A 43,118-nucleotide genomic window follows, 5' to 3' on the forward strand; every position below is an offset into this window, starting at 1 on the left:
GGTAAACGGACTGACGGACCGGCAACACACCGCTTCCCATTGAGATCATTATTGCGAAACCCGTCGTCCGACGATCGGTGGATAAAGGCCGTTAAACGTGGGTAATTCGGCCGATGGAAGCGCGCCGCCATCCCGGCCCGCCGCGTGACGAAAACGCGCCGTGCCGCGCGCCCGCCGGCGAGTCGCAAGCCGCGTCAAGGCGGTGCCCGCGAGCGAAGCATGGACTCGCCGATACCTTCGCGGTGCGAAAAGTCAGGTGCGGAAATGAAAACCGGCGCCCTCAGGCGCCGGCTAACCGGTCGAGTGTCGGTCCACCCGTCATGCGCGCAGCAAGTGCCGCGCAGTTTGCGACAAGGTGCTCAGCGCGCTTTTCGTCGCGCGCTAACCCTGCGCGCCGATCAGATTGACCACCTTGATGTTGCGCGTGTCCGGCACTTCGGCATACGACAGCACCTTCAACTGCGGCAGGCTGCGGCGCAGGAAGCGCGCGAGCATCGGCCGCAATGCATGCTGCACGAGCAGCACCGGCGCGAGTCCCATGTTCTGCTGACGGCTCATCGCCTTCTGCGTTTCGGTCATCAGCGTATGCGCGAGGCCGGGCTCGAGGCCGGGGTTGGAACCGGTCGACAGCGCCTGCGAGAGCACGCGCTCCAGATTCGAGTCGAGGCCCATCACCTGCATGTCGCCGGTGCCCGGGAACCACTGCTGCGTAATCGCGCGGCCGAGTGCAAGACGCACGGCGGCGGTGAGATCGTGCGCGTCGGTGAGCTTCGGCGTGTGCTCGGACAGCGCTTCGAGGATGGTGCGCAGGTCGCGGATCGGCACGCCTTCTTCCAGCAGGTTTTGCAGCACCTTCTGCAACGTGGTGAGCGGCAGCGTCTTCGGCACCAGATCGTCGACGAGCGACGGCGTGTCTTTCTGCATGCGCTCCAGCAGCGCCTGCACCTCGCGGCGGCCGAGCAGCTCGGACGCGTGCGTGACCACGAGGTGATTCAGGTGCGTGGCGACCACGGTGCTCGAATCGACCACCGTGTAGCCATACACCTGCGCCTGTTCGCGCAGATTCGTGTCGATCCAGATGGCCGGCAGACCGAACGCCGGGTCTTGCGTCGGCGTGCCCGGCAGCGCGGCGGAAACCTGACCCGGGTTGATCGCGAGCCATTGGCCCGGATACGCCTCGCCGACGCCCACTTCCACGCCCTTCAGCGCGATCCGATAACCGTTCGGCCGCAATTCCAGGTTGTCGCGAATGTGGATGACCGGCGGCAGAAAGCCGATTTCCTGCGCGAACTTCTTGCGGATGCTCTTGATCCGCTTGAGCAGTTCGCCGTCCGAGTTCTTGTCGACGAGCGGAATCAGCCGGTAGCCCACTTCGAGGCCGAGCGTGTCGATCATCGTGACGTCGTCCCAGCTGGCTTCGGTGTTCTCGACCGGCGTGACGGCGGCCGGCGCGACATCCACGAGCGCCGTCGTGTTCTTGCGTTCCTCGGCGCGCTTTTTCATGGTGCGGCCGAGCTGGATCAGACCGCCGCCCAGAATCAGAAACGCGAAGTGCGGCATGCCCGGAATCAGGCCCATCAGCACCAGAATGCAGCCGGTGATCATCAGCACGCGCGGGTTCGTGAAGAGCTGCCCGGTGAGCTGCGTGCCGATGTCTTCATTCGTTGCGACGCGCGACACGATCACGCCGGCGGCCGTCGAAATGACGAGCGACGGAATCTGCGCGACGAGGCCGTCGCCGATGGTGAGCAGCGTGTAGTTCTTGCCCGCCGACGCGAAGTCCATGCCGTGCTGAACCATCCCGACGATCAGCCCGCCGAAGATGTTGATCACCATGATCAGCAAACCGGCAATCGCGTCGCCGCGCACGAACTTGCTCGCGCCGTCCATCGAGCCGTAGAACTCGGCTTCCTGCGAGACTTCCGCGCGGCGCTTGCGCGCCTGCTCTTCGTTGATGAGGCCGGCGTTCAGGTCGGCGTCGATCGCCATCTGCTTGCCGGGCATCGCGTCGAGTGTGAAGCGCGCGGACACTTCCGCAATCCGCCCCGCGCCCTTCGTGATCACCATGAAGTTGATCACCATCAAAATGATGAAGACGACGATACCGACCGCGAAGTTGCCGCCCACGAGAAAGTGGCCGAACGACTCGATCACCTGGCCCGCGGCGTCAGGACCCGTGTGGCCTTCGAGCAGCACGACGCGCGTCGACGCGACGTTCAGCGACAGGCGCAGCAGGGTCGAGAACAGCAGCACGCTCGGGAAAGCGGCGAAGTCGAGCGGCTTCATCGTGTACATGCTGACGAGCAGCACCATCACGGAAAGCGCGATGTTGAAGGTGAACAGCAGATCCAGCAGGAACGGCGGCAACGGCAGGATCATCATGCCGAGGATCATGCAGATCAGCACCGGGCCGGCTAAGGCGCGCAAATTGGTGCTGCTCAGGGCATCGGGCCGTCGAGCGAGGAAACCGGCGCGAGCGTTCATGCCGAGACTCCGTCATCGTTAGCGGGGTTGAGCGTGTCGGCGGCTTCCTGATCGGCTTCTTCATCCGATACACCGCCCTTGTCGAGTTCCGCGGGCACCTCGAGCTCGGTCGGTGCGACCGGCTTGACGCCGCCTTCGGTTTTGAAGCGCCGCAACTGGTACACCCACGCGAGCACTTCGGCGACCGCGCCATACAGCTGGCCGGGAATCTCGCGGTTCAGTTCGACGTTGTGATAAAGCGCACGCGCGAGCGGCGGCGCTTCCAGCAGCGGCACGTTGTTTTCGGCGGCGAGCTCGCGAATCCGCGCGGCCACGAGGTTCACGCCCTTCGCGACCACCTTCGGCGCGCGCATCTCGCCGTCCGTGTATTGCAGCGCGACCGCGAAGTGCGTCGGGTTCGTGACCACGACGTCGGCCTTCGGCACCTGCGTCATCATGCGGCGGCGGGCAATGGCGCGCTGCTGCTGGCGAATCCGGCCCTTCACGTGCGGATCGCCTTCGCTTTCGCGATGCTCGCGCTTCACTTCTTCCTTGCTCATGCGCAGTTTCTTGTGGAACTGCCAGAGTTGATACGGCACGTCCAGTGCGGCGACGACGAACATGCCCGCCACCGTCATCCCGCAGCACACGGCGATGAGATGCACGGTGTTGGCGAGCGCGAGGTGCAGTGGCTGCGTGGCGAGCGCGAGAATCTCCTCGCGCCGGTTCCAGATCGCGGTACCGCCGATCACACCCACCACCAGCGTCTTGGCAAGCGACATGCCGAGCTGGATCGGGCCGTTGATCGAAAAGATCTTGCCGAGGCCGGCAATCGGATTAAGGCGGTCGAACTTGGGCTCGAGCCCTTTCGCCGACAGTTGCCAGCCGCCCAGCGCCATCGGCGCGAGCAAGGCGGCCGCGCCGGTAAACGCGAGGATCGGCAAAAGCGCGTAGAGGCCTTCGCGGCTCGCCGCGCCGGCGCCCGCCATCATGCGGTGGGTCTCGAAAGCGCTCGCGTGGTCGAATGTGAACGCCGCGCGCAGCATGGCCTGCAAATGCTCACCGATGCTGCCCGACATGCCCCACACGCCGAAAAAGCCGGCCGCGAGCAGCGCGAACGTCGAGAGCTCCCGCGAACGCACGATCTGCCCCTCCTCGCGCGCTTTCTGCAAGCGCCGAGGGGTGGCTGATTCGGTTTTTTCGAGGTCGCTTTCCTCTGCCACAAGGCTCTCCAATCGGGCGAGGCACTGCGCCTCTTTCCAGTGAGAGCGATTATTCCCGGTCGGCGCAAGCACCGATCGGCGGATAAAGGAGGAGAAACCGGGGCTTTTCGGCGGATGGGCGAGCCGCGCGCGAGGCCGCGCGCCGCCGCAAAAGACAACGCCCGCGCTGCTTCGCGCGGGCGTCGTGGCTGGCGATCAGGCGGTGCGTCGCGCCGGATCAGCTTGCGTAGGCAACGAAAGGCGCCTGGGTGCCGCCGTTCGATTTCAGGTCGAAGCCGTGATAGACGTGGCGTCCGTAGAAGAACGGCAAGCCCAGGTCGAACGCGGCGAGGCCGCCCAACTGGCCCGCGAGGTCGTTGAACGCGTAGTTGGTGCCGCTGTTAAAGAGCGTCGACGCACTCAGGATGCCGATGCTCGCCGTCGCCTGGGCGGCGTTCGCACCGACCAGCGTGATGGAGCGGGTCTGCGCGGAGGATGGGCAATAGAAGCCCGGGAAGCTGCTGCCGCACAGCGTGAGCGAGCTGTCGTTGAAGAAATAGCCGTTCGAGCCCGAATCCAGGAACGCCGTCGTGGTGCTGCCGTTGAAGACGCTGCCGGTCAGATCGCCGTAGGCGTCGGTGGTCAGAACCTGCGCGGAGCCGAGCCCATTGTTGGACTGCGTGCCGATGCCGAACACCAGTGTGCCCGTGGCCGAAGCCTGCCCGTTATTGCTGATGGGCGGCATTTGCACGATCACGCCGTTGTTGTCGACCGGGAACTTCGCGACCGGATTGGCGACCTGGCTCGCGAGCGGAACCGTCGCGCGGGTGCACGAGGTGCCGCCCGGGCACGAGAAGTAGTTGCTGTAGGTCGCCGCGGTCGACGCGTTCGCGCAGGTCGAGCCGCAATCGTAGAGCGCCGTCCCGATGCCGATGATGCCGTTCGCGCCCAGATCGCTCGGCGTATTCTCCGCCGCGCCGCTGCCGCAACCGGTGGGCGCCGTGGTGCCCGCCGCCGTGTCGCCAATGATCTGCACCGGAACTGCCGCTGTGGTCGTTTCACCACCGATCGTTACAGTCGCCGTGCGCACGCTGCCCCACGTATAGCCGTCGGCGAAAGTGGCGCATTCGCCGAGCGGACTACCACCAGAGATGGAGCTGACGGGCAACGCGCCCTGCATGGTCGAATTCAACGCCGCGTTGGCGATGCGCAGTCCGAACGAACCCGTGTCGACCTGAATGTTGTTGATGGTCTGGCATGTAGTCGTGTTAGGCACACACACCGTCACGCTGATCGTGGGAATGTTGATCACACCCGTGACGCCGCGGTTCACCGAGATCGCCACCGTGTTGGCCGCGTTCGCCGCAATCGGCTGCTGCGTCGGGCTGGCCGGCAAGCCGCTCGTCGACGTGCCGCCGCTGGAGCCGCCCGTCGAACCGCCAGTCGAGCCGCTGCTGGAACCGGAGCTGCCGCTGTCACCGCCGCCACCCCCGCCGCACGCGGCAAGCGCGGAGACGAGCACGACCGTTACCGCAACCCGCGTCCAGTCCTTGAGTTTCTTTGCCATGAGCATGGTTTGCATCGTTCGTCCTCGCCGTTACTGGATGTCGGTGCCGCTGACGCCGGCAGGCAGCGCGGGCGGCAGCCATGCGCGGCCGGAGAAGGCGCCCATATGGCCGCCGGACTGCACGACGAGGCTGCTCTGATCGACCGCGACCGGTCCACGTGCGCCGCCGCGCGCCGCACGCGCGGCCTTCACGCCTGCGACGTACTGCGGAAAGTAACTGCCGAGCATCTCATTCAGATCAGGCATTTGCGGGCCGTTCCACGCGATGCCGAAGACGGTGCCGTCGGCGGCCACGTATTCGCGCACCACCGTGCCGTTGCCGAGCGTGGTTTCACGAACGGTGTACGACGCCGTAGCGGAAGCGGAAGAAGCTGCACCCGAGGCCGAGCGCACGACGGCGCTCGAAGGATGCATGGTGCGGGACGAGACCGACGCGTCCGCGGGAGGCGTCATCGGGGCGCCGCCGAGCGCCGCATGAGCGGACTGCACGGCGGAAAACGAACCGGGCAGGACAAAAGGCAACACAAGCGCCGTAACCCGACCGGCGCGGCGTACATGACTCCACATAACGAATTTCCTCCCTGGCTGCTGGCCGGCGCGCACTCTCCCGCGGACCGGCTGCATGTAGGCCAATCATAGGACACGGATGGGGCCGCATCTGGAGGAAAACCTCGTTCTGCAAGCCCCGGTGATAGCGTTCACCTGGGTTCCGCGCCGCTCTTCGACCTCGTAGTATGCCTGCGGTTTGTGTCCATAGACAGCGTGCCGCCCGGGAGCGCGACTTGCTATGTACACGGGTTGGGCCGCGCGCCGCGAGGGCGCGGGCCGCTAAAGAGCCGCTAAAGGGCCGCTCAGAAACCGAGGCTGGCGAGCAGATCGTCGACCTGCGATTGATCCTGCATGACGTCCGTTTTGCCTTCCGGATTGATCTGCGGGCCGTTCAGCAGATGCTCGGGGCTGCCGGTCGGCGACACTTCCGCGACGAGCGCGGCGGCGTGCGCCGCGAACTGCTCGCGCCGCTCGAGCGCGATGTTCTCGACCAGCACCCCGAGCAATTGCTGCTCGATCAGATACACGACGTCGGTGATCTTCTTGATCACCTGGCCGGTCAGATCCTGGAAATCCTGCGCCAGCATGATCTCCATGAGCTGCGAGTTGGTCGCGGTGGTCGCCTCGGGCACGCCGCGCAGGAACTCGCGCGTGTCGTTCATCAGCGCGCGCACTTCCGCGCGTTCGATCGGCGCCGCGTACCACTGCTCCCAACGCGCGTCGAGTTCGCCGGCGTCTTTTTGCAACTGTTCCTGAATCGGCTTCGCGATGTCGATCGAGGAAAGCACGCGCTCGGCGGCCTGCTCGGTCATGTTCGCGATGTACTTGAGACGGTCGCGTGCGTCGGGTACGGCTTCGGCCGCGCGCTCGACGTGCTTGTCGAGCCCGAGCTCGCGCATCGAATCACGCAGCGTGCGTGTCAGTTGTCCAATGCGGGCGAGAATGCGGTCTGACGCGAAGTCGCCGCTCTCGTTGACCGCTTCGGCGCTAGGCGCATTGGTGGGCAGGTTCACATCAGCTCCCGGTCTTGGCCATCTTCTCGAGAATCTTGTTGAGCTTCTCGTCCAGCGTCGCAGCCGTGAACGGCTTCACGACATAACCGCTCGCGCCCGCCTGAGCCGCCGCGATAATGTTTTCCTTCTTCGACTCGGCCGTCACCATCAGCACCGGCAAGTGCTTGAGATTGGCGTCGGCGCGGATTTCCTTGAGCATCGCGAGACCGTCGAGGTTCGGCATGTTCCAGTCGGAGATCACGAAGTCGTAGGTGCCGCCGCGCAGACGCGCGAGGCCGGCCTGGCCATCTTCGGCTTCGTCGACGTTGCCGTAGCCCAGCTCTTTGAGGAGGTTGCGAACGATCCGGCGCATCGTCGGAAAATCGTCCACTACCAGAAACTTCATTGCCTTATCCATTTGATTCCCTTTACTTGATTCACGGTGCGGCGTATGACCGCTTCAATCCAGACGGCGCATCATACCCGCTGAACGCGATCGCCCATCGACGCAAGACGCGCCATCACGCGCCGGCTCATGTCCGGCAGCGACGCGATTTCGTCGGCCGCGCCCAGCGCAATCGCCTCGCGCGGCATGCCGAACACGATACAGCTCGCCTCGTCCTGCGCCAGCGTATAAGCCCCAGCCTTTTTCATTTCCAGCAGACCCGCGGCGCCGTCGCGCCCCATTCCGGTCAGGATCACTCCGACCGCGTTCTTGCCCGCGTGCTGCGCGGCCGAGCGGAACAGCACATCCACCGAAGGACGATGCCGGTTCACCGGCGGGTCGTCCGACAGATGCGCGATGTAGTTCGCGCCGCTGCGGGCAAGCAGCAGGTGAGCGTGGCCGGGCGCGATATACGCATGTCCCGGCAGCACGCGTTCGCCGTGCTCAGCTTCTTTAACGGTAATCCGGCACAAACCATTGAGGCGTTGCGCAAAAGATTTTGTGAAACCCGGCGGCATATGCTGCGCGATCAGCACCGCGGGCGCGTCCGGCGGCAGCGGGACGAGCACTTCGCGGATAGCTTCGGTACCGCCCGTCGACGCCCCGACGATGATCAGCTTCTCCGTACTGACGAGCGGATTGTTAAAGAGCGGCGCCGCGCTCACCGGCGCATGCGCGCCGGCAGCGGGCGCGTGATGCGCAGGCGCCGCCTGGCGCACGCGCGCGCGCGCCGCGGCGCGAATCTTGTCGGCGAGCTTTTCCGCGTAGTCGAGCATGCCGTCGCGAATGCCGACCTTCGGCTTCGTGACGAAGTCGACCGCGCCAAGTTCCAGCGCGCGCAGCGTGATTTCATTGCCGCGCTCGGTCAGCGACGACACCATCACGACCGGCATGGGCCGCAGGCGCATCAGCTTCTCGAGAAAGTCGAGACCGTCCATGCGCGGCATTTCCACGTCGAGCGTCAACACGTCCGGGTTGTGCTGCTTGATGAGCTCGCGCGCGACGAGCGGGTCGGGCGCGGTCGCGACGACGGTCATGTCCGGCTGGCCGTTGATGATCTCGGTCATCAGGCTGCGGATCAGCGCCGAATCGTCGACACACAGTACTTTGATCTTGTGCACAGCGCTCACGCCTCCTCTGCGGTTCTGGCGTTGTTTGAATTGATGGGGCGCGGGGTCGAGCCGAACAGTTCGACTTTCGGCCTTGCTGCGCCGGCAGCCGCGCCGAACAGTTCGATCTTGGGGCGCGCGGCCGCAGGTGCGGCGAACAGTTCGACCCGCTTTCTGGCTGCGGCGAGCCGCTCGGCGCGCGCTTCGGCGGTCTGGCGCACAAGCGCCTGTTCGCGCTCGGCGACGCCCGGATCCTGCTGCAAACGCAGCTTTTTCACCATCACCTGGCCGGTGCGCGGCATGAACGCGACCTTGCGCGGGTGCGAGCCCTGCAAATCTTCCGCGACGATGCGGATCTTTTCGAGCGCCAGATAGCGGCGCACGAATTCCGAATTGCGATCGCCGATGTTGATGGTCGTCATGCCCGCGAGCACCGCGCCGCCGCCGAACACTTTCGCTTCGAAACGCTCGCGCCGGCCGCCGGCCTTGATGAGTTCGTTGATCAGCACTTCCATCGCGTAGGCGCCGTAGCGCATCGAATCGGATGCCGGCTGGCCGACTTCGGCGCCGTCGTCGGGCAACATGAAGTGATTCATGCCGCCGATGCCCGCGGTGCGGTCCTGGATACAGGCCGCGACGCACGAGCCGAGCACGGTCACGAGCACCATGTCCTCGTGCGTGGTGTAGAACTCGTTCGGCAGCAGCTTCACACCGGGGCGTTGGAAGTGGTTGTCGTAGTAAAGATTGGTGGCGATCGGCAAGGCGCTGCTCATACCGTCACCCCGCTCGTCGATGCGCTCGCCGCCGTCGCCGTACGGGCCGGCGCACGGGCACCGGCCACGTCGCGCGTCAGTTCGTAGACGGTCTGGCCGCGCAGCCTGAATGCCTGCGTGACATACGTGAAGTTTTCCGAGTGACCGGCGAACAGCAGGCCGCCCGACTTCATCAGCGGCTCGAAGCGCGTGAGCACTTGCGCTTGCGTCGGCTTGTCGAAGTAGATCATCACGTTGCGGCAGAAGATCGCGTCGAACTGCGTGCGCAGCTGGTAATCGCGGTCAGTGAGGTTCAACTGCTCGAAACGCACCATGGCGCGCACTTGCGGGCGCACCTTCACCATGCCGGCGTGCGGGCCGGTGCCCTTCAGGAAGAAGCGCTTGAGCCGCTCGGGCGAGAGATGCTTCACCTGGTCGAACTGATACATGCCGGCCTCGGCCTTGGCGAGCACCTGGGTGTCGATGTCGGTGGCGAGCACCGTCGCCTGGCGTGCGCCGCTTTCGCCGAGCGCTTCGATCAGCGTCATCGCGATCGAGTACGGCTCTTCGCCGGTCGAGGCCGCCGAGCACCACACGGACACCGGTTGCGCGCGGCGCGTCACGAAGTCCGCGAGAATCGGAAAGTGATGCGCCTCGCGAAAGAACGCGGTCAGATTGGTGGTCAGCGCATTGGTGAAGGCTTCCCACTCGGCCGGATCGTTTTCCGCTTCGAGCAGATCGAGATACTGCCTGAACGAGTCGAGGCCGCGGGCGCGCAGGCGACGCGCGAGGCGGCTGTACGCCATGTCGCGCTTGTGATCGGACAGGGAAATGCCGGCGCTGCGGTGAATCAGTTCGCGAATGCGAGTGAAATCCGCGGAGGTGAATTCGAAATCACGCCCCTGTTCACTAGATCGGATCGGGTCCGCACGGTCGGTGCGTTGCTGTGCGCGCGTTGCCATCATGAAAGTTCCTGCCTGCGATACGAGCCATCACGCCTGCCCGACGGAAACGCCCGCGAGCAAGGAATGTTTTCCGCGGGGTCGCGCCCGCCCGCACGTTCCATCACCATGCAGCCGGCCCGCGACACGCGTTGAAAGCGTGCTTCGATGATTCGCGCCGCATGGCGCGAGATGTCGAATGACTGCATGTTTCATCGTCATGTTTAAAAGGTTTCCCAGTCCGCGTCCGAACCGGCCGAGCTCACGCTCGCCGCTGCCGGACGTGCAACCGGCTCGGCGGCCGCGCGCGGCGCCTTCGGCTTGAGCGCCGGTTCGACGCGCCCGGTGCCTGCTTCGGGGTTGCCCACGGCCGGCGCAGCGCTCGTTGCGGCGGCTGCATGCGCCGCTGCGCTGGCCGTTGCATTCGCCGTCGACGCATGAGCCGCCGGCGCGCTCGCTGCCGCCTTCGGGGCACGCGGTGCGGCCTTCGCCGCAGGCTTGCTGCTGCCGACGCTCGTGCGCGCCTTCACTTGGGGTACGACCGGCGCGCTCGCCGCACTCAAACCGCGCGCCGCATGGCTTGCCACCTTCCAGCCGCTCAGCACCTCTTGCAACTGGCGCGTTTGGTCTTCGAGCGACGCCGCAGCCGCTGCGGCTTCTTCGACGAGCGCGGCGTTCTGTTGCGTCACTTCGTCCATCTGCACGACGGCGCGATTGACCTGCTCGATGCCGCCGGATTGCTCCTCGGAAGCCGCGCTGATCTCGCCCATGATGTCGGTCACGCGGCGCACGGCCTGCACGATCTCGTCCATCGTGGTGCCCGCGCGTCCGACGAGCGCCGAGCCGCTTTGCACCTTGTCGGCGGAGTCGCCGATCAGTTCCTTGATTTCCTTGGCGGCGCTCGCGCTGCGTTGCGCGAGGCTGCGCACTTCGCCCGCCACGACCGCGAAGCCGCGGCCCTGTTCGCCGGCGCGCGCCGCTTCCACCGCCGCGTTGAGCGCCAGAATGTTGGTCTGGAACGCAATGCCCTCGATCACGCCGATAATGTCGACGACCTTGCTCGAGCTGCTCGCAATATCCTGCATCGTCGTGACGACCTGGCTCACCACGTCGCCGCCGCGCGTCGCGATATCGGATGCATTCACGGCAAGCTGGCTCGCCTGGCGCGCGTTCTCGGCGTTCTGCCGCACGGTGCCCGTGAGCTGCTCCATGCTCTGCGCGGTCTGCTGCAGCGAAGCGGCCTGCTGTTCGGTGCGCTGCGACAGGTCCGTGTTGCCCATCGCGATTTCGCGCGCGCCGGTGTCGATCGACTCGGTGCTGCTGCGAACCGCCGTGACCATCGACGCCATGCTTTCCTGCATCCGCTTGATGCCGGCGAAGAGGCGGCCGATTTCGTTGCGGCTTCGCACTTCGATCGTTTCCGAGAGATCGCCTGCGGCGATCCGCTCGAAGCATTCGGTTGCGTCTGTGAGCGGCTGAACGATCAGGCCGCGCAGCGCGAAGCGCAGGCCGACCACGAGCAGCAGCGAGAGCGCGGTGAACGCGATGATCAGCGTGGTCATCAGCGAGATGTTGGACTGCGCGTCTGCCTGCTGGTCGACAGCCTGTTGCTGCAGGCTCTTCACCACCGCCGCCGCCACGTTGTCATACGCCACGAACATCGGGCTGATCTTCTTGTCGGCAATGTCGTGATAGGCCGCGAGATCGTTGGCGCGCAGCGCCGCGAATTCGGGCTCGACGCCGTCGCGCACGAGCGTCGTGCGCAGCGCGACGAGCTCGTCCATCTTCGCCTGGTCGACGCCGACCTTCGGCGCGTCCAGATAGGTCTGCCAGTTCTTGTTGCTGAAGCCGTACAGCTCGACTGCGCGATCCAGCACCTTCTTCGCCGTTTCCGTGTCGCCTGCCGCGGTGAGCGCGGTGACACGGTCGAGCGAGATGCGCGAGCGCAGCAGATGAGCCGAAGCGTCGTCGAGCGCGTGAATCGCCACCAGATCGCCGCGCGCAATACGGTCGAGCGAACGGCTTGCGCTGCCGAGCGCCGTCAGCCCAAGCACGCCGACCACCATGGTCAGCGCGACGAGAATGATCCCCACTAGCGTGAGCGATGTGCGAATCGACCACCTGCTTAGCATCTCAGTGCTCCCTGTTTCAAACTTTTGAACGCCGCGGCCGTTACACGCCGAGCGTTTCGATGAGCGCCATTTCGCGGCTCGTCATCAGCTTTTCGATGTCCATCAGAATCAGCATGCGGCCGTCGACCGTGCCGAGGCCCGTCAGGTACTCGGTCGTCAGCGTCGCGCCGAATTCCGGCGCCGGCATGATCTGGTCGACGGCGAGCGTCAACACGTCGGACACGCCGTCCACCACCATGCCCACCACGCGATGCGCGACGTTCAGGATGATCACCACGGTCTGGTGGTCGTACTCGACGCGGCCAAGATGGAACTTGATGCGCATGTCGACGATCGGCACGATGATGCCGCGCAGATTGATCACGCCCTTGATGAACTCGGGCGCATTGGCGATGCGCGTCACGTTGTCGTAGCCGCGGATTTCCTGCACCTTGAGAATGTCGATGCCGTACTCTTCGGCGCCGAGCGTGAAGACGAGGAATTCCTGACCGCCGGCGTCGGCCTGCTGCGCGTCGCGGCGACCATTCGTCGCGTTCGCGACGCTCGAATTGATGGATTGAACTTCTGCCACGTTAGCCCCCAAACGGTTGGGATAAATCAGGTTGAATAAGTGTTGCTGCGAATGCCGCGCACATCATGCGAGGCTCATTGCGCCGTGCGCGTTGCGCGACTCGCGGTTCAGCGCCGCCACGTCCACGATCAGCGCGACGCTGCCGTCGCCGAGAATGGTCGCGGCGGAAATGCCGTGCACCTTGCGGTAATTGGTTTCCAGGTTCTTCACGACGACCTGCTGCTGCCCCACCAGCTCGTCGATCAGCATCGCAAAGCGGCGCCCCTCGGTCTGCATGATGGTGACGATGCCTTGAGTCGGCTCCTGCTTCGCGTCCGCCACGTTGAACACTTCGTGCAGCGCGACGAGCGGCAGATATTCGCCGCGCACGCGCACCACGCGCTCGCCGTTGGCGACCGTGTAGATGTCCTCGGCTTGCGGCTGCAGCGACTCCATCACGAAGTTCAGCGGCAGAATGAAGATCTCGTTGCCGACCTTGACGGACATGCCGTCCAGAATCGCCAGCGTGAGCGGCAGAATGATGCGCGTCGTGCTGCCCTTGCCTGCCTGCGAGGTGATTTCGACGTGACCGCCCATCGACTGGATGTTGCGCTTCACGACGTCCATGCCCACGCCGCGGCCCGACACGTCCGTGACCTGCTCCGCCGTCGAAAAGCCCGGCAGGAAGATGAGGTTCCAGACTTCGTCGTCGGTCATGCTTTCGCTGACCTGCATGCCCTGCTTGGCCGCCTTCGCGAGAATCTTGTCGCGGCGCAGGCCGGCGCCGTCGTCGCTCACTTCGATGACGATGTTGCCGCCATGATGTGCCGCCGAGAGAACCAGCTGGCCGGTCGCGTCCTTGCCCGCCGCGCGCCGCGCTTCCACGGTTTCGATGCCGTGGTCGAGACTGTTGCGCACGAGGTGAGTCAGCGGGTCGATGATCCGCTCGATCAGGCTCTTGTCGAGTTCGGTCGCCTGACCGAAGGTGACGAGTTCCACTTCCTTGCCGAGCTTCGCCGCCAGATCGCGCACGAGGCGCGGGAAGCGGCTGAACACGTAATCCATCGGCATCATGCGGATCGACATGACGGCTTCCTGCAGATCGCGCGCGTTGCGCTCGAGCTGCGCCATGCCGTTAAAGAGCCGGTCGTGCAGCGCCGGGTCGAACGTGCTGGTGGTTTCCGCCAGCATGGCCTGCGTGATCACCAGTTCGCCGACGAGGTTGATCAGCTGATCGACCTTTTCGACGCCGACGCGAATCGAGCTGCCTTCCGCGCCGCCCGCAGCCGCTGCCGGACGCGCGGCCTTGCGTTCGGCCTCCGCTGCCGCAGATCCCGCCGATGCGGCCGGCGCTGCCGCCGGTGCGCTTGCCGCAGCCGCTGCCGCAGCAGGCGCCGCGGCCTTCGCGGGCTCGGCAGTGCCCGGCGCCGGCGCCGCCGCTTGTGCGGGCGCGGCCGGCGCCTCGGTATGAGTGGCGGCCGAAGCCGCCGGTGCTGCTTGCGCCGGGGACGAAGGCTCAGCGTCGGGCGTTCCAGGTTCGCCTTGCTGAGCACCGTCCGCCGGTGCGGTTCCGCGGCCGATCGAGATCTGACTTTCGTCGATCACGAAGCAGCACACGGCGATGATGTCGTCGGACGGAACGTCGGTCTGAAGCCACAGCGTCAGATCGCCGCCGCTCTTGACCTGCCCGACGATGTTGCCCAGGTTGCCCAGCTCTTCGGCAAGCAGTTCCTGGTCCTTCGCATCAACGCCCCGTAGCGTAATTTTCAGATGCGGACCGGCGGCGTCGTCCGCGTCGCCGACTCCTTCGGCACCGCCGGTCTCTGCCGGTTCGCCGTTATTCCATTCGCCCGCCGCCTGCACCGCCTGATCGACGACGTGCGCGGGGGGGTTACCTTCTTCCACCACTGCGAGTTCCTCGACGGGCGCGGCAACCGCTGCCTGCGGCGCCTCGGCCGCGGCCGGTGCCGGTGCCGGTGCGGCAACGCCGCGGCTTTCGGCATGCAGCTGCTCGAGCTTCGCGCAGATCGCCTTAGCGACGGCGGTGTCGGGTTCGGCGCTCGCGCGGTAATCGGCGAGCTGGCCGGACAACACGTCCTTGGTTTCCAGGAACGTGTCGATCATGTCCTTGCGCAGCACGAGTTCGTTGTTGCGCGCACGATCGAGCAGCGATTCGAGGATGTGGGTCGTCTCCGTCAGCGCGGTAAAGCCGAAGGTCGCCGCGCCGCCCTTGATTGAATGCGCCGCGCGGAAAATCGCCGCGAGATCTTCCGGGTCCGGATGGGCGACGTCCAGATTGAGCAGCAGCTGCTCCATCTGCGCGAGCAGTTCGTCCGCTTCGTCGAAGAACGTCTGGTAGAACTGAGTGATGTCGAGTGTCATGCCTGTGTCACCGCGAGAGTTCCTGTCTGGGCCTCGGCTACCTTGCCGCAGCGTCGAGAGCTTCCTAACCTGTGTGGGTTGATACTTATGCGTGATCTGGCTCGGCCAACGCCGCCACCAGTTCGGTCAGCAAATCGGGGTCGAGCGGCTTTTCGATCCAGCCGGTCGCGCCTGCTTCGCGCGCCGCAGCCTTGAAAGCGTCGCCCGATTCCGTCGTGAGGACGAGGATGGGCGTCGCCGCGTAAGCCGGATTGCCGCGCAGCTCGGCGATCAGATCGAGGCCCGTCTTGCCCGGCATGTGCTGATCGGTGAGCACCAGGTCGAACCGCACGGCGAGCGCGTTTTCGAGCCCCTCCGCGCCGTCCGCCGCGAGCGTCACCTCATAGCCGGCCGCCGTCAGCGTCGCGGAAAGGATCTGCCGCATCGATGCCGAATCGTCGATTGCCAGGATATGCCTGATCATGAAAACCTCGCTGCACTGATGCTTTGAATCGCCCCCCTGTGCGCGCCGCTCTGGCGCGCGAACGGCCGGGCGACCGTCTTCCTGTTACTGAGCCGCCGGCGCTGCCGCCGGCACCTTCGGCGCGACCGTCACGGGCGGCGCCAGTCTTTGCAGCAGCGGCTTGGAGCCGGCTGCGTCGTCCGACAAGGTCGTCGTGGTCGAGTCGTCATGATTGAGCGCCTCCTCCGACTTCCTGTTCAGCACGATGATGCTGATGCGGCGGTTTTCCGGATCCATCGGGTCCGCCTTGTTGAGGTTCTGCGTGGACGCGAGACCGAGCACGCGCATCACCTTCGCTTCGTCCATGCCGCCGGCGATCAGCTCGCGGCGCGACGCATTGGCGCGGTCCGCGGACAGTTCCCAGTTGCTGTAGCCCTTCTCGCCGCCCGCGTACTGCACGGCGTCGGTGTGTCCCTGCACGATGATGCGGTTCGGCACATCGTTCAGCGTGTGGCCGATCTCGCGCAGAATGTCGCGCATGTACGGCTCCACCTGATCTCTCGCCGTTGCGAACATGGGCCGCTTCTGCGAGTCGACGATCTCGATGCGCAAGCCCGTCAGCGTCGAGTCGATGCGGATCTGCTGCTTGAACTGCCGCAGCACCGGATTCGCCTCGATCGCGGCCATCAGCTTCACCTGCAGATCGTGCAGGCGGACCTGCTCGCGGCGTTCCAGCTCGCCTTGCAACTGCTTCATCGCGTCTTCGCTGCCGTGCGCGACCGTGCGATCCGAGCGATTGATCGAACCGTCGCTGGTCCGCGTCACGCCCTGGGAGTCGGTCGAAATATCGCGGCCGCCGCCCTTGAGAATGCTCGAATCTTCCGCGCTGCGGTCGCCGCCCCACAGCGTGATCTTCAACGGCTGGTTGAAGTAATCCGCGATGCCCTTCAACTGCGCCGACGACGCCGAGCTCAGCAACCACATCAGCAGGAAGAACGCCATCATCGCGGTCATGAAGTCCGCATACGCGAGCTTCCAGGCGCCGCCGTGGTGGCCGGACTTCTTCGGTGCGGAGCGCTTGACGACAATGGCGCGGTCTTTGTCCTTGCTCATCGGTTCGGTCCCGGCGTCCTTACTTGGCCTTCACGCGGCGCACGTGCTCTTCGAGCTCGGCGAACGACGGACGCTCGGTCGAGAACAGCACCTTGCGGCCGAACTCGACGGCGATCGCGGGCGCATAGCCGTTCAGGCTCGCGAGAATCGTCACCTTGATGCACTGGAACATCTTGGTCGACTCGGTCACGCGCTGTTCGGCGACGCTCGCGAGCGGCCCGATCAGCCCGTACGAAAGCAGAATGCCGAGGAAGGTGCCGACCAGCGCCTGCGCGATCATTTCGCCGAGCACCGCGGGCGGCTTGTCGGCCGACGCCATGGTGTGCACCACGCCCATCACCGCGGCCACGATACCGAACGCCGGCATCGCGTCGCCGACCTTGGTCAGCGCATGCGCGGGCGCTTCGCCTTCCTGGTGATGCGTTTCGATCTCCTCGTCCATCAGGCTTTCGATCTCGAACGCATTCATGTTGCCGCCCACCATGAGCCGCAGGTAGTCCGTCAGAAACTCGATGATGTGGTGATCGGCGAGAATCTTCGGGTACTGCGTGAAGATCGGACTCTTCGACGGATCGTCGATGTCCGCCTCCAGCGTCAGCGTGCCTTCCTTGCGCGCCTTGGCGAGCAGGACGTAGAGGAGCGCCATCAGCTCCATGTACACGTCCTTGTTGTACTTCGCGCCCTTGAACAGGGTCGGAATGACGCGCAGCGTTGCCTTGATCGTCTTCATCCCATTGCCGAGGATGAACGCGCCGACGCCTGCGCCGACGATCATCAGCACTTCAACGGGCTGCAACAGCGCGCCGAGATGGCCGCCTTCCAGCGCGTAACCGCCGAAAACGGACAAAAGCGTCACGAGTGTTCCCACGAAAATCAGCACTGCCGAGCCCTCACAAAGATGCGACGGTGACCGTCGTTAAACTGGTTTACGGCAACGCAACAGAAAACTTTGACGGAAAAGCGGCTTGTCGCGCCGGTGTAAACCAGAGGCGCGTGTTGTCGCAGGCGCCGCCTGAAAACGGCGACTGCGCGCCGCGCGGCGCGGCGATGGACCGGGCCGAAGCGCCCGCCGGGCGGGGAGAGAGCTGTTTTCTGCTCGGCCGGAAGGTGGCCGCCGGGTGGGCGGGAGGTGGCTGGAAAGTGGCCGGCGCGCTAGGCGTCGAGCGCGGCGAGGCTCTCGCGGGCGCGGGCGTCGGCGACTTTCTTTGTCTTACCGGCGCGCGAAGGCGGCTGGCACAATCCGCAGACGAACCCCTGCTTCGGGTCGTGAGCGTGTGCGACAAAATGCCCGCCGCAGCGGCAGCAGGGCGTGATCTGCAGCATCCCCGAATCGAAGAAACGCACGAGCGTCCACGCACGCGTGAGGCTGAGCACGGGTTCGTCGGCGTGCAGTTGCATGTGCTCGAGGTAGAGCCGGTAGCTCTTCACGATCGACTGGATGGTCGCGCAGCCGCCGTGGTCGGCCATGAAACGGTAGATGTTGTAGAACAGCGAGGAATGGAAGTTCGGCTGCCACGTCATGAACCAGTCGGTCGAAAACGGCAGCATGCCCTTGGGTGGCGAAACCCCCTTCAGTTCCTTGTACAGCTTGATGAGCCGGTCGCGCGACAGGCTAGTTTCCGCTTCGAGCAGTTGCAGACGCGCGCCCAGTTCGATTAGTTCGATGGCGAGGGTAATTTCCTTGACTTCGAGCACCACACTTTTATAGGCCATCCTGCTTACGTCTCCGTCCCGATTGCCTGGCTCGAACCGCGAAGGACCATCAGCCGAGCTGCTCGACCGGCTGGCTTGCCATCAGAATCGCGGAATGCGCCTGGGCCACGGCGCTCGACTTGCCCTTGTCTGCGAGCGCGGACAGCACGGCGTGATCGTCGAAACGGAAACGGCACAACACCTGATTGGACGCTGCAAGCTTGACGGTCTGCGCCAACGACAGATTGGCGAGCACATCGGCTAGCTGATCCGAAATACCCATGCGGAACATGCCCATCGGCTTGTCTTCGCGAAGCAGACGCTGCGCGAGCAGGAGATAAGACAGGTTGACTTCTCTGATCTCATTGAGCATATCGCTTGTCGCGCTCATGATTCCCCCGGCGTGTATCTGGCTGGTCAGGCCGTTACGGAAACGTTTGCTCGAACGCGCGCACTTTAACCGCACGAATCGGCTCGTTTCTGGTCTTGCAAGCATTGTCTCGAAAGGGGGAGCGAAACAAAATCGGACAGACACCCAGCTTATTTGACGGATTAATCCGTCATTCGTGTAGGAGTTTTTCCTACATTGTTGACTTCGCGGGAGGGAATTGAACTGCGCAGCGTCCGCGCTGGGACGGGTTATGCGGTGACCCGAGCCGGCGGCGTCGGTGAACCAAACGGTGAGTTTTCCGAACGCATGCGTCGCACCGTGCAACGGTGAGCCGAATTATAAGGGGTTTTCACCACTGCGTAATATTTTGTGTGAAGCGGAATTGATGTGAAGCGGGCGCGCCGCTTGCTGCTCACAAGCGCGGCGTTTTCCGTATCGCCCGCCTAGCGGACGAAGCCCCGCGTCGTGCGGCCTCCGCGTCTTGCGAAGGCCCGTGTAACGGTCCCTGTTTCGCGCTGTAACAACATTAAGCGTTTGAAAAATAACTCGAATTGCCGCGGCCGATCCCGATAATGATGCTAAGGGATAACCCGATGCAGGTTCGGAGCACCCCCGGGCGGCGGCTCACCGCGCCCAACCGTCCGTCAGGCATTCGCTCCCCGCTCGACCCGAGCGCTGCCGTGCGAAGCCGTATCCAACAGGAGAAACGCATGCGAATCGCACAAATTGCGCCACTGTATGAAGCCGTCCCGCCGAAACTGTACGGTGGCACCGAACGTGTCGTGTCCTATCTGACCGAAGCCTTGGTCGACGAAGGCCATGACGTCACGCTGTTTGCGAGCGGCGACTCGGTGACGTCCGCGAAGCTCGACGCGTGCTGGCCTCGTGCGCTGCGGCTCGACCCCACGATTCGCGACGCGCTGGCCCCCCATGTCCTGATGATGGAAAAGGTGCGCCGCGTCGCGCACGAGTTCGACGTGCTGCACTTCCATCTCGACTACATGCCGTTCCCGCTGTTCTCGACCATGGACACGCCGTTCGTGACCACGCTGCACGGCCGCCTCGATCTGCCGGAGCTCCAGCCGGTGTTCGACGCGTTCCCGGGCGCGCCGGTCATCTCGATTTCGGATTCGCAGCGCGTGCCGTTGCCGCAGGCGAATTTTCTGAACACGATCTATCACGGTCTGCCGGAACAGTTGCTCACGCCTCAGGCGGACAAGAAGCCGGAATACCTCGCGTTCCTCGGCCGTATTTGTCCTGAAAAGCGCGTGGACACCGCCATCAAGATCGCGGCGCAAAGCGGTTTGCCGCTGAAGATCGCCGCCAAGGTGGACAAGGCCGACCAGGATTACTTCAAGCGCGAGATCGAGCCGCTGCTGTCGCAAGCGCACGTGGAGTTCGTCGGCGAAATCAACGAGGCGCAGAAGCCGGCGTTTCTGTCGGGCGCCAAGGCGCTGCTGTTCCCGATCGACTGGTCCGAGCCGTTTGGGCTCGTCATGATCGAGTCGATGGCGTGCGGCACGCCGGTGATCGCATTCAACCGCGGGTCGGTGCCGGAAGTGATCGACCATGGCGTGACCGGCTATATCGTCGAGGACGTGCAGGGCGCGGTGGCCGCGCTGCAACGCCTGGATGAACTGTCGCGCGCGGAAATCCGGGCGCAGTTCGAGCGCCGCTTCAGCTCGAAGACGATGGCGCGAAACTACGTGGACGCCTATTCGGCGCTGATCGAAGCCACGCGCCGCCCGATTCTTCGCCAGGTCGCGGTGGGTTAAGGGCAGTGGAGCGCGGTCAAGGGGCGGCGAACGCCGCGCCGCCTCTTCCGCCTCTTATGCGCGCGACGCTTTAAACAAGCCGGCGGCGTGGTGCGATACACACGGGTTCACTCCGCATACGCTTTCCGATTCGCGCACCGCGCGCAGACATTTTTTCCCTGTGAATCGTTTGCGCGAACAGCAAGCCGGACTTATCGCGCTTCTTTTACAGAAAAGCCGCCTTGCCCATGCAGCTTTTTTAATGGCGACGCGGATGCGCCTGCATGTCCGATTAGTACAGTCCGCTAAACCCGGACTCCCGCTCGTCCTTCAATCCGCTTTCGCGCCCACTTGCGAACTACTCAGCTCGCGCCAATCAAAAAGCGTTCACGGTTCTTGCCGACGATCCACTTGGGAGGTTTGCCGCGGCCGCTCCAGGTATTACCTGTTTTCGGGTCCTGGTATTTAGCCGGCAGCGGCGCCTTCTTGGGCGGGCGCCCGCGTTTGGCGGCGACTGCAAAGCCGAGGTCCTGGGCAGTCAGGCCGTATTCGGCGATTTTTTGGCGGATGTCGGCTATCACATTGTCGATTTCCGTGCGGCGGGCTTCTTCTGCTTGTGCCTGCAATTTGGCGATCTGCGCCTTGAGGTCTGCATATTGAGACATTCCGGTTCTCCCCTTTAGAACTCATTCGCCTCGCAGACTAACTGCAATTATAAAAATTCGCAATGGATAACAATACCGATTTAGGAAGCTATCTTCTGATAATTATTAAAGCTGGGTGAATTGTAAAACGGCTTTATCGCGGAATAATCGGTAAAAAACGGGCTGCATTGACAATTCTTGACACTCGATTGGCGACTCTTTCCCTAGAATTGGGCGTTCACAGGCACACGCGCAGGTTAGCTGTGCGCCCTGCCCCTGTGCTTCCAGGCATCAACTATTTTAGGATTACCAATCATGCAGTTGTCAAAGCGCCTCGCCGCCGAGCTGTTCGGCACTTTCTGGCTCGTGCTCGGGGGCTGCGGCAGCGCGGTTCTCGCGGCGAACTTCGCGGGCCCGGTGCACGGTCTCGGCATAGGCTTCGTCGGCGTGTCGTTTGCCTTCGGACTCACCGTACTGACCATGGCCTATGCGATCGGCCACATTTCCGGCTGTCATCTGAACCCGGCGGTGAGCGTCGGCCTGACCGTGGCCGGGCGCTTTCCGGCTCGCGACCTCTTGCCATACGTCATCGCGCAGGTGGTGGGCGCCGTGCTGGGCGCAGCGGTGCTGGCGCTCATCGCGTCGGGCAAGCCCGGCTTTGAGCTGGTTGCGAGCGGCTTTGCCAGCAACGGTTACGGCGAGCGCTCGCCGGGCCATTACTCGCTCGCCGCGGCGTTCGTCTGCGAGGCGGTCATGACGGGCTTCTTCCTGTTCGTCATTCTCGGCGCGACCGACAAGCGCGCGCCGGCCGGTTTCGCCCCCATCGCCATTGGGCTGTGTCTGACCTTGATTCACCTAGTTTCCATTCCGGTCACGAACACGTCGGTGAATCCGGCGCGCTCCACGGGTCCGGCGCTCTTCGTCGGCGGCGCCGCGGTGGATCAGTTGTGGCTCTTCTGGATCGCGCCGATTATCGGCGCCGTGGTCGCGGGCGTGCTGTATCCGCTAATCGCGGAAAGCCGCGGCGGCAGCGCGCAGAAACTTGCGCTCGACTAATGGCGGCGGGTTGACCGGAGGATCAAAGGCGGGCGCTGAGGCGCCCGCTTTGTTTTGGCGCGGCGCACTCGTCCGCCGCGGCGTAGGGGCGGCGTTCTCCGCGTTGCGCGTACCGTTGCCCTTCAGTCGTTGGGTGCACGCTTCCGGTTAGGCTGAGGTGCCTGCGGTGTCCGCATCGCGCGAGGCCAAGGCAGTGAACTTGATTATTTCCGTTATACAGATGTAAGCCGCGATTACGCGCCGCGGACCTCGACGCGGCTTCCGCCCAGTGCCACGACAGCACCGGCGCCGCCCGACTCGCCCCGCACCGCGCTGCGACAGGCTTTTCCCGAAAACCGCGCGACTTAGGCATCGCACCGCGCGACAACGCCGCCCTGCGCCAACCCTGCGACGATGCTTGCAGTCCGTAACATCTAGTCGCAGTACCGGCCCGGCGGAATGCGTAGATTGGACCTGTGCGACAAACATACGTCGCTTCACGAGCAGGTCTCTCGCAGGAGAAAAACATGAAACGCATCGTCACTCAATTGCTGGTTGCCGCGGGCCTTGCAGCAGGCGCATGTGGTTTCGCGCAAGCCCATACGGACCTGAACATCGGCCTGTCGCTCGGGACACCGGTCTACACGCGACCCGCGCCCGTGTACGCGGCACCGCAACCGGTGTATTACGGTAACGGCGGCTGGGACCATCGCTACGATCGCGGCGACTACTATCGCGGCTACCACCGTTATGAGCGCGGCTGGGACCGCAATGACCGCCATTGGGGCTACGATGACCGCGGCGGCCGCGGCGACCATGGCGACCGCCGTGGCGGTTGGCGCGATTGAGCCGGCGCCCGCAAGACCGGGCCTTGCCGAAGACCAAGTGCCATATGAGCCGGCCCGCCGTTGCGTTAAACAACTGCGGGCCGATTTTCTTCAAACGATAGGCCGTGCTGGCGCGTCAGGCCATCAGTTCGTCGTCGAGTGAAAAGAGCTTGCGCAAGTGGTGCGCGACGCCCGCCTCGAAGTTATTGCCAATGCGCGGCACGTTCGGCAGCCGCGTCATCAGGTCGGGATTCGCGTTGTTCATCATGAACGGATGCCCGGCCGTTTCGAGCAGGTCGATATCGTTCATGTTGTCGCCGAAAGCCACGCAGTGCGCGGCGTCCACGCCCACGCGCCCGAGCACGATTTGCAGCGCGCGCCCCTTCGAGACATTCGACGTCATCACTTCAAGGCAGTCGGGCAGCGAGTAGGTCACATAGAGCGCGTCGCCGAATTCGCGCGCGAGATTCGCGGCGACCTGCGCGAGATCCGCCGGGTCGCCAATGTAAAGAACCTTGGCAATGTCCGCGCCGTCATGCGCGAGCAGTTCGGCCACCTCGTAGGTGAAGCCCGAGTCCTGATGAAACTTGAGCAACTCGGGCGCATCGCGGTCGATCAGCCACGCCTGATCGGCGAACAGGTTGACGATCACGCGACGGTGCGCGCCGACAATCTCCGGTTGCACGAGGCGTTGTACGACGGCGGGCGGCAAATCGTCCGCGTGGATCACCGTGTTGTCAGGCGCATGGATGCGCGCGCCGTTCGACGTAATCAGATACGGCTTGATGCCGAGAATGTCGCGAATACCGGCTACGTCGCAGAAGTGACGGCCCGTGGCAATCACGAATTGCACGCCGTCACTTTCCAGCTTGCGCACGGTGGCGACCGTGAACGGGTCGACCTGGTGGTCGGCATTGAGCAGCGTGCCGTCGAGATCCGTGGCGATGACTTTATACATGGTGAAGTGGCGGGCAGCGTCGAAGACAGTATTTTACCGTCGATGGCGCGACGCACCGGAGCGCTTTCCGCGCGGTGGCTTGCACGAGGCGCGCTATGCCGGCCGTTTTGCTATCTATATTGAGCCCCCGCCTGCGCCCGGCAGGCGCCGCGCGACCCTCCACTCAAGCCTCGCCCGCGAGTCGCGCGGCTTCGCGTTGCGCCAGTTGCAAAGCGCCGTGCGCGGAGTCCGCCAAGGGCTCGCGCAAGCGCGGCTGGTGCGCGTGCGGCACGTACTCGCGCAAGGGCGCGCCAAGGCCGCCGCACAACGCAACGGGCAGGGTCGCCGATGGATCGAGCGCCGCGATCATCTTGCCGATTTCAACGCCCGCCTCGCCGAGCAGCCGCGCGGCAAAAGGATGCGCGCGATGCGCGATCAGAACCCGCGCAAGGCTCGCGTACGCCGTCTGATTCGCCTCGCAAAGCCACGCGACGAGCTCATCGCGATCGCGCGCGCCGACGTGGGCGAGGAGCGCCTGCGCGAAATCGTCGTTCGGGCCGCGCCCGTCGAGCGCGTGTTGTGCATGGACAATGGCGCGCACGCCGAGCCAGGCTCCGCTCGCTTCGTCGCCCGACGGAAAACCGTAGCCGCTGACCATGCGGCATTCGCCGCCGTCGCGGTCTGCCGCCGCGCCGACGCTGCCTGTGCCGAGCGCCACGATCACACCGCAGGCGCCGCCGTGCGCGCCGAGCAGCGTGGTGTAGGCGTCGCTTTCCACGGCAAGACCCGCGAGGGCCGGCGCTTGCGCACGGAACGCCGCGAGCCAGTCGCGATTGTTCACGCCCGCCAGCCCGCAGCCCAGCACGCAGCGCGACCAGTCGAACGCGGCGCCGGCTTGCGAGAATGCGTCCGCGCAGGCGGCCGCGATAGCCCGCCATGCACGTTTGACGCCAAGTCCCAGGCCCGACGGCCCGCTCGCCGCCTGCGCCAGCTCGCGCCCCTGTGCGTCGGCGAGCACGATTCGCGTGCCGGTACCGCCGCCGTCCACGCCGATCAGAAAGAGGTCAGTGTTCATCGATTCAGATGCGTTGGCTGGGAAATGTGCATAGCGTGGCAGGTCTGTTTCGATCCCGCAATTGGCCGAACGGCTAGCTTGCGGCGCCGATCCGATCCGCTATGCTGGCGAGCAACATCACAACGGGGAGCGCGCAATTGGCACAGCGATGCAACTGGGTATCGAGCGAGGCGCTCGCACACTATCACGACACCGAATGGGGCGTGCCGTCGCGCGACGACCAGCACCTCTTTGAAATGCTGGTGCTGGAAGGCTCGCAAGCCGGCCTGTCGTGGTCCACCATTCTGAACAAGCGAGCGGGCTACCGGCGTGCGTTTGCCGACTTCGACATCGACAAGGTGGCGCGCTTCACGCCGAAGCAGGTTGACGCGCTGGTCGCGGACGAAAGTATCGTGCGCCATCGCGGCAAGATCGAAGCCGCCATTACCAACGCGCGCGCCGTGCAGCAGATTCAGGCGGAGCACGGGTCGTTCGCCAACTTCATCTGGTCTTTCGTCGACAACACGCCCATCCAGAACGAATGGGCGTCGTACAAGAGTGCGCCGGCATCCACAGAAGTGTCGGACGCGCTCAGCAAAGCGCTGAAACGCTACGGCTGCAAGTTCGTGGGCTCGACCATCTGTTATGCATTCATGCAGGCGGTCGGCATGGTCAACGACCACGAGACAACTTGCATGTGCCGCGCACGCTGCGCGGCGCTGGGCAAGAAGACCCGCTCTCGCAAAGCGGGTTGAGCCGGATGCGCTAAAAACGGGCGCACCGGCCCGCTTTGCGATGGGCGAGCAAGTCAGCTCAGCTCGCGCTATCTTCGCGCGCCGGCTTCGAGCCGCTATGGGGTAAAGCCCTGCTGCGCTGGCCGCCGAATCCGGCCGTTATACAGATCAAGAGCGCTGGACAAGAGTGACAACGCCACGGCGTTCGCTGCCGCGAGCCTGCGAGAAGCTCGCCGCAGACAGCGCGCAAACCCTGGAATTGAAGGCGTTTCGCCATGCTAGTCGGGGTTTCGCCGACAAAGCCAGGCGGGATACTGGAACCGGGCGCTCAACAACGAGTAACGACCGCGTGGCATAGCGAGACCAACCATGAAAACTCTCACCTTCCTCACCCATCAGGACATTTTCGACCAGGCCGTCGGTCATCTTTTCGGGCAAAAGCGCGCCGCTCTGTTGCCGCGCGGGGGCGGCGCCTACCGCGGCTACTGCGGCGGCTGCCCCGTCGGCAATTTCATCAAGCTGCGCGACTATATGACGGCCATGGAAGGCGTGCCCGTGCGCTACGTCGGCAAGACGCCGGTCGCGGCGCCCGCCTATATGGATGCCGGCATCGCCGCGCTCCGCAAAGCGCTGCTGCGCTCGCGCATCAATGTGTACGATCAGGCCACCGTCGACCTGCTCAGCTGCCTGCAAAATGTGCACGACGTGTTCGGCACGTGGGAGTGGAACGAGCGCTTGAACTCGATTGCGCGCCAGTTCGGGCTGTCCGCGCACAAATTGCAAAACGCGGCTTGACGACAGCCGGGGCGCGGCGCCGCCGTGCCGCCCGCTCCGACATGCCGGAAAACCGGCACCCAAAACCTGCACCCAATACGCGCCGAGCGTCCATGAGCGGCCACGACCGCCAAAGCGCAGCCCAGAACGCACATAACAAAACGGCGGTGTGGCTTCTTTCGAAGCTCACACCGCCGTTCTGATCGTGCGGAAAAAGCGTGCTTAGTGCAGCTTCTTCGGCAGCATTTGGCTGCGCAGGCGCTTGTGCAGACGCTTCACAGCGGCAGCCTTCTTGCGCTTACGTGCCGTGGTCGGCTTTTCGTACGATTGGCGCTCACGCAGTTCTGCGATCAGGCCGTTCTTTTCGATGGCGCGACGAAAGCGGCGAATCGCCACTTCGAACGGCTCGTTTTCCTTCAGAAGAATCGTCGTCATGTAATTCCTAACTCAATCACTTGATAGGGTTAATTGCGTGGCGGCAGACCGCTCACGCGCCGGCCCTCCGGTCGTTTCGATTCATGGCCAGTAACAGGCAAACGCGGGCAAAACCCGGCCAAACCACGAATGAAACGAGAGGCAAAGCGGCCACGGAGGCCGGAAAAGAGAGGTGGGGAGCTCACCGCGGAACGCGGACAGACGTATTGCAAAAGCCGCGCCTGCTGCCGTTTCGCCAACCTTTCATCAACGAGAAACCGGTGACGAAACAGGCAAAGATCTCAATTCACTCCCGATCATATCAGGAAACTCTCCATCGTACCAGGGGTTTAGGGATTACGCCAGGCCATCCGGAGCGGTTCAGGCGCTGGCATCGTCCAGTTCGCGGATGTCCGCGCCCGTGAGCGTGAGATGAACGGCGGCGACGAGGCTCTCCAGTTGCCGCAGCGAGGTGGCGCTCGCGATCGGCGCCGCCACGCTCGGCCGCGCGATGAGCCACGCCAGCGCGACGCTCGCGGGCGTGCTGGCGTGGCGCGCGGCCACCCGGTCCAGCGCGCCGAGGATTCTCAAACCGCGCTCGTTCAGATATTTCTCCACGCGCCCCGCCCGCGCTTTGCCAGCAAGATCTTCCTTGGAACGATACTTCCCGGAGAGAAATCCGCTCGCCAGACTCCAATATACGACCACTCCGAGCTGATGGGCGAGCGCAACGGGCTCGATATCGGTTTCATAGCCGGCCCGGTCGTAGAGGTTGTATTCCGGCTGCAACACCTGATACGCGGGCAAGCCATGCCGGCGCGCAAGCGCCAGCGCCTCCTCCACCCGCGCGCCGCTGTAGTTCGACGCGCCGATCACTCGCACCTTGCCCGCCTCGATGAGCCGCTGATAAGCGCCGAGCGTCTCGGCAAGCGGCGTTGCGCTGTCGTCGTCGTGGGAAAAGTAGATGTCGATGTAGTCGGTTTGCAGGCGCCGCAGCGAATCTTCCACGGCCGCCTGGATATTGGCGGCCGAGAGCCCCTTTCGCCTGGGATGCTTCGACACTTTCGTCGCCAGCACGACCCTGTCGCGCTTGCCGCTCTTCCTGAACCACTTGCCGATGACGGTCTCCGACTCGCCGCCCTGACTGCCGGGCGCCCAAGCGGAGTAGACGTCGGCGGTATCGATGAAGTCGAGCCCGGTGTCGACGAAGGCATCCAGGATCGAAAAGGAAGTGGTTTCGTCAGCGGTCCAGCCGAATACATTGCCGCCGAACATTAGCGGCGCGACTTGCAATTGCGAGTGCCCAATGCGGCGTTTCCGCATGATTTCTCCGGGCTTTATCTGAAGAGAAAAAGAGAATACGCCGCCTTTCCAAATCCCGCAGCCCACTCGGCGGACCCCGCGTGAACCGTTGTCCGGCGCGGGCGGCGAGCCTTCTCTCGCGAACTGATCGGGTCCCGATTACAGAAAGTTCCTCAAGTTTTTTTTAGGGGCGCCGTCAACCTTCACTGAGGCGGCCAGCAATGAACGAAGCTTCCGCCGATGCCAATGTGGCGTATTGGGCTCAGGCTTATTTAGGAGATTTTCCATGCTCGGAATCAATAGCAATATCAACTCGCTGGTTGCACAGCAGAACCTCAACGGCTCGCAAAGCGCCCTGTCGCAAGCTATCACCCGTCTGTCGTCGGGCAAGCGCATCAACAGCGCGGCTGACGATGCAGCAGGTCTCGCCATCTCGACGCGTATGCAGAGCCAGATCAACGGCCTGAACCAGGGCGTGTCGAATGCAAACGATGGCGTGTCGATGATCCAGACCGCATCGAGCGCATTGTCGTCGCTGACTTCCAGCCTGCAGCGTATCCGCCAGCTGGCCGTGCAAGCGTCCACCGGTTCGCTGTCGTCGAGCGACCAGGCCGCACTGCAGAAGGAAGTGTCGGCGCAGATCGCTGAAGTGAACCGTATCGCGTCGCAAACGACGTATAACGGCACGAACATTCTGGACGGCTCGGCAGGCAGCGTGTCGTTCCAGGTCGGCGCGAACGTCGGTCAGACGATCAGCCTCGACCTGAGCCAATCGATGTCGGCAGGCAAGATCGGTGGCGGTCTCGTGCAAACGGGTCAAACGGTTGGCACGATCGCCGTCAGCCTCTCGGCAACCGGCGCATACACCAGCTCGGGCGCAACGATCACGTCGATCAATGTGCTGTCGGACGGCAAGGGTGGCTACACCTTCACCGACCAGAACAACACCGCGATCACGTCGGGCGTGGCAAATGCGATCTTCAGCGCAGGCACGGCAGCGGGCACCGGCACCGCCGTCACGTCGCTGGCACTGAGCTCGGCAGCACTGCCGACGACCGGCGCAGCATCGTCGGCAGCAATCGCAGCGGTCAACCAGATCAACGCGATCAACGCACCGCCCACGGTTTCGGGCCTCGACATCAGCACGGTCACGGGCGCGAACCAGGCGATGGTCTCCATCGACAACGCGTTGCAGACGGTCAACACGCTGCAAGCTGCACTCGGCGCGGCGCAAAACCGCTTCTCTTCGATCGCAACGTCGCAGCAAGCCGAATCGACCGACCTGTCGTCGGCACAATCGCAAATCACGGATGCCAACTTCGCACAAGAAACGGCAAACCTGAGCAAGGCGCAAGTGCTGCAGCAAGCCGGTATCTCGGTCCTGGCGCAAGCTAACTCCAACCCGCAGCAAGTTCTCAAGCTCCTGCAGTAAGAGCCGCCGCGGTAAAGGCGATGCGCCCTGCGCAAGCGGGCGCATCGCCAGATTCAAAACGACGGGAGGCATGCCTCCCGCCGTGCGTTTCCGCCTTCCAATGATGTAGCATCGCGCAGCATCTGATACAGATTTCCGACGCCGGGAGCATTCTGCATGTCCACGATCTCAACTTCGTCTTCCACGGCTAGCGCCAACGCCGCGCTGCAGTCGGCCGCTCAATCGATTATCAGCGGCTCGACGGGCAATTCGTCCATGGACGTCTCGACGCTCGTCACAGCACTCGTGAACGCGAAGATCGCCGGACAAACCGCGGCTCTTACGGCAAAACAGACTACCGACAACACGACGCTCTCCGCCTACGGCGCGCTGAGTTCCGCGCTAAGCGCGTTGCAGTCTGGCATAGCCAGCCTGGCGAACGGCACCACGCTGAGCACCTTCTCGGCGACGGCGACCGGTACCGGGCTGACCGCGACGGCCGGTGTCGGCGCCGTGGCCGGCACCTACTCAGTCAACGTCACGCAGATTGCGAGCTCGCAAGCCCTGTCGTCGGCAGCCTTCGGCGCCACGACGCAACTGGGCACCGGCACGCTGTCCATCTCGCTCGGCGGCAAGTCGATGGACATCAACGTCGACAGCAGCAACAACACGCTTTCCGGCATTGCCGCGGCAATCAACGCAAACAGCAGCAACCCGGGCGTGACGGCAACGATCGTCACCGGCACGGACGGCGCGCACCTCGTGCTGCGTGCCGCCAACACCGGCGCGGCCAACGTCATCAACGTCTCGACCAGCAACATCACCACTGACAACGGCTTGTCGAGCCTCGGTGTCACCTCGACTGCGAGCACGACGGGCGGCACGTCGACGATCGTGTCGGCGAATTCGAGCCAGGCCTGGACGCAAAGCGGCTACGCGCAGGACGCCGAGTTCACGGTCGGCGGCATCGCGGCGAGCAGCTCGAGCAATTCCGTCACCACCGCGATTGCGGGCGTGACGATGAACCTGACCACCGCAGCAGCCGGCACCACGCAGACGCTGACCATTGCGCAGGACACCACCGCGCAGAACACCGCCATCACCAATTTCGTGAGCCTCTACAACACCGTCGTGACGACGATGTCGACGCTCACGTCCTACACGGCCGGCGCCTCGTCGCAAGGCGCATTGCTGGGGGATTCGACGCTCCAGACGATCAAGAACACGCTGGCCACGATCGTCGGCGGTTCGGTCGGCTCGGGCAGCGCCGGCGCCACGTTGGCGGCGATCGGTATAACGCTGAAGGACGATCCCGCCGACGGCACCCTGGTGGTCAACAATAGCGCGCTGAACACGGCGCTGACGAGCAGTCCGGCCACGGTCGCGTCGCTCTTTAACTCGACCAACGGTATCGCCCAGCAACTGAACAGCAGCATCACCACATTCACGCAGAAAGGCGGCATCATCGACACGCGCAACACCGCGCTGAATGCCGACCTCGCCAGCATCACCAAGCAGCAGTCCTCGCTCGCCGACTACACGACGCAGTTGACGAACCAGTACCAGGCGCAGTTCACCGCCCTGAACACGCTGATGGCGACCATGAACAACAACTCGCAATACCTGACCGCGCTATTCGGCGGCACGAACAGCGCGGGCGCGCTGGCGAGCAACAAGGGCTAAACCATGACGGCGCATAACCTGAACCAGATGGAACTGGTCGAACGCGTGTTGTCCATTACGCGGCAGATCCAGCAGGCGGCCGCACTTGCGGACTGGCCAGAAGCGGCGCGTCTGACGGAACTGCGCTCGCCGCTGCTCATGTCGCTTACTGCGGACGAGACGCCTGCGACGCTCGACAAGATCCGCCAGATTCAGGCCATCGACGCAGCGCTGCTCGCCGACGCCGCACTCACGCAACAGGAACTGCACGAGGAATTCGAAGCGGCGATGGGCCGCACCAGAGCGGCCGGCGAGTACCAGCGCATGGCCAGCCTGTAAAACACGGCCCCATACGGCCTGACACAAAGCCGGGCGCTGCCGCGCCCCCCGCAAAGCCGGTTTCCCCGGCCAACCCGACAATAACAAGAAGTCCGCACCGAAGTGAGGTGCGCTCGCTTCCTCAGCCCGCCTCGCGCGGGCTTTTTTCTTGCCTGGCGGGTTTCCGCGCCCCCGCCCATACGCTAAACAGACGGCCTTTTCACCGTCATCTCCGCGCATCGGAAAGCTGTGCTCCGCAGCACAATTTCTTCCATAGACGATTCTGCGCCGAGACCATGACTCTCCTGTACGAACAGCCATCTGCTGAAATTCTGACGCCCGAGCAGCAACTCGAGCGGGACATTGCGCTCGTGTTGCAAACCGCGCTGGAGCACCATCACAAGGGCGAGTTCGACGATGCGCAAGCGCTCTATCGCGCCATTCTCGACGCGAAGCCGAATCACGCCGACGTCATGTACAACCTGGGCGTGCTGCTTGGCCAGGTCGCGCAGGCGGCAGACGCGTTGCCGCTGTTCGAGCAATGTCTCGGCCTGCAACCGCACAACGGCCAGTATTGGGCGGCTTACATTAGCGGCTTGATCGACGCGGGCGAAACCGCGGCCGCGTGGCTCGCTTTGGAGATGGGCCAGAAGCAGGGTCTGAAGGGGCCGGCGGTGGACGGCCTGATCGTTCGCATGGCGAACCCGGGCCTGACGGTGCAGACGGTCCCGGTAGCAACGGAAAAACCGCAGTCCCCGGAAGCCGAGCCGCCGCAAGAGACGCCGGCCGCCAAAACCAGCATCGCTGCGGGCCGCCGCATCAGCCAGCAGGAAACCAGCCGCTTCACGTCGCTGTACAACAAAGGCAATATCGCCGAGGCCGTGAAGCTCGGCGAGTCGCTGACCCAGCGTTTCCCTGCCGACGGCAACTCATGGCGCTGGCTCGGCATCGCGCTGCACCGTCAGGGCCGCTACGACGATGCGCTCCCGCCATTGCGCAAAGCTGCCGAACTGAACCCCGAGGAGCTGGAAACCCGCACTGTACTCGCGGATACCCTGCGCCTGAAAAACATGCTGGCGGAGGCAGAGCGGGAATGCCGTGCAATCGTCGCAATCAATGCGGACAGCGCCGAGGCACAACGTATCCTCGGCATAGCGCTGGTTCACCAGGGACAGGTGGCCGAAGGCCTCGCCGCCGCTCGCCGGGCAATTGAAATTGCGCCCAACAACGCGTCGGTGCACAGCTCGCTTGGCGTGCTGCAGCTCGATCTCGGCCTAGTTCAGGAAGCCGAGGAATCGTTTCGCACCGCTTTGCAAAAAGATCCGAAAGACGCGATTGCGGCGAACAACTATCTGTTCGCACTCTCGCACAACCCGACGATCGACCACGACACGCTGTTCGCCGAGCACACCGGTTTCGCGCGTCAACATGAAGACCCTGTGCGCTCGCAATGGCCAAACCATGCGAACAAGCGTTCGCCGGATCGCAAGCTGAAAATCGGCTTCGTTTCAGGCGACCTGTTCCGGCACGCCGTGGCGTCGTACCTGCTGCCTATCCTCGAGCATCTCGCAAAGGACGATAGCCTGTCGCTGCACGTGTACAACAACCACGTCCTCGAAGACGACTACACGCAAGCGTTGCGCGCTTGCGCCGACACGTGGCAGCAGATCACCGGCATGCCAGACGCGCAACTGGCCAACAAGATCCGCGACGAACGCATCGACATTCTGTTCGATCTGTCCGGACACACGGGCCGCAACCGTCTGCTGACTTTCGTGCGCAAGCCGGCGCCGATCCAGGTGACGTGGATGGGCTATCCGGGCACCACGGGCCTCAGCGCAATGGACTACTACCTCGTGGACAAATACGGTGTCCCGTTCGGCGCGCCGGAAAGTCAGTTCTCCGAGAAGATCGTGCATCTGCCTTCGAGCGCGACGTTCCTGCCCGAGAAGAGTGCGCCGCCCGTCAACTTTTTGCCGGCGATGCATAACGGTCACATCACCTTCGGCAGCTTCAACCGTCTGAACAAGCTGCGCCGCGACGTGATCGCGCTGTGGGCGGAGCTGCTGCGCGCGCTGCCGGACGCAAAAATGCTGCTCGGCGCGATCGCCACTGATCAGGACGAACAGATGCTGATCGACTGGTTCACCGCGGAAGGCATCGACCGTGAGCGCCTCACCTTCCGCCGCCGTTCGAGCATTCCGGTGTATCTGCAACAGCACTTCCACGTCGACATCTGTCTCGACACCTTCCCGTACACGGGTTCCACCACGGTGCTCAACTCGCTGTGGATGGGCGTGCCGACGCTGACCATCGCAGGCAGCACGCTGGCGAGCCGCGCTGGCACCACGTGGATGTCACATGTCGGTCTGGAACAGTTCGTTGTGGCAAACAAGGAAGAATTCGTCGCGCGCGGCGTAGCGCTAGCGTCCGACATTCCCGCACTCGCCGAAATCCGCATGAGCCTGCGTGAACGCTGCGCTGCGTCAGCGGCATTCCGCCCGGATGTGGTCGCCGCGGGCGTCTCGCGCGCGCTGCGCATCATGTGGCAACGGTGGTGCGCCGGCGAGTCGGCCGCCGCCTTCGAAGTTTCGATGGACGACCTCAGCGGCGCGCTCAATCGGTCGCCGGTGTTGTCAGATAAAGGAGACACCAAGTGAACGCACCTTTGCCGCTGCGCGTGGTCGAGCCGCAGGCCGATGAGCGAATCTACGTCACCCAGCCTCATCTTGCGCCGCTGGAAGAGTTCATCCCTTATTTGCGCCAGATCTGGGACAGCAAGGTACTCACCAACGGCGGCCCGTTTCACCAGCAGTTCGAAAACGAACTGTGCAAGTATCTCGGCGTGCGGCATCTTTCGCTGTTCACGAACGGCACGCTCGCGCTCCTCACCGCGCTTCAGGCGTTGCGCGTGACGGGCGAAGTGATCACGACGCCCTACTCGTTCGTCGCGACCGCGCATTCGCTCGTGTGGAACGGCATCAAACCGGTATTCGTCGACGTCGATCCGGACACGCTGAACCTCGATCCCGCGAAGATCGAAGCCGCCATCACACCGCAGACCACCGCCATCATGCCGGTGCATTGTTACGGCAAGCCGTGTAACGTCGAGGCCATCCAGAAGATCGCCGACAACTACAACCTGAAGGTGATCTACGACGCCGCGCACGCATTCGGCGTGCAGACCGACACGGGGAGCGTGCTCGAATATGGCGATCTGGCGGTGCTGAGCTTTCATGCCACGAAGGTCTTCAACACCTTCGAAGGCGGCGCGATCATTTGCCAGGACGCGAAGACCAAGCAGCGCATCGACCACCTCAAGAACTTCGGTTTCGTCGACGAAGTGACCGTGGTCGCATCGGGCATCAACGGCAAGATGAGCGAAATCAATGCCGCGTTCGGCCTGTTGCAGCTGCAGCACATCGACGAAGCACTGGCGCGCCGCGCGCAGATCGACGCGGTTTATCGCGAGCGGCTTCGCGACATTCCCGGCATTCGCTGCCTGCCGAAAGGCGGCGAAAAGGTAGCGAACCATTCGTACTTTCCGATTCTGGTCGGCCCGGAATTCCCGGTGAGCCGCGACGTGCTGTACCAGAAGTTCCGCGACCACGACATCTACGCGCGCCGCTACTTCTACCCGCTGATTTCCGATTTTCCGATCTATCGCGGGCTTCCGTCCGCGCGCCGGGAAAATCTGCCTGTCGCACATGCGGCCGCGCAGCAAGTGCTGTGTCTGCCGATTTTCCCGGCACTCACCGACGGCATGCTCGATCGCATCGTCGGCATTATCGCGGACTGCCGGTCATGACGTCCCCGGTTCAATCGAGCGGGGTGCAGGCGCGCATTCTCGATATCGCCGGGTATCTGCCGCAGCAGATCCTGACGAACGATGAACTTGCCGCGCTTTATCCCGAATGGTCGGCGGACAAGATTCTCGCCAAGACCGGCATTCGCGAGCGGCATATTGCAGCGGCCGGACAAACCGCTGCGGACCTCGCCTACGAAGCGGCACGCAATCTCTTCGCCCAGAACGCGGTGAGCGCAGAGGACGTCGATTTCGTGATTCTGTGCACGCAGGCGCCCGACTATGTGCTGCCGACTTCCGCCTGCCTGTTGCAGGACCGGCTTGGCATTGCGACTCGCGCGGGCGCGCTCGACATCAATCTCGGTTGCTCCGGCTATGTGTATGGGCTTTCGCTCGCCAAGGGCCTCGTCGAAACCGGCGCCGCGCGGTGCGTGCTGCTGCTGACCGCCGACACCTATTCGAAATACATCCATCCGCTCGACAGGAGCGTGCGCACCCTGTTCGGCGACGGCGCGAGTGCGACGGCGATCGTCGGCTCGACAGACGGCAGCGGGTCGATCGGCCCATTCGTGTTCGGCACCGACGGCCGCGGCGCTGACAACCTGATCGTGAAGGCGGGATTGTTCCGCGAGCCGAAAAGCGTCGCCAGCGCAATCGAGAAAGAAGACGCCTCCGGCAATGTCCGCACCGACGAGCATCTGTATATGAACGGCGCGGAGGTGATGGCGTTCTCGCTTGCGGAAGTGCCCAAGGCCGCGACGTCGCTGCTCGAAAAGGCCGGCATGGACCGCGAGGACATCGACTTCTTCGTGCTGCATCAGGCCAACCGTTTCATGCTCGAAGCGCTGCGCAAGAAAATGAAGATACCGGAGAGCAGATTTCCGATCGTCATGGAGCAATGCGGCAACACCGTGTCATCGACCGTACCGCTCGCGCTGAAACAGATGCAGGACGACGGCATGCTGCGGCACGGCAGCCGATTGATGTTGTTGGGCTTTGGCGTCGGCTACTCATGGGCCGGCTGCCTTGTCAATTACTAGTAGGAGCAGACATGGAACACTTTTACGAAGGCATGGCCGAAATTCTCGAGATCGACGCAAGCATCGTTACGCCGGAGCTCGATTTGCACGAACACAACTGGGATTCGCTCGCGGTGGTGTCGACGATTGCACTCGTCGACGACTGCTTCAGCGTGATGCTGAGCGGCCAGGCGCTGAACAACTGCAACACCATTGCCGACATCGAAGCGCTGATCAGCACTGCGAAGAAGGCTGCCTGAGGAGTCAAGCATGAGTTCGCCGGACTTCGTCGCAGGCCGCGAGTTACACACGCAATCCGCCCGCATTGCGGGTGTGGTGTCGTGCGTGCCGTCACAGCAGGTGGATAACGACCACTTTGCGGAAAGGTTTGATGCGTCGGCCGTCCGTGATGTCGTCAAGATGATTGGTGTGAACCGGCGCCGTTGGGCAGACGCGCAAACGAGCGCTGGCGACCTGTGCCGCAAGGCCGGGGAAACATTGCTTGCCGGGCTCGGCTGGCAGGCGGACTCCATCGACGCGCTGATCTTCGTTTCGCAAACGCCCGACTATCGCCTGCCCGGCACCGCCTTTGCGTTGCAGGCCGATTTGGGCTTGCCGGTTTCGTGCCTCGCGTTGGATATCAACCTGGGCTGCTCCGGCTACCCGCAGGCGCTGTGGCTCGGCATGAACCTGATCCAGACCGGCGCGGCAAAACGCGTTCTGCTGGCGGTAGGCGACACCATCAGCAAGCTGGTCGATCCGGCGGATCGCTCCACCGCGCTGCTGTTCGGCGACGCTGGCACGATGACGGCGCTGGAGGCGTCGGCGGGCGATGCCCCCGCGCACTTCATCATCGGCGCGGACGGCCGGGGCGTGCGTAATCTGATTGTGCCCGCCGGCGGCTTCAAGCCTTACGACACAACCGCCGACGAACGCATGGCGGGCAAATCGGCGGAATGCCTGTTCATGGACGGCGGCGAAATCTTCAATTTCACGCTCAATGCAGTGCCGAAGCTCGTAGCGCGCACGCTCGAGATTGCCGGCCGCGACAAGGCAACTTACGACGCGTTTCTGTTCCATCAGGCAAACCTGTTCATGCTCAAGCATCTGAGCAAGAAGGCGGGACTGCCGGCCGAGCGCGTTCCGACCAATATCGGTGAATACGGCAATACGAGCTGCGCGTCGATTCCGCTCCTCATGACGACCGAGTTGAAAAACCGTCTGAAAGAAGAAGCGCTGCATCTCGGCATGTTCGGCTTTGGCGTCGGTTATTCGTGGGCATCGGCGGCGCTTCAGGTCGGGCCGCTCGCTATCGTGGACACCATCGAAACATGACTCTCTTCGCAAAAGACTGCCTCGCCGGTGGCCTCTTCCTGGTCACTGGCGCGTCGTCCGGCATTGGCCGGGCGAGCGCGACGCTGATCGCGAGCCTGGGCGGGCGTGTGATTGCCGCTGGGCGCGACGAGGCTCGTCTTCAGGCGACGCTCGCCGGCCTCGAAGGAAGTGGTCACGCCACGGCCGCCGTATCGCTCACTGACGCCGATCAGACCGCCGACTGGGTCAGCCAGCTCGCGCAGACACACGGCACGTTTGCCGGCGTGTTCCATGCCGCCGGCGTCGAGTTGATCCGTCCAGCCAAGCTCACGAAACAGGACCAACTGGAACAGGTGTTCGGCAGCAGTGTTTATGCGGGGTTTGGCATTGCTCGCGCGGCCAGCAAGAAAGATGTGATCGCGAATGGCGGCTCGCTGGTTTTCATGTCGTCGGTGGCGGGATCGACCGGCCAGGCCGGGATGACGGCCTATTCCGCAGCCAAGGCGGCTATCGACGGAATGGTTCGCTCGCTCGCCTGCGAAATGGCTCCGCGCAAGATTCGCGTCAACTCGATCGCGGCCGGGGCGGTCCGCACCGCCATGCACGACCGCCTGACAGGCGGCAGCCCCGACGAAGCGCTGGCCGCTTACGAAAAGAGCCATCTGCTCGGTTTCGGCGAAGCGGGCGACGTTGCGCAGTCCGCGCTCTTCCTGCTGAGCGGCGCGAGCCGCTGGATCACCGGCACGACGCTCGTCGTCGACGGCGGATACAAGGTGCGGTGATGACGAAGCGATTGATCGTGGCCGGCTGCGGCGCCTTTGCACGCGAGCTGATCAACTGGGCGCAAGACGCGGCGGACGCCGACAGCGGCCCTGCCATCAGCGCTTTTCTCGACGTCAGCCCGGCCGCGCTCGAAGGTTATCCGTACCAACTGGAATGGCGTGGCGACATCGACGACTATTGCGCGCGGGACGGCGAAACCGTCGTGGTCGCAGTCGGCGATCCGGCAGCCCGGCGCGACGTGGTTACGCGTCTGCGCGCACGCGGCGCCGTCTTCGCGACGCTCGTGCATCCCCGCGCTGTCGTCGCGCGTTCCGCCGTATTGGGCGAAGGCGTGGTGGTATGTCCTCAGGCGGTGATCTCGGCTGACGCCCAGGTGGGCGACTTCGTCGCGATCAACGTGATGTCGAGCGTCGGCCATGACGTCAAGCTTGGCGCCTACTCGACGCTCAGTTCGCACGTCGATCTGACCGGTTATGTGCAAACCGGCGAAGGCGTGTTCTTCGGCAGCGGCGCCAAGATCCTGCCCAAGGTCAGGATCGGCGCGCGCGCGAAGGTAGGCGCCGGCGCGATCGTCATGCGCTCCGTACCGGAAGACGCCGTCGTGTACGCCGCTCCCGCGAGGAGGCTGTGAGATGACACTGGACCGGCTCCTGTTCGATGAATACTGGCATCTGGCCTGTCATCGCCGCGAGCTTGCCAATGACGGCGATTTCATCAAATTCGACGGCGTGTCCGGCGAAGTCGTGATCTTCAACGATAGGGGCGAACTCGTCGCGTTCGACAATATCTGTCCTCACCGCGGTGCGCGGATCTACACGGACGCGCACGGCAATCGCCCCGCCACCTGCGGCTATCACGGCTGGACCTATAGAAATGGCACCGTCATCGTGCCGCAAAGGCAACGCTTCAAGGCGTGCGACATCGACCGGGCACGCTTCAAGACTTTAAAGGTGGAGTGGTGCGGCGATTTCGTGTTCTTCGCCGTCAGCCCGCGCATGGGCTTGTATGAGCAGTTGGGAAAGACGGCTGAAATTCTCGAGAACATTTCGTTCAATGTGGATCGCCGCGTGGACGTGAACCGTTACGACTACGAATGCTATTGGCCGCTCGCGGTCGAGAACGCGCTCGAGCCGTATCACATCGATGCCGTGCACGCGGAAACGCTTGCCACATTGCAGCTTGCCGACGGCGAAAACGTGTTCGACGGCGCGAACTCGATCTGGTACGCGCCGCTCGGCAATTCGCGCGTGGCTAGCCAATTGGGCCGCCTGCGCAAGCTGTTTAGCATCGACTACCAGTACGAGGGATATATGAGCGTGTATATCTTCCCGTTCACGATGATTTCCTCGACGTACGGCTATTCGTATTCGTTGCAGCACTTCTTCCCGTCCTGCAATGGCGCGGACCGGACGCACTTCACGAGCCGTCTGTATGCGTCCCCTACCGTGAATGCGAATGCCGCACAGATGCTCGGCTCGTTCTTCGAATCCACTATCCGGATGAACCGACAGGTGTTCGAGGAAGACCACGAAGTCTGCAAGCTGCTGCCCAGGGAAAGCTGGTCGAGCAAGGCGCTTCGCTTTCCATCCGATGCGGAGGCAAAGATCGATCATTTCAGGCAATCGTGCCGGGCTGTGAGCGAGGCGCGTGTTGCCGGATTGCACCGGATTCAAACATCAATCGAAGAAGACGCTTCGCCTTACACGGCGCGCACTGTCGATTGAAGCCTATACCAGCGAGAGTTCACCATGGCGACGCCATCAAAGTTCGACAACGACACGTTCCCGCTCACGCGCGAACACATGGATGCCTTCGTGCGGCGGACTGCCGACCGGCTTTCCGAAGAGACAGGCAGGCTACTCGAAGTCGGCCCGCAGGACCGTTCACTGGTGCGCCAGTGCTTCACGAATTTCAGCGTTGATACCTTCGACGTAGTCGACACCTACAAGCCGACAATCGTCGGCGACATCACCAAGGTCAACTCGGCGATTCCGGAAAGCGCCTACGACGTGGTGGTGTGCATGGACGTGATCGAACACACGCTCAATCCATTCGACACCGTCAAAGAGATTCGTCGCATTCTCCGGCACGAAGGCCACCTGATGATTTCCGCGCCGTTGAACTGGCGTATTCACGGACCGTCGCCGGATTGCTGGCGCATTACGGAGCACGGCTGGAACGTTCTGCTGCGCGACTTCGATATTGTGGAAATCGACATTCTCGAATCGCCGGGGCGAGAACTCTTTCCGTTGAAGTATAACGTGCTCGCGAAGTGCAATAAGTTCAAAAACACACAGGATAACGAACTGACGTTCCGGTTCATCTAAAGTGCTGACATGAAAAAAACTCTGGCATCCGTCGAGGCGGTCGTCGATCAGATTGCTTCCGATACATTTAATCCCAGCGTATTCAAAGAGACGGGCGTATTCGTGATGCGCAATGCGATCGCGCCGGCCGTGGTGCAGGAATGGCAAGCCGAATGGCAGGCTTTCTATGATGCCCAGCTCGCCGAAAGCCGCGCCGTGAACAAGGCCAATCCTGTTTCGCTCACGGAGCAGTTGCCGCCGAAGCTAGCCGTCATGTACAAGGAACCGGCTTTCGCCCAGGTCTGCAAGCAGATCTTCGGCGAGCACGTGGCGCTGTACAACCACCGCTTCGTGATAAAAGATAAGTTCAGTCCGAACAAGGTGTTCCTGCATCAGGACAGCTGCTATCACCTCGGCAACCTGAACAAGTGCAGCCTGTTCGTGCCGCTTAGCGAGGTGAACGCGGACAACGGCGGCATGACCTTTTACGCGGGTTCGCACAAGCTCGGTGTGCTCGGCGACGCCGGCGAAATCAATCCTGACAGTTTCGATTTCGAGTGGCCGAAGATCACGCCCGAGTTGAGTCCCGGCGACTTCGTGATCATGAACAGCGCGCTGTGGCACGAGTCCGGCCCGAACGTATCGGGCATTAACCGCATTATGGCCGACACGATCGTGCAGCCGGCGGACGATCCTACTGGCAAGGATCTGCTTTGCGGCGAATGGCAGACAGAGATCTTCTATTCGACGGCGAACTACATCCGCTTTTTTGCGAATTCGCGCGTATTGAAGCTCATCAAGTACGAGAAAGAGCGCGCTGCCGCGGCAGCCTGACGGAGGCTCGCGAGTTCGTCTCCAGAAGCGCCGCCCGGCCTGGCCAAGGGTCATCCGCCGGGCAAGACGCACGACGAAGCACGGCGCCAGTGCAGCGCGGGTACGCGGGCGACGCGCCGGGACGGTGCGGCGCACGGCCGCTGTCGCCACTCGGCGCGCCCATCGAGCGGCGGTCAGCGACTCAACGTGATCGCCAGATAAGTCGCGTAAAGCGCGCCGCACACCAGCAGCGCCCACACCGGCGCGCCCTGCTCGCGCGCATTGAGCCGCAGCCAGGCCGCCGCGGCCAGTGTGATCACGATACCGGTCACGACTTCGATGCGCGGCGTCCATGGCGTGAGCAGAATGCCGATAGCGGGCAACAATGTGCCCTGAAACACCATTGCACCGGTGATGTTGCCGAACGCGAGCGTGTCCTTGCCGCGGCGAATCCACAGGATGCTGTTGACCTTCTCCGGCAATTCGGTCGCGATGGGAATAATCAGCAAGGACAGCAGCAGCGGCGACACGCCGAGCACCTCCGACACGCCCCGCACGCCGTGGATAAAGCCTTCCGCGCCCCACACCAGCAAGGCCACCGCGAGCAGCAGCTGGATCGCGATGGTCGCGAGGTTGGTCGGCACGCCGAGGCGCGCGAGCATCATCTTGCCGGGCGCCTCGGTGCCGTGACCGGCATCGACGAGATCGTTCGACGCGCGAAACGTCGCCACCACATAGGCGACATACACGCCGACGAGCGCCACGCTGAACACCGCGCGCACGATTCGCTGGTCGTGCGGCACATACATGGCGGCGGCGGCCAGCAGGAAGGCGAACAGGAAATAGTTGAGATCGCGCGTGAAGCCGGAGCGTTCCGGTCTGACGCGCCCGGCGAGACCGCGCGAGCGCAGCACCGCGAGCGTCATCAGAAAGGTGGACAGCGTGGAAAGCATCAACGGCGCACCGAGGATGGCACCGACACCGATTTCCTCATTGGCGGCATGGTCGGCGGTCCCGCCGACAATCGCGATCAGCGGCACCAGCGTCTCCGGCAACGCCGTGCCGACCGCCGCAAAGAGCGAACCGGTGACGCCTTCGGAGATCTTGAGCCGCTCGCCGAGATGTTCGAGCGCGTTGGTGAAAAGCTCGGCCGCCACGAGAATGACGACGAGCATGGCGGCCAGTTCGAGGAGAAGACCGGTCATGCGCGGCTCCGTGCATCGACGGTAGATGCGCGGCGCGGAAGAGCGCGCGAGAGGCTGGGGAAGGGAAAGCGGGTTTTGACAGCTTGAGGTTTCACAGCGGCTCCCAGGTCGGACGTAAGACGAACCATGACGCACCGCCACCCGTCCGACCAGAACGAAGCTGTGCGCCAATGGTGTTACGTCCCGGTCTATTTGAGGATCGGCATCCCGCGCTATTCGAGATGAAACGAAACGGGTTGTCTCGCGCTGCGATAGAAGTGCACATGATGAAGCAAGGCGCGGGAC

Annotated in this window: 41 protein-coding genes; 18 read left to right on the forward strand and 23 right to left on the reverse strand. The window is 63.6% G+C overall.

The features are described 5' to 3' along the window. Positions 1–381: 381 nt before the first annotated feature. From flhA to flhD, 17 genes are all read right to left on the reverse strand, one after another. The gene (gene flhA / locus HV711_RS15830) at positions 382–2,484 is read right to left on the reverse strand and encodes a flagellar biosynthesis protein FlhA (protein ID WP_013589945.1); all 2,103 of its coding nucleotides are present in this window, start codon (positions 2,482–2,484) and stop codon (positions 382–384) included. Continuing rightward, positions 2,481–3,686 carry a flagellar biosynthesis protein FlhB gene (gene flhB, locus HV711_RS15835; RefSeq protein ID WP_035476272.1) on the reverse strand — a complete coding sequence of 402 codons (1,206 nt, stop codon included), beginning with the start codon at positions 3,684–3,686 and terminating at the stop codon, positions 2,481–2,483. Before flhB ends, flhA begins: the two co-directional genes overlap by 4 nt. A gap of 217 nt (positions 3,687–3,903) precedes the next feature. Next, entirely contained in the window at positions 3,904–5,247 is a 1,344-nt protein-coding gene (locus tag HV711_RS15840) for a DUF3443 domain-containing protein (protein WP_035476270.1), read from the reverse strand. 15 nt (positions 5,248–5,262) lie between these two features. Next, on the reverse strand, positions 5,263–5,799 hold the full coding sequence (locus HV711_RS15845) for a DUF2844 domain-containing protein (RefSeq protein ID WP_013589948.1): 537 nt from the start codon (positions 5,797–5,799) through the stop codon (positions 5,263–5,265). A 284-nt stretch (positions 5,800–6,083) separates the two neighbouring features. Beyond that, positions 6,084–6,794 carry a protein phosphatase CheZ gene (cheZ, locus tag HV711_RS15850; RefSeq protein WP_013589949.1) on the reverse strand — a complete coding sequence of 237 codons (711 nt, stop codon included), beginning with the start codon at positions 6,792–6,794 and terminating at the stop codon, positions 6,084–6,086. Position 6,795: 1 nt separating this feature from the next. Further along, complete coding sequence (gene cheY, locus HV711_RS15855) at positions 6,796–7,191, reverse strand: chemotaxis response regulator CheY (RefSeq protein WP_006050905.1); 396 nt, start codon at positions 7,189–7,191, stop codon at positions 6,796–6,798. 59 nt (positions 7,192–7,250) lie between these two features. After that, positions 7,251–8,339 carry a protein-glutamate methylesterase/protein-glutamine glutaminase gene (locus tag HV711_RS15860; RefSeq protein ID WP_035476308.1) on the reverse strand — a complete coding sequence of 363 codons (1,089 nt, stop codon included), beginning with the start codon at positions 8,337–8,339 and terminating at the stop codon, positions 7,251–7,253. A gap of 5 nt (positions 8,340–8,344) precedes the next feature. Then, the gene (gene cheD, locus HV711_RS15865) at positions 8,345–9,100 is read right to left on the reverse strand and encodes a chemoreceptor glutamine deamidase CheD (RefSeq protein ID WP_013589951.1); all 756 of its coding nucleotides are present in this window, start codon (positions 9,098–9,100) and stop codon (positions 8,345–8,347) included. After that, positions 9,097–10,044, reverse strand: a complete 948-nt coding sequence (locus tag HV711_RS15870) for a CheR family methyltransferase (protein ID WP_015004016.1) — start codon at positions 10,042–10,044, stop codon at positions 9,097–9,099. Before HV711_RS15870 ends, cheD begins: the two co-directional genes overlap by 4 nt. 200 nt (positions 10,045–10,244) lie before the next feature. After that, positions 10,245–12,152 carry a methyl-accepting chemotaxis protein gene (locus tag HV711_RS15875; RefSeq protein WP_035476268.1) on the reverse strand — a complete coding sequence of 636 codons (1,908 nt, stop codon included), beginning with the start codon at positions 12,150–12,152 and terminating at the stop codon, positions 10,245–10,247. A 40-nt stretch (positions 12,153–12,192) separates the two neighbouring features. Next, positions 12,193–12,723 (reverse strand): chemotaxis protein CheW, encoded by a 531-nt coding sequence (locus tag HV711_RS15880; protein WP_006050900.1) that lies wholly within the window; start codon positions 12,721–12,723, stop codon positions 12,193–12,195. Positions 12,724–12,786: 63 nt separating this feature from the next. Continuing rightward, positions 12,787–15,084, reverse strand: coding sequence for a chemotaxis protein CheA (cheA, locus tag HV711_RS15885; protein ID WP_035476266.1), 2,298 nt, complete (start codon positions 15,082–15,084; stop codon positions 12,787–12,789). A gap of 85 nt (positions 15,085–15,169) precedes the next feature. After that, on the reverse strand, positions 15,170–15,547 hold the full coding sequence (locus tag HV711_RS15890; protein ID WP_013589955.1) for a response regulator: 378 nt from the start codon (positions 15,545–15,547) through the stop codon (positions 15,170–15,172). An 84-nt stretch (positions 15,548–15,631) separates the two neighbouring features. Beyond that, positions 15,632–16,639: a flagellar motor protein MotB gene (gene motB, locus HV711_RS15895; protein WP_013589956.1), complete on the reverse strand. Its 1,008-nt coding sequence runs from the start codon at positions 16,637–16,639 to the stop codon at positions 15,632–15,634. A gap of 19 nt (positions 16,640–16,658) precedes the next feature. Continuing rightward, positions 16,659–17,519, reverse strand: a complete 861-nt coding sequence (motA, locus tag HV711_RS15900; RefSeq protein ID WP_013340867.1) for a flagellar motor stator protein MotA — start codon at positions 17,517–17,519, stop codon at positions 16,659–16,661. A 272-nt stretch (positions 17,520–17,791) separates the two neighbouring features. Further along, positions 17,792–18,352, reverse strand: a complete 561-nt coding sequence (flhC, locus tag HV711_RS15905) for a flagellar transcriptional regulator FlhC (RefSeq protein WP_013589957.1) — start codon at positions 18,350–18,352, stop codon at positions 17,792–17,794. A gap of 49 nt (positions 18,353–18,401) precedes the next feature. Further along, entirely contained in the window at positions 18,402–18,722 is a 321-nt protein-coding gene (flhD, locus tag HV711_RS15910; protein ID WP_013589958.1) for a flagellar transcriptional regulator FlhD, read from the reverse strand. Positions 18,723–19,432: 710 nt separating this feature from the next. Between flhD and HV711_RS15915 the strand changes: the two genes are divergently transcribed. After that, complete coding sequence (locus HV711_RS15915; RefSeq protein ID WP_013589959.1) at positions 19,433–20,497, forward strand: glycosyltransferase family 4 protein; 1,065 nt, start codon at positions 19,433–19,435, stop codon at positions 20,495–20,497. Between the two features lie 341 nt (positions 20,498–20,838). On the opposite strand, the gene HV711_RS15920 is transcribed toward HV711_RS15915, so the two are convergent. Beyond that, positions 20,839–21,141, reverse strand: a complete 303-nt coding sequence (locus HV711_RS15920; RefSeq protein ID WP_006050891.1) for an H-NS histone family protein — start codon at positions 21,139–21,141, stop codon at positions 20,839–20,841. Between the two features lie 294 nt (positions 21,142–21,435). Here HV711_RS15920 and aqpZ point away from each other — a divergent pair, with 294 nt between their 5' ends. Both aqpZ and HV711_RS15930 read left to right on the forward strand, forming a co-directional pair. Further along, the gene (gene aqpZ / locus HV711_RS15925) at positions 21,436–22,176 is read left to right on the forward strand and encodes an aquaporin Z (protein ID WP_035476260.1); all 741 of its coding nucleotides are present in this window, start codon (positions 21,436–21,438) and stop codon (positions 22,174–22,176) included. A gap of 506 nt (positions 22,177–22,682) precedes the next feature. Continuing rightward, positions 22,683–23,003: a PXPV repeat protein gene (locus HV711_RS15930; RefSeq protein WP_035476257.1), complete on the forward strand. Its 321-nt coding sequence runs from the start codon at positions 22,683–22,685 to the stop codon at positions 23,001–23,003. Between the two features lie 115 nt (positions 23,004–23,118). Here HV711_RS15930 and HV711_RS15935 read toward each other — a convergent pair whose 3' ends face one another. Both HV711_RS15935 and HV711_RS15940 read right to left on the reverse strand, forming a co-directional pair. Next, positions 23,119–23,940: a Cof-type HAD-IIB family hydrolase gene (locus tag HV711_RS15935; RefSeq protein WP_035476254.1), complete on the reverse strand. Its 822-nt coding sequence runs from the start codon at positions 23,938–23,940 to the stop codon at positions 23,119–23,121. A gap of 163 nt (positions 23,941–24,103) precedes the next feature. Then, positions 24,104–24,994 carry a glucosamine kinase nucleotide-binding domain-containing protein gene (locus HV711_RS15940; protein WP_035476251.1) on the reverse strand — a complete coding sequence of 297 codons (891 nt, stop codon included), beginning with the start codon at positions 24,992–24,994 and terminating at the stop codon, positions 24,104–24,106. A 101-nt stretch (positions 24,995–25,095) separates the two neighbouring features. Here HV711_RS15940 and HV711_RS15945 point away from each other — a divergent pair, with 101 nt between their 5' ends. Next, the gene (locus tag HV711_RS15945) at positions 25,096–25,728 is read left to right on the forward strand and encodes a DNA-3-methyladenine glycosylase I (RefSeq protein ID WP_051223882.1); all 633 of its coding nucleotides are present in this window, start codon (positions 25,096–25,098) and stop codon (positions 25,726–25,728) included. A 348-nt stretch (positions 25,729–26,076) separates the two neighbouring features. Continuing rightward, complete coding sequence (locus HV711_RS15950) at positions 26,077–26,502, forward strand: hypothetical protein (RefSeq protein ID WP_013589965.1); 426 nt, start codon at positions 26,077–26,079, stop codon at positions 26,500–26,502. A 201-nt stretch (positions 26,503–26,703) separates the two neighbouring features. On the opposite strand, the gene rpsU is transcribed toward HV711_RS15950, so the two are convergent. After that, positions 26,704–26,916 (reverse strand): 30S ribosomal protein S21, encoded by a 213-nt coding sequence (rpsU, locus tag HV711_RS15955; RefSeq protein WP_006050883.1) that lies wholly within the window; start codon positions 26,914–26,916, stop codon positions 26,704–26,706. Positions 26,917–27,276: 360 nt separating this feature from the next. Beyond that, positions 27,277–28,218: an aldo/keto reductase gene (locus HV711_RS15960; RefSeq protein ID WP_035476247.1), complete on the reverse strand. Its 942-nt coding sequence runs from the start codon at positions 28,216–28,218 to the stop codon at positions 27,277–27,279. A gap of 265 nt (positions 28,219–28,483) precedes the next feature. Here HV711_RS15960 and HV711_RS15965 point away from each other — a divergent pair, with 265 nt between their 5' ends. The 13 genes from HV711_RS15965 to HV711_RS16025 all read left to right on the forward strand — a co-directional run bounded on the left by HV711_RS15965 (position 28,484) and on the right by HV711_RS16025 (position 41,649). Beyond that, positions 28,484–29,629, forward strand: a complete 1,146-nt coding sequence (locus HV711_RS15965; RefSeq protein ID WP_028361450.1) for a flagellin — start codon at positions 28,484–28,486, stop codon at positions 29,627–29,629. Positions 29,630–29,785: 156 nt separating this feature from the next. After that, complete coding sequence (gene fliD / locus HV711_RS15970) at positions 29,786–31,291, forward strand: flagellar filament capping protein FliD (protein ID WP_015004031.1); 1,506 nt, start codon at positions 29,786–29,788, stop codon at positions 31,289–31,291. A gap of 3 nt (positions 31,292–31,294) precedes the next feature. Beyond that, the gene (gene fliT / locus HV711_RS15975) at positions 31,295–31,609 is read left to right on the forward strand and encodes a flagellar protein FliT (protein ID WP_015004032.1); all 315 of its coding nucleotides are present in this window, start codon (positions 31,295–31,297) and stop codon (positions 31,607–31,609) included. A 275-nt stretch (positions 31,610–31,884) separates the two neighbouring features. Then, positions 31,885–34,248 carry a tetratricopeptide repeat protein gene (locus HV711_RS15980; protein ID WP_035476245.1) on the forward strand — a complete coding sequence of 788 codons (2,364 nt, stop codon included), beginning with the start codon at positions 31,885–31,887 and terminating at the stop codon, positions 34,246–34,248. Continuing rightward, positions 34,245–35,396: a DegT/DnrJ/EryC1/StrS family aminotransferase gene (locus HV711_RS15985; RefSeq protein ID WP_015004034.1), complete on the forward strand. Its 1,152-nt coding sequence runs from the start codon at positions 34,245–34,247 to the stop codon at positions 35,394–35,396. The genes HV711_RS15980 and HV711_RS15985 overlap by 4 nt, the downstream gene beginning before the upstream one ends. Continuing rightward, a complete protein-coding gene (locus HV711_RS15990; RefSeq protein ID WP_035476242.1) occupies positions 35,393–36,433 on the forward strand; it encodes a ketoacyl-ACP synthase III in 1,041 nt (346 codons plus the stop codon). The genes HV711_RS15985 and HV711_RS15990 overlap by 4 nt, the downstream gene beginning before the upstream one ends. 11 nt (positions 36,434–36,444) lie before the next feature. Next, complete coding sequence (locus HV711_RS15995) at positions 36,445–36,672, forward strand: acyl carrier protein (protein WP_015004036.1); 228 nt, start codon at positions 36,445–36,447, stop codon at positions 36,670–36,672. A gap of 10 nt (positions 36,673–36,682) precedes the next feature. Continuing rightward, positions 36,683–37,747 carry a ketoacyl-ACP synthase III gene (locus tag HV711_RS16000; RefSeq protein WP_015004037.1) on the forward strand — a complete coding sequence of 355 codons (1,065 nt, stop codon included), beginning with the start codon at positions 36,683–36,685 and terminating at the stop codon, positions 37,745–37,747. Then, positions 37,744–38,508 carry an SDR family NAD(P)-dependent oxidoreductase gene (locus tag HV711_RS16005; RefSeq protein WP_035476240.1) on the forward strand — a complete coding sequence of 255 codons (765 nt, stop codon included), beginning with the start codon at positions 37,744–37,746 and terminating at the stop codon, positions 38,506–38,508. The genes HV711_RS16000 and HV711_RS16005 overlap by 4 nt, the downstream gene beginning before the upstream one ends. Continuing rightward, entirely contained in the window at positions 38,508–39,140 is a 633-nt protein-coding gene (locus HV711_RS16010; RefSeq protein WP_028361445.1) for an acetyltransferase, read from the forward strand. Before HV711_RS16005 ends, HV711_RS16010 begins: the two co-directional genes overlap by 1 nt. Position 39,141: 1 nt before the next feature. Next, positions 39,142–40,233 carry an aromatic ring-hydroxylating oxygenase subunit alpha gene (locus tag HV711_RS16015; protein WP_028361444.1) on the forward strand — a complete coding sequence of 364 codons (1,092 nt, stop codon included), beginning with the start codon at positions 39,142–39,144 and terminating at the stop codon, positions 40,231–40,233. A 24-nt stretch (positions 40,234–40,257) separates the two neighbouring features. Beyond that, entirely contained in the window at positions 40,258–40,836 is a 579-nt protein-coding gene (locus tag HV711_RS16020) for a class I SAM-dependent methyltransferase (RefSeq protein WP_035476238.1), read from the forward strand. Positions 40,837–40,845: 9 nt separating this feature from the next. Further along, positions 40,846–41,649, forward strand: a complete 804-nt coding sequence (locus HV711_RS16025; RefSeq protein ID WP_028361443.1) for a phytanoyl-CoA dioxygenase family protein — start codon at positions 40,846–40,848, stop codon at positions 41,647–41,649. A gap of 173 nt (positions 41,650–41,822) precedes the next feature. On the opposite strand, the gene HV711_RS16030 is transcribed toward HV711_RS16025, so the two are convergent. Then, a complete protein-coding gene (locus HV711_RS16030; RefSeq protein ID WP_035476237.1) occupies positions 41,823–42,833 on the reverse strand; it encodes a sodium:calcium antiporter in 1,011 nt (336 codons plus the stop codon). Positions 42,834–43,118: the final 285 nt, after the last annotated feature.

Origin of the sequence: Paraburkholderia phenoliruptrix (genome assembly GCF_902859825.1) — a bacterium.
Taxonomy (GTDB): Bacteria; Pseudomonadota; Gammaproteobacteria; order Burkholderiales; family Burkholderiaceae; genus Paraburkholderia; species Paraburkholderia phenoliruptrix.

Excerpts from the sequence above, each read along its gene's own strand:
- HV711_RS15935 (WP_035476254.1), bottom strand. The coding sequence starts at position 23,940 with ATGTATAAAGTCATCGCCACGGATCTCGACGGCACGCTGCTCAATGCC.
- HV711_RS15940 (WP_035476251.1), bottom strand. The coding sequence starts at position 24,994 with ATGAACACTGACCTCTTTCTGATCGGCGTGGACGGCGGCGGTACCGGC.
- HV711_RS15915 (WP_013589959.1), top strand. The coding sequence starts at position 19,433 with ATGCGAATCGCACAAATTGCGCCACTGTATGAAGCCGTCCCGCCGAAA.
- HV711_RS16030 (WP_035476237.1), bottom strand. The coding sequence starts at position 42,833 with ATGACCGGTCTTCTCCTCGAACTGGCCGCCATGCTCGTCGTCATTCTC.
- HV711_RS16025 (WP_028361443.1), top strand. The coding sequence starts at position 40,846 with ATGAAAAAAACTCTGGCATCCGTCGAGGCGGTCGTCGATCAGATTGCT.
- cheA (WP_035476266.1), bottom strand. The coding sequence starts at position 15,084 with ATGACACTCGACATCACTCAGTTCTACCAGACGTTCTTCGACGAAGCG.
- HV711_RS15890 (WP_013589955.1), bottom strand. The coding sequence starts at position 15,547 with ATGATCAGGCATATCCTGGCAATCGACGATTCGGCATCGATGCGGCAG.
- HV711_RS15960 (WP_035476247.1), bottom strand. The coding sequence starts at position 28,218 with ATGCGGAAACGCCGCATTGGGCACTCGCAATTGCAAGTCGCGCCGCTA.
- cheD (WP_013589951.1), bottom strand. The coding sequence starts at position 9,100 with ATGAGCAGCGCCTTGCCGATCGCCACCAATCTTTACTACGACAACCAC.
- HV711_RS15990 (WP_035476242.1), top strand. The coding sequence starts at position 35,393 with ATGACGTCCCCGGTTCAATCGAGCGGGGTGCAGGCGCGCATTCTCGAT.
- HV711_RS16005 (WP_035476240.1), top strand. The coding sequence starts at position 37,744 with ATGACTCTCTTCGCAAAAGACTGCCTCGCCGGTGGCCTCTTCCTGGTC.
- HV711_RS15965 (WP_028361450.1), top strand. The coding sequence starts at position 28,484 with ATGCTCGGAATCAATAGCAATATCAACTCGCTGGTTGCACAGCAGAAC.
- rpsU (WP_006050883.1), bottom strand. The coding sequence starts at position 26,916 with ATGACGACGATTCTTCTGAAGGAAAACGAGCCGTTCGAAGTGGCGATT.
- aqpZ (WP_035476260.1), top strand. The coding sequence starts at position 21,436 with ATGCAGTTGTCAAAGCGCCTCGCCGCCGAGCTGTTCGGCACTTTCTGG.
- flhD (WP_013589958.1), bottom strand. The coding sequence starts at position 18,722 with ATGAGCGCGACAAGCGATATGCTCAATGAGATCAGAGAAGTCAACCTG.
- motB (WP_013589956.1), bottom strand. The coding sequence starts at position 16,639 with ATGAGCAAGGACAAAGACCGCGCCATTGTCGTCAAGCGCTCCGCACCG.
- HV711_RS15950 (WP_013589965.1), top strand. The coding sequence starts at position 26,077 with ATGAAAACTCTCACCTTCCTCACCCATCAGGACATTTTCGACCAGGCC.
- HV711_RS16010 (WP_028361445.1), top strand. The coding sequence starts at position 38,508 with ATGACGAAGCGATTGATCGTGGCCGGCTGCGGCGCCTTTGCACGCGAG.
- HV711_RS15920 (WP_006050891.1), bottom strand. The coding sequence starts at position 21,141 with ATGTCTCAATATGCAGACCTCAAGGCGCAGATCGCCAAATTGCAGGCA.
- flhC (WP_013589957.1), bottom strand. The coding sequence starts at position 18,352 with ATGGCCTATAAAAGTGTGGTGCTCGAAGTCAAGGAAATTACCCTCGCC.
- HV711_RS16020 (WP_035476238.1), top strand. The coding sequence starts at position 40,258 with ATGGCGACGCCATCAAAGTTCGACAACGACACGTTCCCGCTCACGCGC.
- HV711_RS16000 (WP_015004037.1), top strand. The coding sequence starts at position 36,683 with ATGAGTTCGCCGGACTTCGTCGCAGGCCGCGAGTTACACACGCAATCC.
- HV711_RS16015 (WP_028361444.1), top strand. The coding sequence starts at position 39,142 with ATGACACTGGACCGGCTCCTGTTCGATGAATACTGGCATCTGGCCTGT.
- HV711_RS15875 (WP_035476268.1), bottom strand. The coding sequence starts at position 12,152 with ATGCTAAGCAGGTGGTCGATTCGCACATCGCTCACGCTAGTGGGGATC.
- cheY (WP_006050905.1), bottom strand. The coding sequence starts at position 7,191 with ATGGATAAGGCAATGAAGTTTCTGGTAGTGGACGATTTTCCGACGATG.
- HV711_RS15845 (WP_013589948.1), bottom strand. The coding sequence starts at position 5,799 with ATGTGGAGTCATGTACGCCGCGCCGGTCGGGTTACGGCGCTTGTGTTG.
- fliD (WP_015004031.1), top strand. The coding sequence starts at position 29,786 with ATGTCCACGATCTCAACTTCGTCTTCCACGGCTAGCGCCAACGCCGCG.
- HV711_RS15870 (WP_015004016.1), bottom strand. The coding sequence starts at position 10,044 with ATGATGGCAACGCGCGCACAGCAACGCACCGACCGTGCGGACCCGATC.
- HV711_RS15840 (WP_035476270.1), bottom strand. The coding sequence starts at position 5,247 with ATGCAAACCATGCTCATGGCAAAGAAACTCAAGGACTGGACGCGGGTT.
- HV711_RS15995 (WP_015004036.1), top strand. The coding sequence starts at position 36,445 with ATGGAACACTTTTACGAAGGCATGGCCGAAATTCTCGAGATCGACGCA.
- HV711_RS15945 (WP_051223882.1), top strand. The coding sequence starts at position 25,096 with ATGCTGGCGAGCAACATCACAACGGGGAGCGCGCAATTGGCACAGCGA.
- flhA (WP_013589945.1), bottom strand. The coding sequence starts at position 2,484 with ATGAACGCTCGCGCCGGTTTCCTCGCTCGACGGCCCGATGCCCTGAGC.
- HV711_RS15980 (WP_035476245.1), top strand. The coding sequence starts at position 31,885 with ATGACTCTCCTGTACGAACAGCCATCTGCTGAAATTCTGACGCCCGAG.
- HV711_RS15930 (WP_035476257.1), top strand. The coding sequence starts at position 22,683 with ATGAAACGCATCGTCACTCAATTGCTGGTTGCCGCGGGCCTTGCAGCA.
- fliT (WP_015004032.1), top strand. The coding sequence starts at position 31,295 with ATGACGGCGCATAACCTGAACCAGATGGAACTGGTCGAACGCGTGTTG.